The following is a 57,671-nucleotide window of genomic DNA, read 5'->3' as shown; positions in this document are numbered from 1 at the left end:
GGCCTCGTGGTTCTTCTCCGCCGGGGCCATAGCCATCGCCGACATCTTGCCGGGTCCGCCATACATGTAGGCCATGCCGGCTTTGAAATCCCACGCGGCCTCCGAGAAGGCCGATGTGGCGATGACCGCGAACGCAGCCGTGGCAATCAAGGTCTTGGATAATTTCGTCATGAGATGCTCCTCCGGATTGACGTGAACGCCCGCCAATCGGGCGCCCCGCCATCGAACGCCAAGCGCTCGGGAAGCGGAAATGCCGATCCCCAATCGGTTCGATAGCGAGCGCGTATCGGGCCCGATAGCGCCGGTCTATCGCAGCGAGAGCGAAAGAGCATTTCAGAACGAGCGCTCTCTCGACGAAAGTCCCGACATAGCCGACGACCATTGCGGTTGCGGCCAACACAGGAGACGTCCCGATGTTCAGGCATCACACATTGTCGCGCGCGGTCTGGCCCGGCCTTGCCATCCTCGGCGTATTGACACTCTCGGCGCAGCCGGTCTCCGCCGGTGAATGCCCGGCCGACAAGATCAAGCCGAACGCGCAGCAGATGGTCGACTACAAGCCGGTCGGCGTCACCGACGTCACGCTCGGCGCCATCGACCTCGGCAAGCAGCCGGCACACATCGAGGGCCGCGAGCTGCGCTTCCGCAAGCTGACCATCGAGCCCGGCGGCATCGTGCCCTGGCACAGCCATGACGATCGCCCCGCCCTGATCTTCGTGCAGCAGGGCGAGATCGTCGAACACGCCTCCAACTGCGTCGATCCGATCGTGCACAAGGCCGGCGACATCCGCCCCGAGGTGTCCGGCACCTCGCACTGGTGGAAGAACCTCGGCAAGGAAACGGTCATCCTCTATGTCGGCGACGTCCGCAAGGACCCGCATGACCACAACATGTAACGGGTGCGCGACCCCAGCGCACGCGTGACGGAATGTGGCGCCCGTGATCCCCATGCTGCCCCACATGCGGGCGCCACATTCATCACAAGGGAGGCCTGCCATGACCGATCTTTCCGCGCCGATCAAACCGACCGCGATGACGATGGACGCGCATTCGCCAGGTCTCGCGCTTCGCTCCCTAGTCATCGGCCTCACCGCCTTCCTCACCGTCGTCGATCTGTTCGCGACGCAGGCGATCCTGCCTTCGCTGACGCGCCATTACGGCGTCACACCTGCGGCGATGGGCTTTGCCGTCAATGCCAGCACCTTCGGCATGGCGATAGCCAGCCTCGTCGTCGGCTTCTTCAGCCCGCGCATCAACCGGCAGACCGGCATCTTGCTCAGCCTCGCGCTGCTGGCAGTCCCCACCAGCCTGCTGGCGACTGCGCCAAATCTCGCGGTTTTCACCGCTTTGCGGATCGCGCAGGGCCTGTGCATGGCATCGGCCTTCGCGCTCACCCTCGCCTATCTCGGCGAGCAATGCAGCACGATGGATGCCGGCGGCGCCTTTGCCGCCTACATCACCGGCAATGTCGCCAGCAACCTGGTCGGCCGGCTGATCTCGGCGGCGGTCGCCGACGGCTTGGGCCTCGCCTGGAATTTTTATTTCTTCGCAGCCCTCAATCTGGCCGGCGCAGTGCTGGTCTGTTTCACCATCGGGCGCGTGCGGCCGATGCATGCGATGATGCCTGCGGGATCTCCCCTCTCCGCCACGATCGCGCACTGGCGCAATCCGCAGTTGCGCGCGGCCTTCGGCATCGGATTTTGCATCCTGTTCGCCTTCATCGGCACCTTCACCTTCGTGAATTTTGTGCTGGTCCAGCCGCCGCTCTCGCTCGGCATGATGGACCTGGGCCTTGTCTATTTCGTCTTCCTGCCGTCGGTCGTCACGACCTTGCTGGCCGGCAAGGTGGCCACGCGGCTGGGAGCGCGGCCGACGATCTGGGGTTCGCTGGCCGTCGCCGGGCTGGGCCTGCCGCTGCTGCTGGCGCCGCATCTGGGCGAAGTCGTCACCGGCATGGTCCTGGTTGGCGTCGGCACCTTCTTCGCGCAAGCGGCTGCGACAGGATTCGTAGGACAGGCGGTGACCGACAGCCGCGGCATCGCCAGCGGGACCTATCTTGCCTGCTACTTCTGCGGCGGCCTGGTCGGGACGGCCGTGCTCGGCCGGCTGTTCGACGGGTTCGGCTGGCAGGCGTGCGTCGCGGGTGTCGGCGCTGCCCTTGCTGCGGCTGCCCTGCTGACGCTCGCCTTGAAGCGCTAGCGCTTGACCGGCACCTCCTGCGGCGGCTCGTCGTCGGCGATGGCGCGCCATGCGGCGCCGTCGAGATCGTCGTACTGGCCGCTCCGGAGCGACCAGAGGAAGGCGACCAGACCGGCGAGACCGAGCATCAGCGCCAGCGGCACCAGGATGACCAGGATTTCCATCACGTGATCTCCCGCGAGGCGCTGCGCGCACGCAGCGAATTCAGCATCACCAGGATCGACGATCCGCTCATCGCGGCAGCCGCAATCAGGGGTGTCACGACGCCGCTGATCGCGACCGGCACCGCGAGGACATTGTAGCCGATCGCAAGCCAGAGATTCTGCCGCATCAGGTGCAGCGCCTTGCGCGACGCGTCGATGGCGGCGACGACCGGGGCCAGCGGTCGGCCGAGGAAGAGGAGATCGGCGGTCGCCTGGCTCAAATGCGCGGCCGAGATCGGCGACATCGAGACGTACGCTGCCGCCAGCGACGGCGCATCGTTCATGCCGTCGCCGACCATCAGGACCTTCATGCCCCGCTGCTTCATGACCTCGATCCGCGCGATCTTGTCGGCCGGGGTCACGCCGGCCCGCCATTCCGAGATGCCCAGCGCATGGGCCGCCGCGATCACCGCCGGTTCACGGTCGCCGGAGAGAATCTCGATGCCGATATTGCGCGCCTTCAGCGCCGCGATCACAGCCTGCGCATCGGGACGGAGGCCCTGGCGCACGGAGAGGATGAATTTTTCGCTGCCCTTGCTGAACGCCACGACGGAGGCTTCGGGATCGAGATTTGTCACGTCGGAGACCAGCGTCTCGGCGCCGCAGAAGGACGGACGGCCGAGGCGAATCTCGATGCCATCGACCACAGCGCGCACGCCCTGGCCGGCCTCCTCGACCGCGCCGACGATCGGCGATCTGGCGTCGGAGGCCTGCGCGACCGCGGCCGCGACCGGATGATGGCTCGACAGCGCGAGCCGCCCGGCAAGCTCGAGGATATCAGCGGGGATATCGGCCGCATTCATCACTTCGAGATCGGGCAGGGTCAGCGTGCCGGTCTTGTCGAAAATGACGTGATCGGCTTCCGCGAGACGCTCGATGGCATCGCCGGAATTCAGCAGCACACCCGCCTTGAACATCGCGCCCGAAGCCACCGTCTGCACCGTTGGAATGGCGAGCCCGAGCGCGCAGGGACAGGTAATGATCAGCACCGCGACGCCGGTCACGATCGCATCATGCCAGCCGGCGCCCGCGATGACCCAGCCGAGGATGGTGACGAGCGCTGTGGCATGCACCACTGGCGCGTAGAGTCGCGAAGCGCGGTCGGCGAGCCGCATGTAGCGCGAGCGCGCCTGCAGCGCATTGTCGAGGAGCCGCGTGATCTCGGCAAGCAGCGTCGCCTCCGAGGCCGCGGAGACCCGCACCCGCAAGGTCCCTGAGATGTTCATCGATCCCGCATAGACCGGCGTGCCCTGTTCGGCGGTGACATAGAGCGTCTCGCCGGTGATCAGGCTCTGGTCGATCTCGGAACGGCCCTCGATCACGGTGCCGTCGACCGCGCAGCGCTCGCCGGGCCGCAGCAGCACGATGTCGCCGGGATAGATCGCGGCCACCGGCACTTGAGATATCTCGTCAGGCCCGACGAACTTGGCCGCGGTCTCCGCCTTGAGCGCGGCGAGATTGCCCGCGACCGCGCGGGTCCGTCGCCGCATGTTCTGGTCGAGGAAGCGACCAACCAGGAGGAAAGTGAGCAGCATGATCGCCGCGTCGAAATAGGCGTGCTCGGAGTGGTTGATAGTCTCGACCACGGACATGCCGAGCGCCAGCGTCACGCCGATCGAGATCGGAACGTCCATGTTCGTGGTCCTGGCCGACAGCGCGCGCCAGGCCGAGCGGAAGAACGGCTGGCCGGCATAGGCCGCCGCCGGCAGTGCGATCAGCGCCGACAGCCAGTGGAAGAAATCGCGCTGCTCCGGCAGCATGTCCGAGACGTTGCCGGACCACACCGGGATCGACAGCATCATCACGTTCATGGTGGCGAACGCGGCGACGCCGAGGCAGCGCAGCAGGAAGCGCGATTCGGCGACCTCGCTCGCCTCCGCGCTCTCGGTTTCGTAAGGATAGGCCTTGTAGCCGAGCTCCTCGAGGCGATCGATGAAGCGGCCCGGATCGAGCGTGCCCGCCTTCCATTCCAGTGCAACGCGCCGGTCGGTGAGGTTCACGCGCGCCAGCGTGACGTCGGGAATCGCGGATAGCCCGCGCTCGATCTTGGCCATGCAGCCGGCACAGTGGACACCCTCGACCGCGAGATCGATGTGCTGGACGCCCTCGCCCGCAGTCCGGACGTAATGCGAAAAGTCCCGCGAGACGTGCATGGCAAAATCCTTCAGTTCAGGATCACGCGGTTGCGCGACATGAACACGCGCGTTCCCCGCGCCTCGCCCTCGATCACCAGATCCCACTGGCCCGGCGCGACCGATGCGGCATTGCCGCGATAGAGGCCGATGCCGGCCTCCGAGAGCTCGATGGCGAGATCGGCGCGCTTGTCGGTCGGCCGCTCCAGGCGGCCGCCGAATTTCAGTCCGGCGATCGGCTGTCCGCTTGCATCGCGCGCCTCGACCTGAAGCACGGCGCCGCCATCGGCGCGGCGCTCGACATGCGCGTTGACCTTCCATTTTCGCGCGGTTTGGTCCTGGGCCGCGGAGATCTCACGGTCATAGGCGAGCCCCGCGGCATAGGGGCTGTCGACGTCCGTCCCTGGCAGCGTCGCGATCGCGAGCTTCATCATGGTCGCGTTGACGCCGATCACGACGCCGAAGAAGGCGACCAGCATCAGAAACACCTTGGTTCCGGTCAGCGGCTTGGTTGCCATGGCGAACTCCTGATCCTAAGGCGCGACGAAATTGTCGGTGGCGCTGGCGACTTCGCCGAGCCCGATATCGGTGACGTGAAAGCGAACCGGGATCGACTTTTCCGGATTGCCCTCCACCGGCGCGGTCACGAGCACTCGCAGCTCGCTGGTGGAGTCGCGCGGAACCACGATCATCGGCCGGTCCTGCGTCACTGAAACGATCCCGATGACATGGATCGTCGCATTGACCGGACCGTTCGCGTCGATCGCGATGACCCGGTCGTAGCCGCTCTTGTTGAGCAGCCGCACCGTGTAGGCGTTGCGGATCGATCCGTCGCTGAGCCTGACAGCGACCGGGTTGCGGTCGTGCAGCACGTTGATGTCGAGCAGGCTGCGGGTCGCCAGCGTATAGATCATGATGCCGCCGACCGCCGCGATGATCGCGCTGTAGGCGACGGTGCGAGCCCGGACAATGCGGTAGACCGGCGCCTTGCCTTCCTGGCGGCGCTGGATGTTGACGTCGTTGTCATAGCCGATCAGCCGCTTCGGCCGGCCGATTTTCGTCATCACGTTGTCGCAAGCGTCGATGCAGAGCCCGCACTGGATGCATTCGAGCTGCGGCCCATTGCGGATGTCGATGCCGGTCGGGCACACGGCGACGCATTGATAGCAGTCGACGCAGTCGCCGACCTGCTCGCCGAGCGCGCGCAGCTCAGCTGCCTTCTTCACCGAGGTACGCTTCTCGCCGCGATCGTAACGATAGGTCACGTTGAGCGCCCATTCGTCGGTGAGCGCGGCCTGGATCCGCGGCCACGGACACATATAGGTGCAGACCTGCTCGCGCATGAAGCCGGCGAGCACGTAAGTCGTCGCGGTGAGAATGCCGATCCAGATATAGGCGATCATCGGCGCCTGGAAGGTGACGAGTTCCCTAACCAGCGTCGGTGCGTCGTTGAAATAGAGCACCCAGGCGCCACCGGTCCACCACCCAATCAAAAGCCAGATCGAATGCTTGAGCACGATCTCGGAGATGCGCTCCAGCTTCATCGGGTCGGACGATTTGTCCTTCTTCATCCGCTCGCGCCGGTCGCCCTCGATCAGGCGCTCGACCGCATAGAACAGGTCGGTCCACACCGTCTGCGGACAGAGATAACCGCACCAGATGCGGCCGCCGATCGAGTTCATCAGGAATAGTGCCACCGCGGCGACGATCAGCAGGCCGGTGAAGTAGTAGACCTCCTGCGGCCACAGCTCGATGAAGAAGAAATAAAAGCGACTGTTGGGAAGATCGATCAGCACCGCCTGGCTCGGAGCACCGAGGCCGCGGTTCCAGCGCACGAACGGCAGGAAATAATAGACGCCGAGGCAGAACGCCATCAGGCCCCATTTGATCCGGCGGAAGGTGCCGGAGATGCTCTGGGGATAGACTTTCTTCTGGGCCACATAGAGCGGCCCGTTGTCATCGTCTAATGGGAGCTCTTTTGGGTTCACGGTCCTGTTCATCGCCTGGAGCTTTTCGAGAGGTGCGATAAAACCTAGACCCGACGCCGCCGCGTCAGTTGATCCAGCGCAAGCGGGGGCTTTTTTTATTCGCCCCCGCCTGTGCCGGATTGGCTATTTTCCGCCGCCCAGCGAGTGGACGTAAACTGCCATTGCCTTGATGGTGGCGGGATCGAGCCGCCCTTCCCAGGCCGGCATCACGCCCGCGCGGCCCTGGCTGATGGTCTCGATCAGCGACGCCTCGTCCGAACCATAGAGCCAAATCTTGTCGGTCAGGTTGGGAGCGCCCATCTCCGGGTTGCCCTTGCCGCCGTCGCCATGGCAGGCGACGCAATTCTCCGTGAAGATCTTCTCGCCCTTGGCCGCGTCATAGCCCTTGCGAGTCGGAAGGCCCGACAGTGCCCGAACATAATTGGCGGCCGTGACGATCTCGTCCGGCTTCAGCACGCCGTCCTTGCCGAAGGCGAGCATCTGGCCTTCGTGCCCCTTGGCGTGACCGGAACGTGCGCCGAACTGGATGGTCTGCATGATCTGGTCGAGCGATCCGCCCCACAGCCAGTCGTCGTCGTTGAGGTTCGGATAGCCCTTGGCGCCGGCGCCGCCTGAGCCATGGCACGGCGCGCAATTGTCGCCGAACACGGTCTTGCCCTTGGCTCGCGCGAGCGCCAGCAGGGCTGGATCCTTCTCGATGTCGGCGAGTGAGGCCGCGCCCAGCGCAACCATCTTGGCCCCGCGGATCTTCTCGAGATTGGCGAGCTCGACCGCGACGTCGGCGCGTGTCGAGTAGCCGAACAGGCCGGTGGTATTGCTGGAGATCAGCGGCCAGGCCGGATACACGATCCAGTAGCCGATCGACCAGACGATGGTGAGGTAGAAGCTGATCACCCACCAGCGCGGCAGCGGCGTGTTGAGCTCCTTGATGCCGTCCCACTCATGTCCGGTCGTGGACCTGCCGGAGACGGGATCGATGTCGCTATGATGATCGGTCATGATCTCTTACTCCTCCCGCAACGGCAGGTGTGCCGCTTCGTCGAAAGCTGCCTTGTTACGGGGCCAGAATGCGTAGGCGATGATCGCGACAAAGATCGCGACGAACACCGGCGTCCAGATCGTGGTCACGAGACCGGACGCGAGATTGTCGAGGGTCAGGATGGCTTTCATCGTTGGTGCCTTCTCAGCGAAGATTGGCTTTCTCGTTGTAGATCTTGAAGTCGACCAGCGTGCCGAGCATCTGGAGATACGCGATCAGCGCGTCCATCTCGGTCGGCGTGCCGGCCTTGCCGTCGAAGTTGCGCACCACGGCCTTGGCGTAGCGCTTGGTGAAAGCGTCGGAGCCTGCATTGTCAGGATCGGCCTGGGCCTTCATGTCGGCGCCCGCATTGGCGATCTGGTCGTCGGTGTAGGGCGTGCCGACGGTCCGCAGCGTGCGCATGTGGTCGGCGATCGTGTCCGGATCGACCTCGGTCTGGCTGAGGAACGGATAGCCGGGCATTACCGACTGCGGCACGATTGCGCGCGGGTTGGTCAGATGAGTGACGTGCCAGTCGTCGGAATATTTGGCGCCGACGCGGGCAAGATCGGGACCGGTGCGCTTCGAGCCCCACTGGAACGGATGGTCGTACATGCTCTCGGCGGCCAGCGAGAAATGGCCGTAGCGCTCGACCTCGTCGCGCAAGGGCCGGATCATCTGCGAATGGCAGAGATAGCAGCCCTCGCGAATGTAGACGTTGCGCCCGGCGAGCTCCAGCGGCGTATACGGCCGGATCCCGTCGACCGCCTCGATCGTGCTCTTGAGGTAGAACAGCGGGGTGATCTCGACGAGCCCCCCGATCGCGATCACCAGCAGGATGCCGACGATCAGGATGATCGAGTTCTTTTCGAAGACTTGGTGGCGTGTCCAGAACGACATGGAAAACTCCTCATTCCGCCGGCTGGAGAGCGACGGGCATCTGGACTTCCTGTTCGCCGACGCGAACCGTCATCCAGAGATTATAGGCCATGATCAACGCGCCGATCAGGAACAGCCCGCCGCCGGCAGCGCGGATGATGTAGAAGGGATGCATCGCCTCGACGGTCTCGATGAAGGAATATTCGAGGAAGCCGAGCGAGGTGTAAGCGCGCCACATCAGGCCCTGGAGGATGCCGGACACCCACATCGCCGAGATGTAGAGGACGATGCCGAGCGTCGCGATCCAGAAGTGCCAGTTGACGAGCTTGAGGCTGTAGAGGCCCTTGCGATTCCAGATCCAGGGCACGAGGCAGTAGAGCGCGCCAAAGGAGACGAAGCCGACCCAACCGAGCGCGCCGGAGTGCACGTGGCCGATGGTCCAGTCGGTGTAGTGGCTGAGCGAGTTGACCACCTTGATCGACATCATCGGGCCTTCGAAGGTCGACATGCCGTAAAAGGCGACGGAGACCACGAGCATGCGCAGCACGGGATCGGTGCGCAGCTTGTCCCAGGCGCCCGACAGCGTCATCAGGCCGTTGATCATGCCGCCCCAGGAGGGCATCCACAGCATGATGGAGAAGGTCATGCCGAGCGTCTGGGTCCAGTCCGGCAGCGCCGTGTAGTGCAGATGGTGCGGGCCGGCCCAGATGTAGAGGAAGATCAGCGCCCAGAAGTGGATGATCGAGAGACGGTAGGAGTAAATCGGCCGCTCGGCCCGCTTCGGGATGAAGTAGTACATGATGGCGAGGAAGCCGGCGGTCAGGAAGAAGCCGACCGCGTTGTGGCCGTACCACCACTGGAACATGGCATCCTGGATGCCGCCCCAGGCGATGTAGGATTTCGAGCCGAACACCGAGACCGGCAGCGCGGGGTTGTTGCCGAGATGCAAGACCGCAATCGTCACGATGAAAGCGAGATAGAACCAGTTCGCGACGAAAATGTGCGGCTCCTTGCGCTTGATGATCGTGGCAAGGAAGACCAGAAGATAGGTGACCCAGACGATGGTCAGCCACAGATCGGCGTACCATTCCGGCTCGGCATATTCCTTCGACTGGGTGACGCCGAGCAGATAGCCGGTGCCGGCGATCAGGATGAAGAAATTGTAGCCTACGACGACGAACCAGGGCGCGAGATCGCCTGCAAGGCGAACGCGGCAGCTCTTCTGCACGACGTAGAAGGACGTCGCGATCAGGACGTTGCCGCCAAAGGCGAAGATCACTGCGGACGTGTGCAGCGGACGCAGGCGCCCGAAGCTGGTCCAGGGCAGATCGAAGTTCAGCGCCGGCCACGCCAGTTGCGAGGCGATGATGAGGCCGACGAGAAAGCCGGCAATGCCCCAGAACATCGCCATGACGGAGGAGAACTTGATGGGCCCCATGTTGTAATTGGGGCGCCCATTGATCTCCGCAGGCGGCAGCGCCGCCGGCCGGTCGAGGTAGCGGTTGATGATGCAGAAGACCGCGGCGAGGCTCGCTGCCGCGCTCAGCGCGGCGTGGAAGGCGAAGGGCGCATCGAGCGCCTTGGCCGAGGCAATCACGCAGAGGAAGGCGGTGACCGCGAACACGACAGCCAGGCCGCTTTCACCTGACGTCATGGACTTGGAGATGGAGGGCTGGCTCATGCGGATTCTCTCTGAAAGAACACAGGGCCAGAAACCACATTCATCCTCGCGGGGAATTGATTGAAATCAAGCTATGTGGATTTCTGTTAATGTGAGAGTTGCGCCACCGCCAGTTGATGTGCCCTCTCCCCTTGCGGGAGAGGGCAGCGAGGACCGTGCGGCGGACTCATTTGGGTGAGGGGTCGCCTCCTCGGCAAAAGTCTGCCCGAGGAAAGAGACCCCTCATCCGGCGCCATAGCCGAAGCTTCGCTTCGGCGTTCTTAAGAACGGCGGCCGAAGGCCGCTTATGCCACCTTCTCCCACAAGGGGAGAAGGGGAAACGTCACTCGCGTGCCGTCGCCTTGAGCGCCGCGATGACGTCCTCGCGGGCGATGATTCCGACCAGCTTCTGCGCTCCGTCGAGCACGATGATGCTCCTGATGCGGTGCTCGACCATGATCTGGAGCACGCGCGTCAGCCGCGTGTCGGGGCTGACATAGATAAAGTCGGGCGTCATGACGTCGCCGATTTTGCGGCTCATCAGGTCGTGGTAGCGCGGCAACATCTGGCTCGGCGTGAAGGCGAAGCACTTCAGGATGTCGAACTTGGTGACGATGCCGACGACCTGCCCGTCGTCCTCGACGGGATAGGAATTGAAATCGTCGCGTTCGAACATCTCGCTGAGCGCGAGCAGGTCGAGGTCGCGCCTCACCGTCCTGACGTCGTGCGTCATGTAGCCGTCGACGGTCTGCTCAAGGAATCTGTACACGGCGCGTCCTCTTTGATTCGTCTTGCACCGCTCCCGCGTCAGTGCGACAGCAGCACACAGCGGGCAGATTGAGTGACCAGATATTGGGTGACGCCGCCGAGGATCAGCTCGCGGAAGCGCGAATGACCGTAGGCACCGGCGACGATCAGGCTGGCGCCGACATCGCCGGCAATCTTCTCCAGTTGCCCGGCGACAGTTTCGTTGCGGGCCGCTTCGGAAACGCGCGCGATCGCGGTCACGCCATGGCGGGCAAGCCACGCCGTCACGTCGGTCACGCCAGCGACCGCGGCGGGGCGATCGTCGTCGCCTTCGGGAATTGCAAGGACGGTGACATCCCTGGCCTTGCGCAGGATCGGCAGTGCATCGGCCAGCGCCCGCCGGGCTTCCGGCGTATCCTTCCACGCCACCAGGACGCTGCGCAGGTCGAGCCAGTTGACGCCGTCAGGCACGACCAGGATCGGCCGGCCGGCTTGCATCACCAGATCCTTTGGGCTCGCGAGCGCGAAGGCGTCGGAGAAGGCCGGGCTCTGCCCGCCGGTGACGATGATGTCGGCGCAACGCGCCTGGGTGAACATAAAGCGCGCCGGGAAATCCATGGCGCTGCGCCATTCTACATGTCCGCCGCGATTCCTGATCGCGGCGCGGAATTGCGCCTCGAGCTCGCCTAGGCGTCGCTTGACCGAGGCTTCTCCCTCATCGATCAGTCCCTGCGCTGCGGCGCCATCGCTGAAATAGATCGGCGGGGCGAACTGCGCCGCAGCAAGGCCAATGATCGACGCCTCAAATCGTTCGGCAAGCTCGCCCGCGACCTGAAGCCGCGCCTCGTTGGGCTGATCGAGCGCCAGGCTGACCATCACGGTCGCGTATGTCATCGGAGTCTCCGGGGCAATGAGCTTTGATCCGATCGTAAGCCGGCCGCCGGCTGGCAGGATGAGATAGATCAAAACCTTGGATCATCGCGCGCGCGCGAAATCTGCCAATGGTATAAGACATCGGAACTTGCCTCTGGCCCCTCCTTGGGTACATTGCCGACGGCAACGCTGTGCGGTTCCCCGCATCAGAATGGGAGTGATCGTGTGGCGCCGACCCGTGTGATTCATCCGCAAGATGACGGCCGGGGCGAACATTTCCGCGTTCGAATCGAGGGATTTGGCGTCGGGACCTGGGATCTCGATCTCAAGACACTGGAATTGGAGTGGTCGGAGACGGCCAGAATCCTGTTCGGAATCGAATCCGGCCAATCGGTGAGTTATGCGCTGTTCCTGTCCCGGCTGGAGCCGAACGACCGCGAGCGGATCGAGAGTGCGATCCGGCGCGTCTCCGAACGGGGCGGCAGCTTCGACGTGTCGTTCAAGGTCGCGGGCGGCTCAGGCAGAGCGCAGTGGATCCGCGCCCGCGCGGGGCTAATTCGGGACGACGCCGGCGCCGCCCGACATCTCAGCGGCATCTTTCTTGACGTCGATGAGGAAAAGCAGGTCGAGGAGACCCTGCGCACCCGCGAGAGTCACCTCCGCTCGATTCTCCAGACGATTCCCGATGCGATGATCGTCATCGACGGCCATGGCATCATCCAGCTCTTCAGCGCGGCGGCCGAGCGCCTGTTCGGCTGGGTCGAGTCGGAGGCGATCGGCCAGAACGTCCGCATCCTGATGCCGGAGCCCGACAGCTCACGTCACGACGGCTACATCGCGCGCTATCGCACCACCGGCGACCCGCACATCATCGGCATCGGCCGGATCGTGACCGGCAAGCGCCGCGACGGCACGACCTTTCCGATGCACCTGTCGATCGGCGAGATGCAGTCGGGCGGCGAGCCCTATTTTACCGGTTTCGTCCGCGATCTTACCGAGCATCAGAAAACCCAGGCGCGGCTCCAGGAACTGCAGTCCGAACTTGTCCACGTCTCGCGGCTGAGCGCGATGGGCGAAATGGCGTCCGCGCTCGCTCACGAGCTCAACCAGCCGCTGGCAGCGATCAGCAACTACATGAAGGGGTCGCGGCGGCTGCTCGCCGGAAGCCAGGATCCGAATACGCCGAAGATCGAGAGCGCGCTGGACCGCGCCGCCGAGCAGGCGCTGCGCGCCGGCCAGATCATCCGCCGCTTGCGCGACTTCGTCTCCCGCGGCGAATCGGAGAAAAGGATCGAGAGCCTGTCCAAGCTGATCGAAGAGGCCGGCGCCCTCGGGCTGGCAGGCGCGCGCGAGCAGGACGTGCAGCTTCGCTTCAGCCTCAATCCCAATGCCGATCTCGTGCTCGCCGACCGGGTGCAAATCCAGCAGGTGCTGGTCAACCTCTTCCGCAACGCGCTGGAAGCGACGGCGCAGTCGCCTCGGCGCGAGCTCGTCGTCACCAACACCCGCGTCGCCGACGACATGATCGAGATCGAGGTCTCCGATTCCGGCTCCGGCTTCCAGGACGACGTCATGCCGAACCTGTTTCAGACTTTTTTCACCACCAAGGACACCGGCATGGGCGTGGGACTATCCATCAGCCGCTCGATCATCGAGGCTCACGGCGGCCGGATGTGGGCCGAGAGCAACGCATCGGGTGGAGCGACATTCCGCTTCACGTTGCCGGCAGCCGACGAGAACTGATCCATGACGACCAAGGGAATCATCTACGTCATTGACGACGACGAGGCGATGCGGGATTCGCTGAATTTCCTGCTGGATTCGGCTGGCTTCGGCGTCACACTGTTCGACAACGCGCAGGGTTTTCTCGACGCCCTGCCCGGCCTCGCCTTCGGTTGCGTCGTCTCCGACGTGCGGATGCCCGGCATCGACGGGATCGAGCTTCTCAAGCGCCTGAAGGCGCAGCGCAGCCGGTTTCCAATCCTGATCATGACCGGCCATGGCGACGTGCCGCTCGCGGTCGAGGCGATGAAGCTCGGTGCCATGGATTTCCTGGAAAAGCCGTTCGAAGATGACCGCCTCGTCGCCATGATCGAATCCGCGATCCGCGAGGGCGAGCCGGCGGCCAAGAACGAGGCCATCGCCCAGGATGTCGCCGCTCGCGTCGCTTCCCTGAGCCCCAGGGAACGCCAGGTCATGGAGGGGCTGATCGCGGGCCTCTCCAACAAGCTGATCGCCCGCGAGTACGACATCAGCCCACGCACCATCGAGGTCTACCGGGCCAATGTGATGACCAAGATGCAGGCCAACAGCCTGTCGGAACTGGTTCGGCTGGCAATGCGGGCCGGAATGCTCAACGATTGAAGTCACCAGGATTGAGGCAAGTCAAAACCGTCCGCCCGCCCTGTGCTACCAGATCGGAATGATTGCGATCAGCTCCCATCCTGAGCGGCTCCCGATGTCGTCACCCGCGAAATTAACCGTCTATGTGGTGGACGACGACGACGCCGTGCTGGGTTCCCTGCGCTTCCTGTTGGAAACCGACGGTTTTGCCGTGCGGACCTTCAGGAACGCCACGGCGCTGCTCAATGCGGCGAGCCCGTCCGGTGCAGACTGTTACCTGATCGACTACAAGATGCCCGACATCAACGGCATCGAGCTGGCCGGGCGACTGCGCCAGTCCGAGGGCGACACCCCGGTGATCCTGATCACCGGCTATCCCGACTCGAATATCTCGGCCCGGGCGGCGGCCGCAGGCGTGAATGAAGTGATTCTGAAGCCGCTTCTGGACGAAAACCTGATCAAACGCATTCGCCACGCCATCCAGAACCGGGTCCACGCTGACCTACGGGATTCTACGTAAGGCACCCCCCTTAAGATATCTCGCGAAATTTTCGAGGCACCCGATACCGCGTACCAAAGCGTCATCACAACGGAGATGGCGCAGATGCTGACCCAGACGATCAACACCCAGGCGATCAAGACCCAGATCAACGGCAGCAAGATCGCCCCGGGCCATCCCGTCTCCGACCAGTTCGGTGCGATCGCTGGCCATGTCGGCCTCGTTGCCACCGAGTTCTCCTACCGCAAGGAAGAGGAGATCTATGGCGAGGACGAGCCGGCCGAGTACGTCTATCAGGTCGTCACCGGCGCCGTGCGCAGCTACAAGCTTCTCTCCGACGGCCGTCGCCAGATCGGCTCCTTCCACCTTCCCGGCGACGTGTTCGGCCTCGAATCCGGCACCACCCATCGCCTCGCTGCTGAAGCCATCATCGACACCACGGTGCGCCTCGTGAAGCGCGCGAGCCTCGAGAAGGCCGCAGCCACCGACGTCCAGGTCGCCCGCAAGCTCTGGGCCATGACCGCTGGTGAGCTTCGCCATGCCGAAGACCACATGCTGCTGCTGGGCCGCAAGACCGCGATGGAGCGCGTCGCAACCTTCCTGCTCGAAATGGACCGCCGCCTCGCAGTTGCCGGCATGATGGCGCTGCCGATGTGCCGCCGCGACATCGGCGACTATCTCGGTCTCACGCTCGAGACCGTCTCGCGCGCGCTGTCACAGCTTCACGCCCAGGGCATTCTCGGCTTCTCCGGCGCCCGCCAGATCGTGTTGCGCAACCGCGCACGCCTGCACAATCTCGACGCCTGATCTCCCCTCTCCCACCCCCTCATGGCCGGCTGATTGATTCAGCCGGCCATTTCTTTTGCTGCGATCATGCCCTTGCGCCGCGTCTCCGGCATCACAAGCAGAATGAGCAGAAGTCCCGTCGCCGCGACGCCGGACAGTCCGGTGAACGCCATGGCATTGCCGAATTTATCGCTGACATAGCCGCCGAGCGCGGTGCTCAGCGACGCGCCGATGCCCATGGCCGTGCCGACGATGCCCTGCGCGAGGTTGAAATGGCCGCTGCCGAAGGCGACGTCGGCCACGATCAGCGGGATCATCACCGCGAACACCGCCGCAGTGAGGCCGTCGAACACCTGCACGAGCACCAGCAGATACGGATCGCGCACGGTCGCGAACAGTAGACCGCGAATCGTCAGCGCCGCGAATCCGATCAGTAGTAGCGGCCTGCGACCCCATGCTTGCGCCTTGCGCCCGACGCTCGGCGACAGCAGCGCCACGATCGCTTGCGGCACGACGATGCAAAAGGCTACGAGCACCGTCGCCCATTCGCTCGATCGCGCCGTCACCGCGCTAGCCATCAGCGGCATCATCGAGGCGTTCGCGAGCTGTAACAAGAGCACGCTGACCGCGAAGACAATGAGCGGCCGCTGCCGGATCAGATGCCAGATATTGGTGTCGCCGCGATCCTCCGCCTCGCGCGGCATCTCGCCGTGACAGCGCGCGATGTCGACCTCGTGCTCGCGGATGCGAGAGAGCGCGATCAAAGTGGGGATTGCGAGCAGGAAGGTCACCAGGAATACCGAGCGGCTCGACAGCAGATAGCCGGCCGTTCCCATCACCGCGGCCGCAACGCCGTTACCAAGCGAAGCAAATCGCGCATTGCGGCCGAGACGCTCGCCGATCGCGAGCGGGCCGACCAGACCGAGGCTGATCGCCGCGATCGCCGGTCCGAGCACGCAGCTCGCTGCCGCATGCAAGGTGGCCGCAGCCACCACCACGGGGAAGATCGGCATCGCCGCATAGGCGAGCGCGCAGCAGCCGATGGTGGCGATCGCGAGGCCGGCGACCAGCCGCTCGGATTTCGCGGCATCGATGATGGCGCCGCCTGGCATCTGGCCGATCAGGGCAACGATGCCCCCGATCGACAGCACGAGGCCGATCTCGACCTGGGTCCATTTCTGGGTCGTCAGATAGACCGCGATGAACGGCCCGAATCCGGTCTGCACGTCGGCGAGGAAGAAGATGAACCAGTCGAGGCCGCGCAGGCTCTGGCGCGACGGCGCCGGAATGCCGGCCGGCGACGGCGCCGAGACGTTATCCTGCTCAACGCGGCCCTCGCGATCCGCATGATTCGGCTTCCTCGACAACAGCACCGGCGGCCATCCCTCCCCGCGCCTCACTGAACAGCTTGCAGCGGCTGCAGGCTGCCGGACGCGCCGAGCACCACCATCGGCGTGTCCTCCTTGTATTCTGGCGCGGCTGCGACCTGTGCCTTGGTCAATTCCAGCGTGATGCTGTCCTTCTTGTTGACGATCTTGCCGAACCGCATCGCGTTCCAGTCCACCACGATCTTGCGGCTGCCGACGCCGAGGAAGCCGCCGAAATCGATCACGGCAGCGCGCACGTGCCCGCTCCGATCGACGATGACGTCGACGATGCGGCCCATGTCCTCGTTCGCCGCGCTGAGCACGTCACGGCCAAGCACACCGTGCGCATCGCTCGCGCCGATGATCGTGACCGACGGCGGTGGCGCGGCATTCTTTGGCGTGACGGGGACCGATGACGCCGGCGGTTGCGCCGTCGGCGGTGCATTCGCTTCAGTCGCGGGTGCGGGCGACTCCTCCGCGGCACGTGACACGGCGAGCGTCATTCCGCCGACGATCACGACGCCCAAGGCCAACCATCCGGCGGTACGCATGCACCCTCCTTCCGGCGCGCCGCTAGCGCGCCAGCACGATCGAGACCTGAATCTGGCCACGCGTGCGCAACACCTCCAGCGCCACGTCGTCGCCATGGCGGCTGACGCGCAGGTCCACGCTGGACTCGCCAAGACGCAGATCGCGCAAGATCACCTCATGCAGAAACGCCGGCAGATGCGGATTGCGCAGCCGGATCTCGCCGCGGTCCACGTCGAACTCGATGCCCAGCGCCGCCTCCAATAGCGTGAACGCCGTGGCGCTAGCCCAGGCCTGCGGCGCGCAGGCGACCGGATAGAGCGTCGGGCCGCGCCGCTTTTCGCGCCGGAAGCCGCAGAACAATTCGGGCAACCGGCGCAGGTCCATGTAGGTCGCGGCGTCGAACAGTCCCTTGAAGACATGCGCGACCGAATGCTTGAGCCCGTAGCGCGCGAGCCCGAGCGCGATCAGCGCATTGTCGTGCGGCCAGATCGACCCATCATGATAGGACATCGGGTTGTAACGCACCTCGCCGACAGCGACGGTGCGGATGCCCCAGCCCGAGAAGAAATGCGGCCGCATCAAATCGGCGGCGACGAGGCGCGCGCGGTCCTCGCGGATCATGCCGCTGAACAGGACCTGGCCGGCGTTGGAGGTCCGCACCTTGCAGGGCCGCTTCTTGCCGTCGAGTGCAAGCGCATAGGTGCCGAGCTCCTCGCACCAGAACGCGGCCTCGAAACGCTCGGCCAGCGTCTTGGCCTCGGCCTCGAGCTTCCTGGCAAGATCGGGTTTGCCGAGCCGGAGCGCGCAGCGCGCGGCGAGCCGCTTGGCGGCAAAGACGTAACCTTGCACCTCGGCCAGCGCGAGATTGCCTTCCGCAAGCTGGCCATCGGCATGGAAGATCGCGTCGTAGGAATCCTTCCAGCCCTGGTTGGCGAGGCCCTTTTCCGTAGCGCGCTGATATTCGACGAAGCCGTCCTTGTCGGGGTCACCGGGGCCGTCGATCCAGGCCAACCCCGCCTCGATGGCCGGCCACAGGTCGGTCAACGTCGTCTCGTCGCCGGTGCGCTCGAAATAGCTTCCCGCCAGCAGGACGAACAAGGCCGTGGAATCGACGCTGCCGTAATATTGCGCGAACGGTACCTCGCGCAGCGCCGCCATCTCGCCGCCGCGCATCTCGTGCAGGATCTTGCCCGGCGCGGCATCGGCGAGCGGATCGACCGCCTTGGCCTGGAAATGGGCGAGCCGCCGCAGCACACCCTTGGCGATTCGCGGATCGACCCACAGCATCTGCAGCGCCGTGATCAGCCCGTCGCGGCCGAATGTCGTCGAGTACCAGGGAATCCCCGCATAGGGATAGCGGCCCTGCGGCGTCTCCGTCATCAACATGTTGAGGTCGGCCATGGCCTGGCACAGCACCTCATTGAAGATGTTGTTGGAGGTCTCGATGCTGGTGGCGCCCATCGTCGATTGCCGCATCTCGCGGCGATGGGCGAGCAAACTCTGGAAAAAGCGCGCCGGCTTCTCCGCGATCGGCCGATTGCAGGACACGGCCACGAACAGGGATTTCGACTCGTGAGGGTCGAGTTCGAGCTGCCAGGTCGCGGCATTCACCGACAGCTTCGTCGGGCGCGGGTCGAAATGCAGGCCCGTGGTGCGCTCGGCGTCATCGAGACCGCGGTAGTCGAACAGCACGTCGGTTGGTCCCAACAGCCGGCTCGAGCCGATGCCGCGGCGCGGGCGCCGCTCGCCGCGGACTTCGAACAGATCGGCGAAATCGTTGTCGAACAGCAGCGTCAGCGCGAAGCCGGCCGGGCGGTCGCCGTGGTTCTGCACGCCGATGCGCTGATAAGCGGTGCCGCGCCACAGGAAGATCGTGCGCACGATGTGCAGCAGATCCTTTTGCAGCACGAGGCTGCCCTGCCGGTAGATGTCGGGATTGGTGAGATCGACGGTCAGGGCTGAATTGTCGTCGCGCAGGTTCGAGCCCAGCAGCAACGGCTGGAGATCGTCGAGCACGAGCTCGAGCCTCGCGAGGTAGCGCGTGTCGTGATGAAACAGCCCATCGGGCCCGCCGGCCGAAGCGCCGATGTCGCCATGGCTGTCGAGCACGATAAAGGTGTCGTCGTGCTTGAGCGAACGCCGCGGCCGCGCCGACGGTCCTGTCATCGGAATATAGAAAGGCTGCTCCGCGACCTGGTCCACGGTCCGCGTCACGGAGACGAATTGGGTAACGGCTTCAGCCGACATCAGCAGCTCCCCTGCGCTTGTTTCGACACGCAACCGACTCGAACGCGACTGTTGGTTTACGCTGCGGCCTGGGCGAGCCGGCTCATTTCCTGCGTGACCAGCTCACGATAGGGCCCGTGGCCCTGCATCAGACGCTCAGGCGACCCGTCCTCGATGATCTTACCACCCCTCAACACGACCACGCGATCGAAATTGCGCAGGGTAGCGAGGCGATGCGCGATCGCGATGACCGTGCGGCCGCGCATCAGCCGCGACAACGCCTCGCGGATCGCCTCCTCGGATTCGCTGTCGAGCGCGGCGGTCGCCTCGTCCAGCAGCAGGATCGGCGCGTCCTTCAGGAAGGCGCGCGCAATCGCGATGCGCTGGCGCTGGCCGCCGGACATCTTGACGCCGCGGTCGCCGACCATGGTGTCGAGACCACCAGGCAGGCTTTCGACGAAATCGCAGCGCGCCGCAATTGCGGCACGCAGCACCTCGTCGTCGGTCGCGTTCGGGCGACCATAGCGGATGTTCTCGCGAATTGAGCGGTGGAACAAAGAAATGTCCTGCGGCACGACCGAGATCGCTTCGCGCAGGCTCTGCTGCGTCACCTTGGAAATGTCCTGGCCGTCGATGGTGATGCTGCCCTCGTCGGTATCGTAGAAGCGCTGCAGCAGCGTGAACAACGTCGACTTGCCGCCGCCGGACTGGCCCACCAGGCCGACGCGCTGGCCGGGTTGCAGGCGCAGGCTGAAGCGCTCGAAGATCTTCTCAGCTGCGGGATAGCCGAAGGTGACATTGTTGAACGCGATCGCGGCGCCGCTCTTCACCAGCGGCTCGGCCTCGGGATGGTCGCGCAATTCATGCGGCACCAGCAGCGTGGCGATCGCCTCGGTCAGCCGGGCAACGTGCTGGGTGACGTCGACCAGCGCCACCGCGAGATCGCGCGTCGCATTCAAAATGGAGAGACCGAGGGTGCAGACCAGCACGACATCGCCGGTGGTCGCCCGGCCATCCTGCCAGAGCATGATCGCCCAGGCCATCAGGGCGATCGTGAGCACGACAGTGACGCCGGCATGGATAAGCCGCAGCTTCTCCAGATAGCGCAGGCTGCGGCCGCGTGCGGTGAGCTCCCGGTTCACAGTCGCGTCGAACCGCTCATGCTCGTGCCCGATGCCGCAGAAGGCGCGCACCAGCGGCATGTTGCTGATGACGTCGATCATCTCGCCGTCGACGACGGCGGCCTTGTCGGCGAAGTCGTCATGCAGCGGTTTTCCTGCGGCGGCGAGGCGGAACATCGCAAGCACCATGCCGCCGGCAATCACGATCAGGCCGAGCGCCATATAGGGACTGACGGTTCCAATCAGCGCGATGGCCGCAACCGTTGCGATGCACGGCGGCAGCACATTCCAGACGAACATGTTCTCGACCGTGAACACCGCATTCGACGTCGCCGTGATGCGGCTGGTCAGCATGCCGGGCATGCGGTCGGAGAAGTAGCTCGGCGCGTGGCCGGTCAGATGGCGAAAGATGTCACGGCGCAGATCACCCGTGACACGCACGAAGGTGAAGCTGGCCGTCCAGCTCGCGATCCGCCAAAGGAAATTGTCGGCGGCGATCAGCGTCATGAGGAAAATGAATGCCAGCCATACGCTCCCACCATGCGCAGCGCCGGCCGACAGACTGTCGACGAGGGATTTGACGCCATACTGCGTGCCTACGGAGCAGGCAACGGCCGCGACGACTGCGGTCAGGATCACGAGATGCGACGCGAGCCGACGCCGAAGATAGCGCAAAACAAAGGCAAACGGTCGGTGCGCATACCCAGAAAGATGATCCATGTGATTATCGACCCCGTCGTGATATTCTCAATTTTTCTGTTAGTCGACTGAACATCGACCACTTCGCCTCGGTTCCCGGGCACACTGATCACGACATGCGGATGCGGGCGTTCTGCGATGATGTGATGGCAGCATCGCGACGAGCATCCGACGTGTCGAATAAGTAACGTTCGGAAGGAGGAACTTCGCAAGTGCGGGAACGTTCCCTTGATTGGCATGCCGGTGCTGAACAGGCGGGGGCTTTCTACAATCATGATCGCACAGAGGAGATGGTGAGATGCGCATCGCGCAGGTTGCTCCGTTGACGGAGGCAGTTCCACCCAAGCTTTATGGCGGCACCGAGCGGGTGGTGCACTGGTTGACGGAAGAGCTGGTGGCTCTTGGCCACGACGTGACGCTGTTCGCCAGCGGCGATTCGCAAACCTCGGCGAAGCTGGACGCGTTATGGCCGCGGGCGCTCCGCCTCGACGGTTCCGTGCGCGATCCCAATGCTCTGCACATGGTGATGCTGGAGCGGGTGCGGCAGAAATGTGACGACGAGGAGTTCGACTTCCTCCATTTCCATCTCGATTATTATCCGTGGTCGCTGTTCTACCGGCAGCCGACGCCGTTCCTGACCACGCTGCACGGCCGGCTCGATCTGCCGGAGCATCAACCGGTTTTCAATACCTTCTCGAAGGTCCCCGTCGTCTCGATTTCGAACGCGCAGCGCCGGCCGGTGCCGCAGGCGAACTGGGTGAGGACGATCCACCACGGCCTGCCCGAGAATCTGCTGACGCCGAAGCAGGCGAAGCAGGAATACCTCGCCGTGCTCGGCCGTATCGCGCCGGAAAAGGGCGTCGATCGCGCCATCAAGATCGCGACGCATTGCGGCATTCCGCTCAAGATCGCAGCCAAGGTCGATCGTGCCGACCAGGATTACTATGACGAGCTGATCCGGCCGATGATCGAGAACAATCCGCTGGTGGAATTCATCGGCGAGATCAGCGATCACGAGAAGTCGGACTTCTTGAGCGGCGCGCTGGGCCTTTTGCTGCCGATCGACTGGCCAGAGCCGTTTGGCCTGGTGATGATCGAAGCGATGGCCTGCGGAACGCCGGTCATCGCCTTCAACCGCGGCTCGGTGCCGGAGATCATTGACGAGGGCCTCACCGGCTTCGTCGTCGAGGACGTCCTCAGCGCCGCCGGCGTCGTCGGCCGCCTGCCGCAACTCGACCGCTCCGTCATCCGCAAGCAGTTCGAGACGCGCTTCACGGCGCGCCGCATGGCGCTGGATTATCTCGCGGCCTATCGCAGCCTTGGCGAGGAACAGGCGCCGCGGATCAAGCTGGTGAGCAGCGCGGAGTAGCAGGAGCACGCGCCCATCCCATCGCGACCGTCATGGCCGGGGCATGTCCCGGCCATCGACATTTGTGGGGCGCGCTCCTCTCTATTAACCGTCATTGCGAGCGCAGCAATCCAGACCGTCCCCGCGGAGAGATTCTGGATTGCTTCGCTGCGCTCGCGATGACGGAAGAAGGCTTAGCGCTACCTCACCACCGCCCGCTTCGGCTCGACGATCTCGAACATGCGCGGGAATTCGTCCATCAGGCCCATCAGCTCGGCGAGGCGCATCGGATTGCCGGCGAATTTGACCTTGCCGGCGGCCACGGCCTCCGGGAAGCTGGTCAGTTTTGCGATCACCTCGTCGAGCGTCGACCGCGCGAGCGTGAAGCTGGCATCGGCGCTGTCCGCCTGCATGCCCTCTGTGTAGGTGAGCGCGCAGTTCTCCAGATTGAGCACGAAGGTCTCGCCGGTGTCGGAAAAGCTCCAGTTCAGCACGATGTGCTTTCCTTCCGCCTTCGGTCCGTTGAGGCGGATGCCGAGCACGTCCCAGAGCTGTGAGGTGCGCAGCGCCGCCAGCGTCTCGCGCGGCATCGGCGGCCGCGCCGGCACTTTCGGCATGCCCTGGCGCAATTCCTGCGCGCCGAACAGATAGGCATTGCGCCAGGTCGCGCTTTCAGCCGCGTAGCCGAGCTGCTCCAGCGTATCCGCGAGCAACGCACGCGCAGCCTGATTGTCCGGCTCGGCAAAGACGAGATGGCCGAGCGCCTGCGCCACGAAGCGGAATTCGCCCTTGTCGAAATCGGCACGCGCCCGCGCGAGGATGGCGTCGGCGCCGCCCATGTACACCACATATTTCTTGCCCGACTCAACCGGCGGCAGCGGATCGAGATTGACCGGATTGGCGTCGTACCAGCCCAGGTACTTTTGATAGATCGCCTTCACATTGTGCCGGATGTGGCCGTAATAGCCGCGGCCGTGCCAGGCGTCCTCCAGGCTCTGGGGCAGCTGGATCGTTTCGGCGATCTCGGCCGCGGTGAGACCGTGGTTCATCAGGCGGATGGTCTGGTCATGCGCGAACTTATAGAGGTCGCGCTGCTGCCGGATCATCGTGCCGATGCGTTCGCGTCCCCACACCGGCCAGTGATGCTGGCCGCACATCGCCTCCGCCTTGCCATCCCAGAGCTGCAAGGCCTCGCCCAGATATTTCGACCAGGCCAGCGCGTCGCGCACGTCGGCGCCGCGGAACGGCAGCAGATTATGGAAATTGTGGGTGCAGTTCTCGGCGAGGTTCAACAGCTTGTAGCGCGGGATGAAGAAATGCATTTCCGCCGGCGCTTCGCTGTTCGGCGCCATCTGGAATTCGAATTCGACGCCGTCGATCACGCGCCGGTCGCCGGTCGCCATGATCAAATCGGTCGGCCGCAGCAGCGCCACCGAACCTGCCGCCATCGACTTGCCGAGGCCGCAATCGACCTGCCCGCGCGCCCCCTTGGCGAGGAGCGGCCCGAACTGGTACTGCGCCCGGCGCAACATCGCAGGTCCCGCGATGATGTTCTCGGAGACGGCATGCTCCATGAACAAGTTCGGCGCGATGACCGGCACGCGGCCGATCGCGAGTGCATCCTCCTCCAGCACGCCGCGCGCGCCGCCCCAATGGTCGGTGTGGGTATGGGTGAAGATCACGGCCGCCACCGGTCGCTGGCCGCGATGCTTGTAGTAGAGTTCGAGCGCGGCGCGCGCGCCCTCGATCGAGGTCAGGGTGTCGACGACGATGACGCCGCTGTCGCCTTCGATCAGCGTCATGTTGGCGATGTCGAGCCCACGCACCTGGTACACGCCGGGCACGACCTCGAACAGGCCGTGCTGCATGTTGAGCCGCGACTGCCGCCACAAGCTCGGATTGACCGTAGTCGGCGCCTCTTCAGTCGACAGGAAGCCGTAAGGCTTGAGGCTCCAGACCGTCCGCCCTTGCGGATTGGTGATCTCCGCGTTCTCGATCGTGCCGAGGAAGCCGCGCGCGGAATCGTCGAAATCCCGGGTGTCGGAGAACGGCAACGCATTCAGCATCGCCGTTTGCTGCGCGATGACGAACGGCGTTGCGCCCTTCGGCTCGTTGCTGGACGTGTCCGTCATCTTGATCTCCTCCCCGCCTGCGTGCGGCATCTAACCGCATCTCGCGGTCGATTGCCATGGTGGGGACGGAGTGATGCGTTTTCTCGCGCCCACAGGTGGAGAGGATGCAGCGTGTTCGCGGGCTACATGCCCAGCAATCTTGGCAGCCACAGCGACAGACCCGGCCAGTAGGTCACGAGCACCAGGAATCCCAGCATCGTCAGCAGCCACGGCCACACCGCGACCGTGAGCTCGGTGATACCCATCTTGGCGATGCCCGAGGCGACGTAGAGATTGAGGCCGACCGGCGGATGGCACAGCCCGACCTCCATGTTCACCGTCATCAGGATGCCGAAATGGATCGGATCGATGCCGAGCTTGATCGCAACCGGAAACAGGATCGGCGCCATGATCAGGATGATCGAGGACGGCTCCATCACGTTGCCGGCCAACAGCAGCAGGAGATTGACGACGAGGAGGAAGCCGATCCAGCCGAGGCCCTGGTCGATCATCCACTGCGCGAGCGCTTGCGGCACGTTCTCGTAAGTCATCAGGAACGAGAACAGGACGGCGTTGGTGATGATGTAGAGCAGCATCGCCGAAAGATTTGCCGACGACAGCAGCACCCGCGGCACGTCTCGCAGCTTCAGATCCTTGTAGATGAACACGGCGACGATGAAGGCGTACACCGCGCTCACGGCGGCAGCTTCGGTCGGTGTGAACAGGCCGCTGTAGATGCCGCCGATCACGATCACGATCAGCAGGATACCCCAGATCGACTTGCGGAACGCATCGAAGCGCTCGTAGAGGGTTGCTTTCGGCATCCTCGGATAGTCGTTACGCCAGGCCCGATAGAACGTCGTGGCGCCGAGCAGCATTGCGAGCACGAGGCCCGGCACGATGCCGGCGATGAACAGCTTGCCGACGGAGGTGTTGGTGGAAACGGCAAAAAGAACCATGGGTATCGAGGGGGGAATGAGAATTCCAAGCGAGCCGGAGGTCGTGATCACGCCCGCCCCGAACCTTTTCGGAAATCCCTGCGCGACCATCGCGGGCAGGATCACCGATCCGATCGCAACCACGGTGGCCGGCGACGAGCCGGAAATCGCGGCGAACAGCGCACAGGCGACCACGCCCGAGAGCGCAAGGCCGCCGTACCAATGACCGACCAGCGAAGTCGCGAATGTGATCATCCGGCGCGCCACGCCGCCATGGGTCAGGAAGTTGCCGGCAAGGATGAAGAACGGGATCGCCATGATCTCGAAGCTCTCGATGCCGGTGAACAGCTTCAGCGCCACCGATTCCGTCCGCACGTCGGTCAACGTGAACATGAAGCTGAGCACGGTCAGGCCGAGCGCGATCGAGATCGGCATGCCCGTGAGCATCAACGACAGCAGAAGGCCGAAGACGACGGCGACACGCAGGCCCTGCGGCAGCGTGATCACGTGCGCGGAATGGGCGAAGCACACGGCCACGATCAGGACCGGCAACAACATCAGGACCCAGCCGAGCGGGCTGCGTTCGTCGCGGACGACCTGACTGCGGGTGACCGGGGCCGGATGGACCGGGTCTATTTCGACACCCTCGACGCCCGCCATGTCGTGATGCGGCAACTCGCCGGTGCGATAGAACGACCAGGCCACCTGCAGGAAGCGGAAGCACATCAGCCCGGAGCCGAGCGGGATGGTGAGATACACCAGCCACATCGGCGCTTCCAAATCGTTGGATTGCTGGCCGGTCTGCCACATCTGGCTGACGAACGCGGCCCCGAAATAGCACACGATGGCGGTGAAAAGGGCGCCGCACATCAGGCCGAACGTGATGACGCGGCGGCGCGATCCGCCGGGAAGGACATTGACCAGGACGTCGACGCCGACATGGATGCCGGTGCGCACCCCGTAAGCCGCGCCGAACTTCGCCATCCAGATGAACATGTAGATGCAGAGTTCCTGCGCCCAGGACAGGTCGAGAGCGGCAAGCCAGACGAACGCGGCTCGCGCGGGGACCGCCAGCAAGGTCAGGTTGCGCGCCTCCGCCCATTTGGCGATGTCGATCGACAGCCCAGCGCCATATCGGTGCAGCACGGCAACGAAGATGAGCGATGTCGCGGCCGCGATCATCGTCGCGATCAGCCATTCCTCGAGATGATCGAGCATACGATTCAATGCACGCAGCAACTTGGTCCCCTCAGCTTGGCTCATCATTCAAGAGCAACGGCCGGGAGTGCGATCACCCCCGACCGTTCATGGTTGTTCTCAAAGCGCGCCGGCGTCAGTTCATCTTGACGTCGAGTTCCTTGGCGACGAGATCGAGCACCTCCTGCCCAACCCGCCCCTTTGCCCATTTGTAGGTCGGCTGCATCGCTTCCTGCCACGCCTTGCGATCGGCGTCAGTCAGATAATGCAGCGTGGTCTTGCCCGTCTTCTTGATCTCGGCCAGCGCGTCCTCGTTTTCCTGGTGCGCGATCTGGTTAGTGTAGTCGGTCGCCTCGTTCATCGCCTTCTCGAGCTGGGCGCGGATATCGGGCGGCAGGCCGGACCAGAATTTCGAATTGACGATGACGGCATATTGCAGGTGCGCGTGATAGGACACGGTGATGTCCTTCTGCACCTCGTAGAATTTCTGCGTCAGGTAGTTGGACGCGGTGTTCTCGCAGCCGTCGACCACGCCCGTCTGCAAAGCCTGGTAGACTTCGGAAAACGCCATGATCTGCGGGATCGAGCCCATGATACGAAGATATTGGTCGGCGACCTTCGATCCGGAGATGCGGAATTTGAGACCCTGGAAATCGGCCGGCTTCATCAAGGCGCGGTTGGCGGAGAGCATGTGGAAGCCGTTGTCCCAGTAAGCGAGCCCGGTGATGCCCTTGGTCTCGAGCTTATCGAACAGCCACTTGCCGATCGTGCCCTTCATCGCGTTGGAATAGGTCTGGTCGTCCTTGAACAACCAGGGCAGGTCGAGCGCCTCGAACTCCTTGATACCGAGCGGCGCGAACTTCGCCGTCGAAGGGGCGAGCATGTGCACCGAGCCGAGCTGCAGCGCCTCGATCTCCTCCTTGTCCTTGTACAGCGTGGAGTTCGGGTAGATTTCGACCTTGACCTTGCCGTCGGTGTATTTCTCCGCAAGTTCCTTGAACTTCAGGGCGCCCTTGCCTTTGGGCGTGTCGTTGGCGACGACGTGGCTGAATTTGATGACGATCGGGCTCTGGGCCTCGGCAACGGCTGGCGCCAAAAGAATGGCTGCGGCCGCGACCGCAAGAAGCAGCTTGCGCATGAACGAACCTCCCAACAACCTCTAAAACCGGGTCTTTTTTTTTCCGATTTCAGTACTGACAGCAATCCGCCACCCGAACAACTAGACCTAAGCCCAATTTGCCGCAGCCAAGCTATCTTGCGCAACCCGGCTCCTGCTGCCGTTCCGGAAGCGAGCGCTTATGTCGCATTGCGGCAGTGCGATCAGCCGTTGCGCTGGGCAACCATGAACAGACGCCGGAACGGAAACAGCGTCTGTCCCGCGGCGTTCTTCGGATAGGCTTTCGCGACCCGCATCCCATAGGCGGCTTCGAACGCGGCCTTCTCGTCGCCCTGCAAGATGTCGAGATAGCGCGTCAGCCAGGTCCCCTTGGTCCATTCCTTCACGGGATTCTCGCCTTCCAGCACCTGCAGATATTCGGTCTCCCAGATGTCGATATTGGCCGACATCGGAGCAAGAAGACCGTGATAATAGGCTGGCGCTTCGACCGGCGGCGGCGTGACGAGATGCTCGACCTTGGACCGCCAGGGGCCGTTCAGCGCGGTCTCGCCGATCAGCACATGCGAGGGCGCCAGAAAGTTGCGCGGCATCTGCACGGCGAGCATTCCGCCGGGCGTCACCTTCTCCATGATCGACGGAAACAGGGCCGCATGATTGGGCAGCCAGTGCAGCGCGGCATTGGAATAGACGACGTCATATTGCTTCGTCGGACGCCAATGGCCGAGGTCCTCGTGTGACCATTCCACATCCGGCGCCGCCTTGCGGCCGGCGGCGACCATCTCGGCCGAACCCTCGACACCGGTCACCGTCGCGTCCGGCCAACGCTCCTTGATCAGCTTGGTGACGTTGCCGGCGCCGGCGCCGAGATCGGCAACCGCACGCGGACCAGAATCCGGAATCCGCATCAAGAGGTCGACGGCGGGCCGGAGCCGGTGGCCGGAGAATTTCAGATATTGCTGCGGATCCCAGACCATCGCTCGGCGCCTTTTCTTTTTCGTGTTTCCTTCAACGCGGCTCTTGGTTACCACTGCTCGTCCCGGTCGGGCAAATCAGGCTGACGGGGACGGGCAGGAAACGAACAGAAAAACGAACAGCCAAACCAACAGCGACAAGCAGAAAAGCAAACAAGAGGGCGTGTCACCATGGATCTCGGGCTCACATCGAAAACCGCCGTCGTCACCGGAGCGAGCGTCGGCATCGGCCGTGCCATCGCCAAGGGCTTGGCTGCCGAAGGCGTGCGCGTCGTCGGGGTGGCACGGCGGACCGACCTGCTCGCCGAGCTGGTGAAAGAAGTCGGCTCCGGTCTGATCACGCCCTTCGAGCAGGACGTGATGGCCAAGGACGCGGCCGAGAAGATTTCGGCCTTCGCGCTCAAAGAGCTCGGCCATGTCGACATCCTCATCAACAATGCCGGTGGCAGCCGCCCCCTCCCCGTCGATGCCCCCGACAGCCAATGGGACGAAGCGATCGCACTGAATTTCACCAGCTATCGCCGCATCGCGCATGCGCTGCTGCCGCAGATGATCGAGCGCAAATGGGGCCGCATCGTCAACATCACCGGCAAGTCAGAGCCGGAAGGCCTCAACGCCGCGTTCGCCGCCAAAGCCGCCGTGCACGCCTGGGCCAAGGGCCTGTCGCGCGAGATCGGCGAGCACGGCATCACCATCAACTGCATCCCGCCCGGCCGCATCATGAGCGAACAGATCCGCCGCAACTACGCGCCTGATTATCGCGAGCGCTTCGCGGAGGAAGAGATCCCGGTCGGCTATTGGGGCGAGCCGGAGGACCTAGCGGCGTTGGCGGTGTTCTTGGCGTCACCGGTGGCGCGGTACATCACGGGCACGGTGATCCCGGTGGATGGGGGGCTGCGGAGGTATCAGTTCTAGAACCGATTGGACTTCGTAGGATGGGTAGAGCGCAGCGAAACCCATCGACAGCATACGACGTGAAACCTGATGGGTTTCGCAAGTGCTCTACCCATCCTACGGCCTACCGCCTTACTCATGCAGCAGCGTTTGCCAGTCCGGAGGCACCGCGCCGTCCGGTCCGGGCACCGGCTGATCCAACGGATGCGCGTGAGGACCTTGAAGCTTCGGGCCGGCGAAAGCCTCTCCCGTGCGATAGTCGTAAAACCATCGTTCGCCCGGCTCGAAGCTCGTGATGATCGGATGACCTGTCGCCGCGCTGTGTTTCGTTGCGTGCTGATTTGGTGACGCATCACAGCAGCCGATGTGACCGCATTCGACACATCTGCGAAGGTGAAACCACCACCCGCCCGCAGCCGAGCATTCCACGCACCCCGTTCCGCTTGGTTTGGCCGCGAGATTGATGCCACCCCTCTCAGACTTCATAGGTCAGCTCACTGAAATTGCCCGCGGCCACCACCGATGCATTCACGCCGCGATCTCCGCCACGATCGCATTTTGCCAGTGTTTTGCCCGACGGGTCAACGTCATGGCGGCGGCGAATGTCGTCGTGACGCGGTTCGAAAATCCCTTATCGATCAAGGGGCGCTCTACTTGGCCATGGGGTTGTTTTCGCGTTTTTGTTTCGGGCCCTCAAAAAAACCTCGCAAGCCCCCGCGTGACCACTCACCCCGCCTGCAGGATCTCCGCGATCGCGGCCCCCGCTGCGATCGTGCCGAGCTTGCCGCCGACATCGCGTGTCGCCCTGCCCTCGCCGATCGCCTTCGCGACCGCCGCCTCGATCGCACGTGCGGCTTCCTCGTAACGCACCGCGCCGCTGTTCTCGCCGTGCCATCCGAGCAGCAGGGCCGTCGACAGGATCAACGAGACCGGATTGGCAACGTCCTGTCCGGCGATGTCAGGTGCCGAGCCATGCGCGGCCTGCGCCATGGCGTGGCTGTCGCCGACATTGAGCGAGCCGCCGAGCCCGAGGCTGCCGGAGAGCTCGGCGGTGAGATCGGACAGGATGTCGCCAAACATGTTGGTGGCGACGATGACGTCGAAGCGGTCGGGGTTGCGCACCACATGCGCCATCATGGCGTCGACGAGGATGTCGTCGATCCCAAGACCGGGATAGGCCTTCGCCGTCTCGCGGCAGATCTCGAGGAACATGCCGTCACCGAGCTTGAGCACATTGGCCTTGTGCACGATGGTGAGATGCTTGCGCCGCTTCATTGCCAGCCGGCACGCCGCATGCGCTATGCGCTCGCAGCAAAGGCGCGTGATCCGGCGCAGCGAGATCACGACGTCAGGCGTGACCAGCATCTCGCCATTGCCCTGCTCCATGTTGCGGTCGGCGTAAAACCCTTCCGTGTTCTCGCGCACCACGACGAGGTCGAAATCGCCGACCCGGCCGGACAGCCCCGCATAGGTGCGTGCCGGCCGGACATTGGCGTAGAGGTCGAGGTTCTTGCGAAAATGCCGCGACGGATTGATCTCGCCATGGGCCTCATTCTTGAAATCGAAAGTCGCGGTGGGCCCGAGCACCAGGCCGTCCGCGGCGCGGACGATGTCGAGCAACTCGGGGCGCACGGTCCTGCCAAATTGTTTGAGGCTCGCATGCCCGACTGCGTGCTCCTCCAGCCGCAGATTGAGCTGGAAGCGCTCGGAGGCGGCACGCAACACGCCTGATGTCGCGGTCGTGACCGGCCCGATGCCGTCACCGGGCAAAACGACGATGTGCATGGCGCTCCCCTGACATTGCAGCAGTTCGCGCAATCATACGCCGGCGCGCAGGTTCATCGCCCAGCCTTCGCGCATACACTGCATGCAAGCATATGCCTGTGGAACGCGGCCGCGCCGTAGTACATGCCAAGTTCCATAGAGCCGGCGGCCGGAGCAACGCGCTAACGCAATGACAATCACGTTACCTGCCGGCGCGCGCGAGCCCGACAACACCATTTCCGACGGCCTTCCAGCCGCACAGCGGCGCTGGGCCATTGCGGCGATCTTCACCGCGCTGGCGATGGCCTCGCTCGACACCGCGATCGCCAACATCGCGCTGCCCGCCATTGCCGGCGACCTGCATGTCAGCCCGGAGCAATCGGTGTGGGTGGTCAACGTCTACCAGATCGCGCTGGTGGCGACGCTGCTGCCGCTGGGAGCACTCGGCGAGATCGTCGGGCATCAGCGCATTTATCTCGGCGGCCTAATCCTGTTCACCATCGCCTCGCTATTCTGCGCAGTGGCCTGGTCGCTGGAGAGCCTGCTGGTTGCGCGCACGCTGCAAGGGCTGGGTGCGAGCGGCATCATGAGCGTCAACACGGCGCTGGTGCGCTTCGTCTATCCCGGCCGGATGCTCGGCCGCGGCTTCGGCCACAATGCGCTGGTGGTCGCGACCGCCTTCACCTTCGGTCCCTCGATCGCCTCCGCCATCCTCGCGCTCGGCCCGTGGCCATGGCTGTTCGCCGTCAACATCCCGTTCGGCCTCGTCGCGCTCGGCATCGGATTTGCGATGCTGCCGAAGACGCCGCGCGCCGATCACGGCTTTGACTTTCTCGGCGCGGCCCTCGCGTCGGCCTGCCTCGGCCTGTTCATCACGGGCATCGGCAGTGCTGCGCATAATCTCTCACCGGTGGTCGTGGGCATCGAGCTGGTCACGGCTCTCGCGCTCGGCTTCATCCTGACGCGCCGCCATGCCGACCATCCGGCGCCGATGCTGCCGATCGACCTGTTCAGCCGGCCGATGTTCGCGCTGTCGGCGGCGACGGCGGTGTGTTCCTTTGCGGTGCAGGGCCTCGCCTTCGTCTCGCTGCCGTTCTATTTCGAGGACGTGCTGGGGCGTTCGCAGGTCGAGACCGGATTCTTCATGACGCCGTGGCCGCTGGTGGTCGGCATCATGGCGCCGATCGCCGGGCGCCTCTCCGACCGGCACGCGGTCGGACTGCTCGGCGGCATCGGCCTCGTGCTGCTCGGCCTCGGCATGGCGCTGCTCGCGATGCTGCCGGCCAATCCTGCGATTCCCGACATCATCTGGCGGATGGTGATCTGCGGCATGGGCTTCGGCTTCTTCCAGGCGCCGAACATGAAGGCGGTGATGTCGAGCGCGCCACCGCATCGCAGCGGCAGCGCCTCGGGCATCGTCGCCACCGCGCGCCTGACCGGGCAGACGACGGGGGCGGCGCTCGCCGCAGCCTGCTTCTCGCTCGCCGGTCACGACGGCGCGGTCGTGGCCTTGGCACTCGGCGCCGGGTTCGCGGCACTCGGCAGCGTGATGAGCTTTTTGCGGCTGGCGGTGAAGTAGACCGTCAGGCCAGATGTCGGGCCGCCGTCACCTCGACGGTCGCGACCGGAATGACCGTCTCCTCGTCGAGTGCGGCGAGGCGCGTATCGATGGCAGCGATGACCTTGCGCGAGAACGGCCCGAGATGCGCATAGGCGGCGATCATCTGCACGGCAATCCGCGCCGACGTGGTGTCGCGCTTGGCGCAGTTCATGAAGGTCTGCCACAGCGGCCCGCGCGCCTCGGGAAGGGCTGTGACGACCTTGTGCACCGTTTCCATCGCGCCGATCCGGGCGCGGATATCGCCTTCCGCGAGCTCCTGGCGCTGGCGAGAGCGGTCGAGCAGCGTCATCAGACGGTCGATGCGCCTTGCATAGGCCGCCGGGCTGTAGATGTGCTCCAGCACGCGCTTGTAGTCCGTCAGGATGTCGCGCAATGGACGCACCGGATCGAAGTTGATCCCGGCGGTGCACTGATCCGCGCCGATGGTCGGCGCCAAATCGTGGCCCGGATGCAGCCGGCCTTCGCGCTCCAGGCGGCGCGTCAGCTGGGTGTTCGGCAAGGCATAGAGCAGGCCGACCATGCTGACCGGGATCGCCGCCTCTTCGATGAAGTCGATCATGGCATCAGCCATCGAGAGCTTCTCATTGTCGAAGCCGACGATGAAACCCGCGGTGACGAGCATGCCCGCGGCGTAGATCTTGTGGATGCTCTCGGCGATGTTGCGCCGCGTGTTCTGCTTCTTCCGCATCGCGACCAGCGTCGCCGGATCCGGACTTTCGATACCGACGAAGATGGCGAAGAAATTCGCCTGGCCCATCAGGTCCAATAGCTCGGGATCGTCAGCCAGATTGACAGAGGCTTCAGTGGACAATTCGAAGGGATAGCCGTGGGCACGCTGCCATTCGGCGAGCTGGGGCAGGAACAGCCGGAGCGACTTCTTGTTGCCGATGAAGTTGTCGTCGACGAAGTCGAGATGGCCGCGGTAGCCCATGGCGTAGAGCCTGTCGAGCTCGACCAACATCTGCTCGTTCGTCTTGGTTCGCGGCACCCGGCCATAGAGCTCGATGATGTCGCAGAACTCGCAGGTGAACGGGCAGCCGCGGGAATACTGCACACCGAGATAAAGGTAGTCCTCGAACTTGAGCAGGTCGAAGCGCGGCACCGGCGTCTTGGTGACGTCGGCCTGGAATTTCGGCGCGATGAAGACGCCGGAGCGTGCGCCACTGTCCCACGCGGCGACGAATTCGTGGAGAACGCTTTCGGCCTCGCCGAGCACCTGGAAGTCGGCCCTCTCATAGATATGGGGGCTCGAGGTGGGATCGGGACCGCCGACGACCACCGGCTTGCCCGCGGCACGGCAAATTTCGATCAGGCGCAGCGTGTCGGCCTGCTGCGGCATCATTCCGCCGGTGAAGACGACGTCGGCCCAGGAAAGATCCTCGTCGCTGAAGGCTTCCGTGTTGCAATCGATCAGCCGGACCGTCCAGCTCTCGGGCAGCATCGCGGCAACGGTGATCAGCCCCAAAGGGGCCGCGGGGCGCTTTACGCCCAACACTTTGCAGGATTCGCCAAAGCTCCAGAAGGACTCTGCCGAGAACAGCGGATAGAGCATCAGGACTTTGCAAGGCTGCGATACGTTCATGGAACCTCTTTTTGGCTGATTCCACTGTAGCAGAGCATTGTCGACTTGCACCCCGGCAAAAGGGACAAACTGTCGCTCTCGGTTCCAATGGGGCGGCGCAGGAGCCGGTAAACGTCGTCCCAAGCCGTGCCCAGAGCCGGCCGGGAGGAAATCTCCGGCGGCTACCCCTCGGACTATTGATTTGAACGTTTCCAATTTGCCGGACACATTGCGCGCTGAGTCCAGTCGGTGGATTGGACCAATCAGGGGACTGCGATGGCAAACCTAACAATCAACGGAAAAACCTTCACGCTCGACGTCGAGCCGGATACGCCCCTGCTGTGGGCGATCCGCGAGAATGCCGGCCTGACCGGTACGAAATATGGCTGCGGCATTGCACAATGCGGCGCCTGCACCGTTCACATCGACGGCGTCGCCACCCGCTCCTGCGGCGTTTCGGTCAGCGAGGCCGCAGGCAAGAAGATCACGACCATCGAAGGGCTCGCCTCCGGCAACGCACTGCACAAGGTGCAGGAAGCCTGGATCGCCCAAGATGTTCCGCAATGCGGCTATTGCCAGAGCGGCATGATCATGGCGGTGGCGGCGCTGCTGAGCGAGAAGCCGAAGCCGACCGACGCCGACATCGACGAGGCCATCACCAATATCTGCCGCTGCGGCACCTTCCAGCAGGTGCGCGAAGCGATCCACACGATCGCAAGCGCGTAAGGAGCCGCCACATGAACAAGCATGTCTCTCCCAGGATGAACCGCCGTGCCTTCGTCGTCGGCACCGCCGCGGTCGGCGCAGGTCTCGCAATCGGCCTCGATATCCCCTTCGGCGGCCCCGCCGTGGTCCGCGCGGCCGACGGCTCCCCCGAGATCGGCGCCTGGGTCGTGGTCAGGCCCGACGACACCGTCGTCATCCGCATCGCCCGCTCGGAAATGGGCCAGGGCTCGCTCACCGGCCTTGCCCAGCTGGTCGCCGAGGAACTCGAATGCGACTGGTCGAAGGTCTCGACCGAATATCCGACACCGGGCCAAAGCGTCGCCCGCAAGCGCGTGTGGGGCGATTTCTCGACCGGCGGCAGCCGCGGCATCCGCTCTTCGCAAGACTATGTCCGCAAGGGCGGTGCCACCGCACGCATGATGCTGATCCAGGCCGCCGCCGAGGCGTGGAAAGTGCCGGCATCGGAATGCACGGCCGCCAACAGCGTCATTACCCACACGCCGTCCGGCAAGACCACGACCTACGGCAAGGTCGCCGAGGCCGCGGCCAAGTTGACGCCACCGGCCGATGTCAAGCTGAAGGACCCCAAGGACTGGAAGCTGATCGGCAAGGGCGTGAAGCGGCTGGACACCGCCGAGAAGACCACCGGCACCATGATCTACGGCATCGACGTCAAGCTGCCGGGCATGCTGAACGCCGCGATCAAGGACTGCCCGGTGTTCGGCGGCAAGCTGAAGAGCTATGACGAAGCCAAGATCACCGGCATGAAAGGCGTCAAAAAGGTCGTCAAGGTCGGCGACACCGCGGTCGCGGTCGTTGCCGACACCTGGTGGCACGCCAAGACCGCGCTGGAGGCGCTGCCGATCGTCTGGGACGAGGGCGACAACGCCAAGGTCTCGAGCGAGTCGATCGCGAAATGGCTGACCGAGGGTCTCGACAACGCGCAGCCGGCCTATGTCGGCAACAAGAACGGCGACGCCAAGGCGGCGATTGCCGGTGCCGCCAAGAAGATCGAGGCCGTCTACAGCTATCCCTACCAGAACCACGCCACCATGGAGCCGATGAACGCCACGGCGCTCTACACGGCGGACAAATGCGAGGTCTGGTGCGGCACGCAGAATGGCGAGGCGGCCTTCGCGGCCACGTTGGAAGCGTCGGGCCTGCCGGCGGAGAAGTGCGACGTGCACAAGGTGATGCCCGGCGGCGGCTTCGGCCGGCGCGGCCAGACCGACTACGTCCGCCAAGCCGTCTTGATCGCCAAGGAGATGCCGGGCACGCCGATCAAGCTGTTGTGGTCGCGCGAAGAGGACATGGCGCACGGCCGATATCACCCGATCACCCAGTGCAAAATGACCGGCGCGTTCGATGCGGACAACAATCTGGTCGCGCTGCACTACCGCCTATCCGGGCAATCGATCCTGTTCTCGCTCCGCCCCGAAGCGCTGCAGAACGGCATGGATCCGGCCGCGTTCCAGGGCGTCGCCCAGTCCGGCGAAGCCGCGTTCGGTTACTCCGTGCCAAACCTCCTGGTCGAGCATGCGATGCGCAACCCGCACGTTCCGCCGGGCTTCTGGCGCGGCGTCAACGTCAATCACAACGCGATCTACATGGAATGCTTCATGGACGAGCTGGCCCAGGCCGCAGGCCAGGACCCGCTCGAATTCCGCCGCAAGCTGATGGGCAATCACCCCAAGCATCTGGCGGTGCTCAACGCCGTGGCCGAGAAGATCGGCTGGAGCACCCCGGCGCCACAGGGCATCTATCGGGGCATTGCGCAGGTGATGGGCTATGGCAGCTATGTCGCCGGCGCCGCCGAAATCTCGGTGACCGACGGCAACAAGATCAAGGTACATCGTATCGTCGCCTCCACCGATCCCGGCTACGTCGTCAATCCGGCCCAGGTGGAGCGGCAGATCGCGGGCTCCTTCGTCTATGGCCTCTCCGCGCTGTTCTACGGCGGCTGCACCGTCAAGGACGGCAAGATCGAGCAGACCAACTTCGACACCTACAATTCGATGCGCATCAACGAGATGCCGAAGGTCGAATCGGTAATGGTGCCGAGCGGCGGTTTCTGGGGCGGCGTCGGCGAGCCGACCATCGGCGTCGCGGCGCCGGCGGTGCTCAATGCGTACTTCGCGGCGACGGGCAAACGGATTCGTTCGGTGCCGTTGCGCGACCAGAACATCACCTTCGCCTGAGAAACGCCGCGGCGGACGTAACGGCCGCCGCGGCCCACTTTCCGGACAAGACTCATGAATGCGCCGGTGACACGGCGGGATGCCGTCCTCGGCTTCGCCGCCGCGGCCACATCATTCGCCGTCCCTTCGATCCTGCGCGCGCAATCGGCGGGCCGCCTCGTCGTGGTCGGCGGCGGCTTTGGCGGCGCCGCGTGCGCCCGCGCGCTGAAGCGCGCGCAGGCAAACCTGCAAGTCATCCTGATCGAACCCAATACGGTCTTCACCTCCTGCCCCTTCAGCAACGAGGTAATTGCCGGCCTGCGCGACATCGAAGCTCAGCAATTTGGCTATGACGGGCTCGGTGCCGAAGGCGTGACGGTGATCAGCCAGGCCGTGACCACAATCGAGCCGCAGCTGCGCAGCGTCGTGACGGCCGATGGCGTTGCGCTGCCCTATGATCGTCTCGTCCTCTCTCCCGGCATCGACTTCCATTTCGAGGCTCTGCCTGGCTACGACGACGCGGCATCAGAAAAGATGCCGCATGCCTGGAAGGCTGGCGCGCAGACGCTGCTGCTGCGTCGCCAGTTGGAGGCCATGCCGGACGGCGGCACTGTCGCCATTGCGATCCCCGCCAATCCCTCGCGCTGTCCGCCGGCACCTTACGAGCGCGCCAGCCAGATCGCGCATTACCTGAAAACCAAGAAGCCGCGGTCGAAAGTGTTGATCCTCGATGCCAAGGACAATTTCTCCCAGCAGCGACTGTTCGAGAAGGCGTGGAAGGAGCTTTACGGCGACATGATCGAACGCATCGGGCTGTCGCAAGGCGGCCGCGTGACCTCGGTCGATCCCGCGACAAGGACCATCGTCACCGAATTCGGCAACTACACCCCTGACGTCGCCAACGTCATCCCGCCGCAGCGAGCGGGACGCATCGCCGAGATCGCGGGGGCTACAGATGCCACCGGCTGGTGCCCGATCGATCCTGTTACCTTCGAGTCGAAACTCGTCCCGAACATCCACGTCATCGGCGATGCCTGCCTCGGCGGGGGCATTCCCAAATCGGCATCCGCGGCAAGCGCACAGGGCAAGGCCTGCGCCGCCGCGATCGTGAACCTCCTTGCCGGCCGCGCACCAGAAACGCCGCGATTGACAGGCGTCTGCTACAACATTGTCGCACCCGGCTACGGCTTTTCACTCGCGGGCAATTACCAGCCCAGGGGCGACATCTTCGCCGAGGTCGAGGGCGGCGCGACCAGCCCGGTCGATGCGCCGCGCGAATTGCGCGCCCGCGAGGCAACCGAAGCCGAGCGCTGGTTTCGAACCATCACGGCGGACACCTTTGGCTAGAACATCGGTCCATATCGCAGCGCTGACCGCCGCCAGTATCGCCTTCGCCTGCCATGCAGGAGCCGAGCAACTCCGGCCCTACAACATCGCCGGCGACGGCATTGCGGAATCGCTCACCGGCGCGCCAGGCGATGCCGCGCGCGGGCGCGCGCTCGTGCTCGCGCGCACGACGACCTGCATCCTGTGCCATTCCGGCCCCTTCCCGGAGACCCGGTTCCAGGGCGACCTCGCGCCTGACCTCTCGGGTGCAGGGAACCGCTGGACGGTGAGCCAGTTGCGGCTTCGACTGGTCGATGCGGCGCGCTTCAACCCGGAGACCATCATGCCGTCCTATTATCGCACCGATCACCTCGTGCGGGTCGGGCGAAATTTCGTCGGCAAACCGATCTTGTCCGCCGCCGAGATCGAGGACATCGTGGCTTTTCTCGCAACACTTCGGGACTAGGACTGTTCATGCCGACCACGCGACGACAATTCCTGAACCTTGCCGGAAGCGTGACGGTCGCCGGGACGATCCCGATCGTCACGCTGCGGCCGATCGAGGCGACACCGGCGATGCTCACCGCCGCGATCCGAAACGTCGTCGGCGAAGCACCTGTACGCACCGGCAAGGTGAAGCTCGACATTCCGCCGCTGGTCGAGAACGGCAACACGGTGCCGCTGACCGTGAGCGTCGCGAGCCCGATGACGGCGGACGACTACGTCAAGAGCATCCACGTCTTCAACGAGAAGAATCCGCAGCCGAACATCGGCAACTTCCATCTCGGCCCCTCCTCCGGTCGCGCCCAGGTCTCGACCCGGATTCGGCTCGCGGATACCCAGAAGGTGGTGGCGATCGCGCGCCTTTCCGACGACACGTTCTGGCAGGTCACGACCGAAATCGTCGTGACGCTGGCCGCCTGCACCGAGGAGATGAATTGATGGCCGCGCTCATCAACGTTCCGGCGAAAGCCAGACGCGGCGAAATCGTCGAGATCCGCACGTTGACCTCGCACATCATGGAGACCGGCTTCCGCCATACCGCGGACGGCGCGCTGGTCCCGCGCGACATCATCACGAGCTTTACGTGCCGCTACAACGGCACCGAGATTTTTCGCGCCGATCTCTTCCCGGCGATCGCGGCCAATCCCTATCTGTCGTTCTTCACGGTCGCGAAGGAGAGCGGCAAGTTCGAGTTCGAATGGATCGGCGACAACGGCTATTCGTCCAGCGCGTCCGCGTCGATCACGGTCGAATGAGTTTTTGGCGCGCGATATCGGCCGCGGCGCTCCTCGCCACGGCCCCTGCCCTGCTCGCCGGCGAGATTCGACTGGACGCGCGTCGCTCCGGCTATTCGTTCATGGGGCCGGACACGCGTGCGATGCAGGATGACGACAGCTCAAATCCCGGCATGCTGTTCGTGCTCGACGGTGAGGCGTTGTGGACGAAGAGGACCGGCAGCGCCGACAAGGCCTGTGCGGATTGCCATGGCGATGCACGCGGCAGCATGAAAGGCGTCGCGGCGCGCTACCCGGCCTTCGACAAGGCGCTGGCACGCCCGGTCACGCTCGACCAGCGCATCAATCTGTGCCGCAGCAATCATCAGCAGGCACCGCCGCTCCCCTACGAGAGCCGCGACCTGCTGGCGCTGTCCGCCTTGGTCGCGCACCAATCGCGCGGGGTCGCGATCACGGCCGGCGACGATCCGCAACTGAAGCCATTCGTCGAACAGGGCCGCGACCTCTTCATGCAGCGCGAGGGCCAGCTCAACCTTGCCTGCACCAATTGCCACGACGACAATTTCAACAACCGGCTTGCCGGCGCGCCGATCACGCAGGGACAGCCAACCGGCTATCCGCTTTATCGCCTGGAATGGCAGACGCTGGGATCGCTGGAGCGGCGGCTACGCAGTTGCATGACCGGTGTCCGCGCCCAGGCCTATGATTTCGGCGCGCCCGAGCTGGTCGCGCTCGAACTCTATCTGATGTCGCGGGCGCATGGCTTGCCGATGGAAACGCCGGCCGTGCGGCCCTGAATTCCACAGATTAGGGCTAGGCAGACGCGGAACGGCCGCTAGTATCCGCCCAAATTGAGTCATAGGGAGGGACCTCGAGTGGTCAACCACAAAATCTCGCGTCGTACGCTCTTGACCGGCACTGCCGCAGCTGGCGCGCTCAGCCTGACGGGATTGCCGGCGCGCGCCGAGCTGAACTGGAAGAAATACGCAGGGACCAAGCTCGAGGTGATCCTCGCCAAGGGGCCCCGCGGCGACAACCTGCAAAAATACGTCAAGGAGTTCACCGAGCTCACTGGCATCCAGGTCGAAGCGGAGCAGATTCCCGAGCAGCAGCAGCGCCAGAAGGTGGTGATCGAGTTCACCTCGGGCCGTCCGAGCTTCGATGTCGTCCATCTCAGCTATCATGTGCAGAAGCGGCAGTTCGAGAAGGCCGGCTGGCTCGCCGACTTGACGCCCTTCATGAAGGATCCGGCGCTGACCGCGCCCGATCTCGTCGAGAGCGACTTCTCGGCCGCGGGCCTGCAATATGCCAGGAACGACAAGGGCCAGATGCTGTCGCTGCCCTGGTCGGTCGATTATTTCATCCTCTACTACAACAAGGAGCTGTTCGAGAAGAAGGGCGTCGCCGTTCCCAAGACCCTCGACGAGATGGCCGCGGCGGCCGAGAAGCTCACCGATACCAAGGAAGGCATCTACGGCTTTGTCGGGCGCGGCTTGCGCAACGCCAACATGGCGATGTGGAGCAACTTCTTCCTCAATTATGGCGGGGAATTCCTCGACGCCAAGGGCAACATCCTGACCGATGGTCCGGAAGCCATTGCCGCGACCAAGCTGTATCAGACGCTCCTGACAAAGTCGGCACCTCCAGGCGTCGCCGGCTTCAACTGGATGGAGTCGATGGCCTCGTTCACGCAAGGCCGATCCGCGATGTGGATCGACGGCGTCGGCTGGGCGCCGCCGTTGGAAGACCCGGCCGCCTCGCGCGTTGTCGGCAAGGTCGGCTACACCGTCGTGCCCGCCGGCCCCAAGGGCCAATATTCCTCGACCTATGGCGACGGCATCGGCGTTGCCGCTGCAAGCAAGAACAAGGAAGCCGCCTATCTGCTCTGCCAATGGGTGGTCTCGAAAACCCAGGGCGCGCGGCTGCTGCAGGCCGGCGGCGGCGTGCCGTTCCGCAATTCGATCCTCGGCGATCCCGAGGTCCAGAAGGGCGTCAAGACCAAGGAATGGCTGCAATCGGTGATCGATTCCGGCAAGATCAGCAAGCTCGGCCTGCCCGTCGTGATTCCGGTCGCCGAATTCCGCGACATCGTCGGCGCCGCGGTCACTGCGACCTTGTCCGGCGCCGATCCTGCCGCCGAGCTGAAGAAGGCCAACGATCAGTACCGACCGATCCTGGAGCGTAGCGAGAAGGCGTGAGTGCGTTGACACAATCGACTCCGGGCGCGGCACAGTCTGATGCCGCGCCGGAGAAGGAGTTGCGGCCGCCGTCCTACTGGCCGTTCGTGGTCCCGGCGCTGGTCGTCGTGATCGCGATCATCATCTTTCCGTGGGTCTTCACGATCTGGATGAGCCTGAACGAATGGAAGGTCGGCTCGTCGACCACCTTCGTGGGATTGTCCAATTATCTGCGGCTGACGAGCGATCCCCGCTTCATTGAGGCCATCGGACATACACTGGTCTACACCGCACTCTCCGTGCTGCTGCCGCTCGTGCTCGGCACGTTTGCGGCCGTGGTGTTTCACCAGAAATTCCCCGGCCGCGGCTTTCTGCGCGGCGTCTTCATCATGCCGATGATGGCGACGCCGGTGGCGATTGCGCTGGTCTGGACCATGATGTTCCACCCGCAGCTCGGCGTATTGAACTATCTGCTGTCACTGGTCGGAATCCCTGCGCAGCTCTGGGTATTCCATCCCGCGACCGTCATTCCCTCGCTGGTGCTGGTCGAGACCTGGCAATGGACGCCGCTGGTCATGCTGATCGTGCTCGGCGGCCTGGCCGCGATCCCGACAGAGCCTTATGAAAGTGCACAGATCGACGGCGCGAGCATCTGGCAGGTGTTCCGCTTCATCACCCTGCCGCTGATCATGCCATTCCTGTTCATCGCCGGCATGATCCGCATGATCGACGCCGTGAAGAGCTTCGACATCATTTTCGCAATCACCCAGGGCGGACCGGGATCGGCGTCGGAGACGATCAACATCTATCTCTACAGCGTCGCCTTCTCCTATTACGACCTCGGCTACGGCTCGGCGATCGCGGTCGTGTTCTTCCTGCTGATCGTTCTGCTCGCGGCGGTGATGCTTTATGCGCGCCAACGCATGCTGTGGACCGAGATCGCGAGCGGCACATGAGTCCAAGGCAAATCATCGGCAAGATCGGCCTGTGGTTCTCGGTGTTCCTCATCGTGTCGCCGGCGATCCTGTTCTTTCTCTGGATGCTGTCGCTGTCGCTCAAATTCGAGATCGACAACGCCGCCTACCCGCCGGTGTTCTTTCCCGAGCATGTCGCCTGGAAAAACTATGCCGACGTGCTCGCCTCCAACCGCTTTCTGACCTATTTCATCAACAGCCTGATCGTCACCGGCAGTGCGACGCTGCTTGCGCTGCTCGTCGGCGTTCCCGCCGGTTACGGGATTGCGCGGATGGCTGCGCACAAATCCGCGATCGTGATCCTGATCGCCCGCATCACGCCGGGCCTGTCCTATCTGATCCCGTTGTTTCTCATGTTCCAGTGGCTGGGACTGCTCGGCACGCTGGTGCCACAGATCATCATCCACCTCGTGGTCACGGTGCCGATCGTGATCTGGATCATGATCGGCTATTTCGAAACGACGCCGATGGAGCTGGAAGAAGCAGCCCTGATCGACGGCGCCACGCGCTGGCAGGTCTTCCACCATGTCGCGCTGCCGATCGCCAAGCCCGGCATCGCGGTCGCCTTCATCCTGGCCGTGATCTTCTCCTGGAATAATTTTGTGTTCGGCATCGTGCTGGCCGGACGCGAGACCCGCACCCTGCCGGTTGCCGTCTACAACATGATCTCGTTCGACCAGTTGAGCTGGGGGCCGCTCGCGGCCGCCGCGCTGATCGTCACCCTCCCGGTGCTGCTGCTGACGGTGTTCGCCCAGCGACAGATCGTCGCCGGGCTCACCGCGGGTGCCGTCAAAGGCGGGTAGCTACTCCGCCGGTGCCGCGTGCATGTCCGCATGCGGCATGTAGGGCTCGCTCGCGCCGAGCCTGCTGGCCGCGAATAGACCGGCGGCCATCACGGCATAGGCGAACGCGACCGCGGGCGTGACGCCAAAGCCGCCGCCGATGCCGACGGCTTCGCCGTGCATGAAGCCGAAGTAGGTCAGAACCGCACCAACTAGCGCAAACGCCGAGGCTTTCTCGAAGTCGCGCTCGATGATGAAGACACCGATCGCACCCAGGATCAGGCCGCCGAGGATGGAGCCGCCGCCCATGATCTCGAGCCCGTGATAGAACACGCCCTGCTGCGGCAAGGCGGCGATCGCGGCCGCCTTGACCGCGTCGGCCTTGTCGGCGGCCATTCCGCCGACCGTCGCAGCCGCGTTCATGGTCGAGCCCAACATGGTGTCGATCTGGAGCTTGGCCCACGCAGCCAGATGCGGCGTCAGTGCCAGCACGATGGCGGGCGCGTGCTTGACCGGCGTGGTCTGGAACGCCTGCGCGCCGATCAGCATGCCGATATAGAGCAGGATCGGCGAGATCGCGACGACCGGCACCAGCGCCAGCAGCACCGAGATGATGCCGAACCAGGCCAGCACCACCACCATGACGCCGGTCGCGGCCGAATAGCCGATCCGGCCGCCCATCGCCTTCCAGCCGGGATGGCCGATATAGACGGCATTGATGAAGGGATTTCCCATCAGGCAGCCGATCAGGCTGACGATTCCGTCGGCGGTGAGCACGCGCGTGGTCGGATATTCGTCGCCGGCGGCTTCCGCGCTCTCGACATTGTCCATGGCTTCGACGAGATCATAGATGCCGAACGGAATGGCCGTAACCAGGATGATTCCGAGGAATTCGAAGCCGGAGAAGACGTAGCCCACCGCCGGGATCGGCACCGAGAAGCCGAAATTCGCGAAGGCATCACCGACGCCCTTGACACTCAGTCCACCGAGACCGAGGCCGAACAGATTCGACCCCCATGCGATGACCATGCCCACCGCGATCGCAACGAGACCGGCGGGAATGCCGCGCCAATATTTCACGCCGCCGAACCAGCTCACCAGGATGATGGCGAAGCAGACCAGGCCGATCTGCGGCGTCATGTACATTTCGAGTGCCGGTCGCATCGAGATGAAGGTGACGGATACGCCGGCGAGCGTGCCGAGCAGCGCCGCACGCGGCGTGATCTTTCGAATGAAAGGCGCAATGAAGCCACCGATCATTAGGATAAAACTCTGGAAGAACACCCAGACCAGGCCCGCCGACCAACCCTTGAGCGGATCACCGGTCTTGATCGTGATCGGCAGCATGATCACGAAGGTGACGATGAACATGTGCGGCACGCTGACGCCCGATGGCAGCGCGCAGACGTCGGTGCGGCCGGTCTTCTGCGCAAGGCGATAAGCGAGAAATGCGTAGTAGAAGGTGGAAAGACACATCATCAAGCCGAGTGCGGGCAGGATGCGGCCGAACACCAGTGAGTCGGGCATCTTCAAAACGAAGCGTAACAGGCCTGTGAGCACCAGCATGTTGACGAGGATGTTGGTGCCGAAGCCGAAAAACGCGTTCCAGTCGCCCGGTGTCCATAGTGCCGGCTTGAACTCGGAGGTGCCGGCCGTCCCTGTCGTGCCTGTGCTCATGGTGATGCCCCTACGCTGATGTGGAAATCTTCATCGCCTCCAGAACCGCGGCTGAGCTTGCGACCCAGCCGAAGATGCCGCCCTGGGCCTTGATCATCTTCAGGCCCATCTCGTGAAACTCAGGAAAGTAGGACGCGCAGCCGTCCGAGATGACGACGCAGCGATAGCCGCGGTCGTTGGCCTCGCGCACGGTGGTGTTGACGCACACTTCGGTGGTGACGCCACACACCAGCAGATTTTCGATGCCGTATTTCTCCAGCACGTCGGTGAGCTCGGTGGCGTAGAACGCGCCCTTGCCGGGCTTGTCGATCACGATCTCGCTGTCGAGCGGATAGAGCTCCGGGATGATGTCGTGGCCCGCCTCGCCGCGAATGAGAATGCGGCCCATGGGACCGGGATCGCCGATGCGAAGGGATGGCGCGCCGCGCTCGACTTTCGCCGGCGGCGCGTCGGAGAGATCGGGCAGATGGCCCTCGCGCGTGTGGATCACCAGCATGCCGGTATCCCGCGCGGCCTTCAGCACCGCACCGATCGGCTTCACCACGCGCGCGAGCTGGCTGACGTCGTTGCCGAGCGCCTCGCCGAAGCCGCCGGGCTCCATGAAGTCGCGCTGCATGTCGATGATGAGGAGCGCGGTGGCCGACAAGTCGAGTGCGATCGGCCCGGGTTCGGCGCTGATCGCGCCCAATGTCGGCTTGCTTGAGTTCAACATGACGCCCGCCCCTCGCGAGAACTCTCTGTGCCAGGAGTTCTGCAAGCGCCGTGCCATTGTGTACAATGACGATCGGGCGGACAGCGCGGGAAAATTTGCTGCACTGTCAGAACGTTATCAGGCTGCCTCGCGTCTGCTTATTCGCTGTGCGACGACTTTGCGACGTGCATTTGCCTAGAGGATGAGCGACAACGAAGCTCGTTTTTAGCGGGCAGTATCTCCGTACAGCCGTCGATATTCTTCCTCATACGGTGCGTAGGAATCCTTCAGCGTGGCCATGTTCAGCAGCATGGTCGCGACCACAATGTTTGTCTTGTCGAACACGCGCGTCTTCACCCAGGCGCTCTCGGTGCGGCGGCTGCCGGAGAGCGCGACAACCTCGCGCTCGACTTCGTACTCCTCGTCAACAAACAGCGGGCCCTTCACCAGCCTGATCTCCTGGTCGGCGAACAGACCGACGGCCGGTCCCTTGGCCGGGAGAGGATCGTCCTTGGAGCGGTACTGGAACAGCACGCTCAGCATCTCCATCGGGATGATCGCCCTGCCCCACGGATTCGAAGAAGGATTGCCGACGCCTGAATAATACGGCGAGGTCTCGGTGATCACCGCGAGCTTCTGCCGCAGCGAGAACGGATAGAGGTCGCCCATGATCTGATCGAACGCCATCCGCACCGCCTGGCGCCGGCTCGTCTGCGCGACCTTCACGTCGCGCAGGATCACGGGATCAGTGAGCGGCTTGAGTTCGCCAAGACGCGCCTCCAGCGCGGTCGCGGCGTGCGGTTCTCCGACCGAGGCCGTGCCGCGCAGCACCTCCGTGCCGTCGCGCTTGACCATCTGGATCTGGCACTGGCTGGTGCCGGGCAACGGCTTCGACAGGATCGCCTGCACCTCCTCGCCTTCGTAACAGACGCTGCGGTAATGCGCGGAGAGACAGCCGCTCTCGAACCAGGCCTGTCCCCACAAACGCGCACCCAGCGGTGCGAACTGGCTGAAATGGGTCGGACCCTCGATGGTGCCGCCCTTGAAGCCGAGCTTCTGCGCGGTGGCGTCGTCGTGGATCGAGGCGTGCGCGTCGTAGGTTTGGGCTTGCAGCATCTGACGCGGCTGACGCCACGGCCCGATCAGGGCTCCGTCGGTCTCCGTGATCTCGGTATCGAACGCTTGTGCCGTCATGATGTCCTCCGCAAGCAAGCCATGACTAGCAGGAGCGCCACGGATGCGGCCAGCGATATTGACTTCGTCTGCGCATCCCTTTGACTGTCACAATTCGCGTCGCGCAGCCGCTCCTCCCTCCCGCAGCGCAAACCCCAAGTCGAATACCAAGTCGAATAAAAGCCGAACAAGAGACGAGGACTCCTGAAATGACGCTGATGCAGGTCGAGCTGGACGACAAATACCGGCTCGAATCGAAGCGGATCTTCCTGTCCGGCACGCAGGCGCTGGTCCGGCTGCCCATGTTGCAGCGCGAACGCGACCGGCTGCAGGGGCTCAACACCGGCGGCTTCATCTCGGGCTATCGCGGTTCCCCGCTCGGCATGTACGACCACGCGCTGTGGCGCGCGAAGGAACATCTCCAGCAGCACGACATCGCCTTCGTCCCCGGCCTGAACGAGGACCTCGCGGCGACCGCCGTCTGGGGCAGCCAGCAGGTCGGCCTGTTTCCCGGCGCCAAGGTCGATGGCGTGTTCGGAATCTGGTACGGCAAGGGCCCCGGCGTCGATCGCTCGGTGGATGCGCTCAAGCATGCGAATGCCGCCGGTACCTCGCTCAATGGCGGCGTGCTCGCGCTTGCCGGCGACGACCACGGCTGCCAATCCTCGACACTGGCGCACCAGAGCGAACAGGTATTTGCAGCGGCGCTGATCCCCGTGATCAACCCGGCGACACTGCAGGATTATCTCGACCTCGGCCTCTACGGTTTTGCGCTGTCGCGCTTCTCCGGCTGCTGGGTCGGCTTCAAGGCGATCAGCGAAACGGTGGAAAGCTCGGCCTCGATCTATAGTGACCCCGAACGCATCCAGATCAAGCTCCCTGACGATTTCGAGATGCCGCCCGGCGGCCTCAACATCCGCTGGCCCGACCCGCCGCTGGACGCCGAGAAGCGCCTGTTCGGCCCCAAGATGGCGGCGGTGCAGGCCTTTGCCCGCGCCAACCAGCTCGACCGCATCGTGCTCGACTCCAGACCGGCACGGCTCGGCATCGTCGCGACTGGCAAGGCTTATCTCGATCTGCGGCAGGCGCTGGCCGATCTGGGCATTACCGACAAGGACGCGCAGGATTTGGGCTTGCGCATCTACAAGGTCGCACTGACCTGGCCACTTGAGGAAAGCGGGGCCAAGCGCTTCGCCGAAGGACTTCAGGACGTGCTGGTCGTCGAGGAGAAGCGCGGCTTCATCGAAGACCAGCTGATGCGCATCCTCTACAATATCGATGCGTCCAGGCGCCCGACCGTGACGGGAAAACGCGACGAGCGCGGCGCGCCGCTACTGCCAAGCGAGGGCGAGCTGACGCCGACTCTCGTTGCATCCGCGCTGGTGGCCCGGCTGCGCAAGCTCGGCCACCACAGCCCGGTGCTGGAGCAGCGCCTCGCCCGGCTCGAGGCCTTCGACACTCCTGTTCCGGCCTCCGCGCAAATCAAGCTCGCGCGCACGCCGTTCTTCTGCTCGGGCTGCCCGCACAACACCTCGACGCGCGTGCCCGAGGGCAGCCGCGCCATGGCCGGCATCGGTTGCCACGGCATGGCTTTGAGCATGCCGACCCGCCGCACCGATTTGATCTCGCATATGGGCGCCGAGGGCGTGAACTGGATCGGACAAGCGCCCTTCACCACCGAGAAGCACATCTTCCAGAACCTCGGCGACGGCACCTACACCCATTCCGGACTGCTTGCCCTCCGCGCCGCGTCGGCCGCCGGCATCAGCATCACCTACAAGATCCTCTACAACGACGCCGTCGCGATGACCGGCGGTCAGCCGGCCGAGGGCGCCTTCAACGTCGCCCAGATCGCGCATCAGGTCTGGGCCGAGGGCGTCAAGCGCCTCGCGATCGTCTCGGACGATCCCACCAAATACCCTGACGGCAATTACTTCCCGCAAGGCGCGACCGTCCATCACCGCCGCGAGCTCGACGCCGTGCAGCGCGAGCTGCGCGACATCAAGGGCCTTACGGTCATCGTCTACGATCAGACCTGCGCCGCGGAAAAGCGCCGCCGCCGCAAGCGCGGGCTGTATCCGGATCCCGCCAAGCGCGCCTTCATCAACGAGCTCGTCTGCGAAGGCTGCGGCGATTGCTCGCAAGCCTCGAACTGCGTCTCGGTGCAGCCGCTCGAGACCGAGTTCGGCCGCAAGCGCCAGATCGACCAGTCGAACTGCAACAAGGACTTCTCCTGCGTGGAGGGTTTTTGCCCGAGTTTCGTCACCGTGCATGGCGGCACGCTCAAGCGGATCAAGACCTCGGCGGTAGACTCGGGCCAGTTGTTCGCCGACCTGCCGCTGCCCCCCGCGCGTGAGCTCGACGCCCCCTACAACATCCTCGTGACCGGCATCGGCGGCACCGGTGTCATCACCATCGGCGCGCTGCTCGGCATGGCCGCCCATGTCGACGGCCGCGGCTGCTCGGCTCTGGATTTCACCGGCCTGTCGCAGAAGAACGGCGCCGTGATGAGCCATGTGCGCATCGCCGCGAAGCCGGAAGACATCTCCGCGGTCCGCATCACCACAGGCGGCGCCGACGTCATCCTCGGCTGCGACATGATCGTCTCGGCAGGTCCCTCCGCGCTCAGCCGCGCCGAACGCGGCGTGACCAAGGCCTATGTCAACGCTGACCTGCAGCCGACCGCGAGCTTCGTGCAAAACCCCGACCTCGATTTCGAGGCGGGCACGATGCAGACGGTGCTGCGGGACGCTGTCGGCGACAAGAACCTCGACATCATCGACGCCACCGGCATTGCCTCGGCGCTGATGGGCGATTCGATCGCGACCAACCCGTTCATGCTCGGCTTCGCCTTCCAGAAGGGCGCGATCCCGTTGTCGTTGGAGGCGCTCTTGCGCGCCATCGAGATCAACGGGGCCGCGATCGAAATGAACAAGCTCGCCTTCAGCTGGGGACGACTCGCCGCCCACGACATGTCGCGGGTGCGTAGCGTGCTGCAATTCAGGAGCCGGGCCTCCGCGCCGACGAAGTCGCTCGACGACATCATCGCGACGCGCGCGGAGTTTTTGACCGGCTATCAGGACAGGGCCTACGCGGACCGCTATCTCGCCGCTGTCGCCAAGGCGCGCAAGGCGGAAGCGGCTGCCTCGCCAGCGTCCACGGAGCTGACCGAGGCTGTCGCGAAAAACCTGTTCAAGCTGATGTCCTACAAGGACGAGTACGAGGTCGCGCGGCTCTACACCGATGGCAGCTTCTCCAAGAAGGTCTCGGAGAAATTCGACGGCGACTTCAAGCTGAAGTTCTATCTGGCCCCGCCGATCTTCGCGCAGCGCGACAAGACCACCGGACATCTCCAGAAGAAGGAATTCGGCGGCTGGATGATCCACGCCTTCCGCGTCCTCGCCAGGCTGAAGTTCCTGCGCGGCGGCGCGTTCGATCCGTTCGGCCGAACCGAGGAGCGCCGGACTGAGCGGAAGCTGGTCGCGGATTATCTCGACATGATCGATCAGCGGATCGCCGGGCTGAAAGCGGAGCAGATCCCGCTGCTGGCGAGGCTCGCGCGGCTGCCGGAGACCATCCGCGGCTTCGGGCATGTCAAGGAAGCCAATATCAAACTGGCGGCGGCGGAGAAGGCGCGGCTGGAAGCGGAACTGGAGAACAGCCGCTTTGCGGCGGCTGCGGAGTAGCGGTAGGCCCGAACCCTTCTACGTCATTGCGAGGAGCCCCAGGAGCTTTTGCGACGAAGCAATCCAGACCGCCCTCCGCAGAGATAGGCAATCCAGAATCCGTGCCGCGGAAATAGCTGGATTGCTTCGCTGCGCTCGCAATGACTGCAGTGGAGATAGTTAGACCGACGTCGTAGCGGCGATCGGCGCCGCTGCCACACTCCCCTCCGCCAGATGGCGCCCTGCGATGTACCCGAATGTCAGTGCCGGTCCCAACGCGATCCCCGGCCCGGGACAATTGCCGTTCATGATCGAGCCCATGTCGTTGCCGCAGGCGTAGAGGCCGGCAACCGGCGCGCCGTCCTCGCGCAGCACGCGCGCCTGGGCGTCCACCTTCATGCCGATCGCCGTGCCGAGATCGGCGGGATAGATCCGCATCGCAAAGTACGGCGCACAGAGGATGGGCGCGACGCACGGGTTGGGCTTGTGAGCCGCGTCTCCGAGATGGCGTTGATAGATCGTGCTTCCGCGTCCGAATTCGGGATCGCGGCCCTCCTTTGCGCCTTCGTTGTAGCTCGCGATCGTCGCCGCGAGTGTAGACGGCTTGATGCCGATCTTCGCTGCGAGCTGCGCGATATCAGCGGCCTCGACCAACTCCCCGCTCGCCACATAGCGCCGGACACTGCGCGTGAACGGCTTGATGCGACCAAGGCCGTAGCTCCACAGGAACGGACGGTCGCAGATCAGATAGAACGGCCGGTCCGGTTCGCCGTCGCCGTCGCGCAGCATGGCGAGCACGAACTCGTGGTAGGAGAGTGCCTCGTTGACGAAGCGCCGGCCGGCCGCATTGACGGCGATCACGCCGGGCTTGGCGCGGTCGCTCACTGTGTGCGGGAAAACGCCGCGGCTGCCATCGGCGCGCCGAAACAGCGAGGCCGGCACCCAATAGGCCGGGCTCGTCGCATCCGTATTGAGCGCTGCGCCGGTTGCGGTCGCGAGGCGGAGCCCGTCGCCCGTACCGGACGTGTGGGCCGCCGAGATAAATCCGGCCGCGGGTGGGAAGAAGCGTTTTCGCAAGGTCGCGTCGTGTGAAAAGCCGCCGGTCGCCAGCACCACACCACGTCGCGCGGCAATCAGCCGATCGCGCGCCCCATGACGGATAATGACGCCGCCGACGCGCTCTCCCTGCGTCGACAGGCCTTCGACGTCCGCACTAAAGAGGATCTCGACCTGCCGGGCCAGCAGCGAGGCATACAGCCGCGCGGCGAGCGCATTGCCGAGATGCAGCGTCGTGCCGCGCGGGCTGCGCAGGCGCTGCCACGCATACTCCGAAAACAGCCGCGCCGCGCGAAGAGCCGAGCGCAGCGATTTTCCGACCCGCCGCAGATGCGGGATGTCGAGGCGGTTGACCATCATCCCGCCGAACAACGTGAACTCCGGCAGCGGCGCGCGCACCCGCGCGAAATGCGCGCCCAGCTGCGTGCCGTCGAAGACGACCGGCTCGAGTACGCGCCCACCCGTCGTCGCGCCCAGCCGCTCCGGATAATAGTCCGGACAGGCTTTCACCGGCTTGAGGCGAACTTGCGTGTTGGCTTCGAGATAGGCGACCGCCTCCGGTCCGCGCGCGAGGAAAGCGGCGCGGAGGCCCGCATTGGCGGGCTCGGGTACTGTGCTCGACAAATATCGCACGGCGTCCGTGACGCTATCGGTGAGCCCCGCCTCCTTCATTTTGGCACTGGCGGGAATCCAGACCATGCCGTCGGACCATGCGGTGATGCCGCCGACGAAAGCGGTCTTCTCGATCACCAGCACGCGCAGGCCTTCGGCGGCGGCGACGGCCGCGGCCGTCATGCCACCGGCGCCGGCGCCGACGACGATGACATCGTAGGTCTCATGCGCCGGCATCATGCGGCGGGGTTCCCGAAGCGAGGCATGACACCGTCATACCCCGCTTGGGCGCCCACACGCTAGCGGGCCGGCTTGCGCTCGACCGGATCGATATCGATCGCCCGCAGGCGGCCGAGCCGCAGCACGTCCATCGCCAGCCGCCGGCCGATCCGGTCGCGATCGAGCACACGGATCAGATCGTCGACGCCGTTGATCTCGACGCCGTCGAGGCCGATCACGACATCGCCGGACAACAGGCCCGCCTTCGCGGCCGGCCCGTCCGGCTCGATCTGCGCCAGCAGCGCGCCCATCTTGTTCTCGACGCCGGCCAGCACCGCGTGCCGCCGCGGGATCGGCGCGGTCTGGCCGGCCACGCCGATATAGGCGCGGCGGACATAGCCGTGGCGGATGATCTCCGACAGCACGAATTGCGCGGTGTTGCTGGCGACCGCGAAGCAGATGCCTTGTGCGCCATTGATGATCGCGGTGTTGATGCCGATCACCTCGGCATTCGACGACACCAGCGGCCCGCCCGAATTGCCGGGGTTGAGCGCAGCATCCGTCTGGATCACGTCCTCTATGGTGCGGCCACTGACCGAGCGGATCGAGCGCCCGAGCGCCGAGACCACTCCGGCGGTAACGGTCGATTCAAAGCCGAGCGGGTTGCCGATCGCGATCACGAGCTGACCGCGCCGCAAGGTCTTGGAGTTGCCGAGCGCCGCATAGGGCAAGTCCCGCACGCCGTTGGCGCGGAGCAGCGCAAGGTCAGTGTCGGGATCGACGCCGAGCACCCGGGCGTCGCCGACATGGCCCTCGACGTCGCGCAGCCGGATCTCCTTCGACGAGCCGACCACGTGGCTATTGGTGAGCACGAGTCCGTCCGGCGAGATCACGATGCCCGAGCCGAGCCCGCCGCGCTCGCGGCCGTTCGGCACCTTTGGTCCGGTCTCGACGCGCACGACGGCCGGACCGACGCGGTCGGTCACGTCGATGACGGCATTGGAATAGGCGTCCAGCAGGGCCCGGTCATCGACCGGGACAGCCGTTTCCGTTCGCGATGACGCGGCGTCATCGACGGTATCTGAGGTGAAATCCAACATGATAGGAGTCCTTGAGGCTCACACAGATGGTGGCCTGCTCCGTGAGGCGCAAGGGACCCGTCCGGGGCGCAAGGCTGGACTGCCCGGGTGGCTAGGGCGCCCGTCGCAGCGTGCCCGCCCTTGCCTTGACCGGATCCAGCAACGACCAGTCGCCATCCGGCAGCACGTAACCCAGGGGGAACGGCGCGCGTAGCTCGAGGCCGAGCGAGCGCAGCACACGGTCGTCGCGGTAGTAGCATTGCAGCACCACGCGGACGAGCGTCGCGGCAGCCGCGCCGCCGGAACTGCGAAACTCCTGCGCCACCGCATCGCGCCTGGCCGCATCGAGCTCGGCGAACGGTCGGCCCGCGAGCCGCCCCAGATGGTCGAGCGCCGCCGCCACCAATTTGGCGTCACGCCCCAGCGTCGCCAGCATGTCGGCCTGGATCGCGGGATCGTCGGCGCCGGGCACCTTGTACTCGTCGCTCGCGGGAACGATCATCGCGGCGATAGCGCGGAGGTCGTCGCGCTGGCTGCGTGTCAGTTGATTGTCTGCGGACATGTCGGCCTCAATCGAACAAATTGGCGAGGCGCTGCTTCATCTGGTCGGCGATGTAGAGCGCGAGGGCCTGAATGGTGGACGTCGGGTTGACCCCGCCCGATGTAACGAAGATGCTGCCATCGACGATGAAGAGATTCTTGACGTCGTGCGAGCGGCCCCATTCATTGACGACGGAGCGTTCGGGGTCAGTGCCCATCCGTGCCGTGCCGAGCAGATGCCAGCCGCCCCACGGGATCGGCGAGTTGACGCAGATGTCGCTCGCCCCCGCGGTTTCGAGAATCTCCCGCCCGCGCGCCAGCGCATGCTCCATCATCTTCCGGCTGTTCTCGCTGATCGTGTAGTCGATCTTCGGCGCGGGAATGCCGTGGCCGTCCTTCAAGACCGGATCGAGCGTGACTTGGTTATGCTCCTCCGGCAGGTCCTCGCAGATCGCGGAAAAGCCGAGCCGGTGGCCGTTGAGCTTGCGGAAGATGCGGTGATGATCGGCGCCCCACGGCAGAATGCCCTTCTGCTCGCTGACGACAGCCTCGAACACCGGCCCCGCGCCGCGCACGAACTGAACGCCATAGCCGCGCACGAAGCCGCGCGAGAGGTCCGTGTCATACCATTCCTTGCTCCACAGGCAGGTCGGCGGCGCGCGGTTGCTATCGGTCGGCTCTTTTACGTAGCCGTAGATCTGCGCATAAGGATGGAACATCAGGTTCTTGCCGACGAGGCCGGACGAATTGGCAAGCCCGTTCGGAAAGCGATTCGATGCCGAATTCAGCAGCAGCCGCGGCGTGCCGACGCCGTTGCAGGCGATGATGACGACATGCGCCGGCTGGAACTGCTCGACGTCGTCCTTGTCGTAATAGACCACGCCGGTGGCCATGCCGTTCTCGTCGGTGGTGATCTCGCGCACCCGGCAGTGCGTACGCAGCTCGACGCCGGCGCGGACCGCGTGCGGCCAATAGGTGATGTCGGTCGAGGACTTGGCGCCTTGCGCGCAGGCTGGCGTGCAATGGCCGAGATTGATGCAGCGCGCGCGGCCCTCGTAGTCCATGGTCGCGACTGTCGTATCCGACGGCCACCAGTGCCAGCCGAGCTTGTTCATGGTCTTGCCGATGATCGCACCGGACAACCCCATCGGCTGTTGCGGCATCGGCGGATGCGTCAGCGGTGAGAGCGGATCGCCCGACAGGCCGGACGTGCCCATCATCCGGTCGTTCTCTTCGAAGAACGGGGTCAGCGCGTCGTAGTCGATCGGCCAGTCGTCGGCGACGCCGTCGAGCGTCCTCACCTTGAAATCTGAGGGATGCAGCCGCGGCCAGTGCGCGGTGTACATCACCGTCGAGCCGCCGACCGCATTATAGTTGACGACTTTGATCGGCGAATCGTCGTCGTTGATCGGATAGTCTTCGGGGCGGCCGCGGACGTTGGGGCTCGACGACCACTCGCCGTAGAACTTGGCCTCCCAGTCCCGGCCCGTGCTGGGATATTCCGCCGGGTTCATCCAGCCGCCCTGCTCCAGGCAGAGAATATGCATCTTGGTCTCGGCCAGCGACCACGCCACCGCCGCGCCGGAAGCGCCGGCGCCGATGATCAGGACGTCCACGGGGTCTTTCATCGCAAATTTTTCCTCCCTTCGCCGCTTCCCGGGCGATTCGGCCTCCGCTCCGCAAGGCCCGCGAACGATAGGATCAGAGCTCCGGCTGAGTAAAGCCGCGAGGTCGGAATGTCGCACTTCGCGGGGCGCAGACCATTGGTATCGCCACATCCGGATGCTAGGAACAAGGCGCACGAGCCATCGATAGCGAGACCTTATGTCCTTCCGAAAGTCCTTTGCCAGCGCCCGCGCTTTTGCGCTCGTTTCCTTTATTGCCCTGTCCGGATTTCTGGGCACCTCCGGCCCGGCCTCGGCGCTGACCGCCGCCGCGACGGTCCGCGACGGCAACGCCATCCAGCTCGGCGACGTCACCTACCGCCTCGACGGCGTCGACGCACCCGAGCTGGACCAGGTCTGCATCGACGATCACGCCGATCCCTGGACCTGCGGCATCGAGGCCCGCGACCAGCTCGCCAAGCTGATTGGCAAGCGATCGGTGCGTTGCGACGATGTCGGACCGGAAAAGAGTTTTGGCAAGCGGCACCGCGCGATCTGCACGGCCGAAGGCGACAAGACCAGCTTGAACGAGCAGCTCGTCAAGCTGGGCTTTGCCATCGCCCGCGAGCCGGTCAAGGCGAACGTCAAGTCGGCCGCGACCGACGCGAAATCAACCTCGGCCGGAATATGGAGGGGCTGCTTTGTTGCACCGCAAGAATTCCGCACCGGCAAGAAGGACGGCGCGCTCCTGGGCGCAGCCTGCCGCGCCGATCGCGACAAGGAGATTCGCGCGGTGTTGTTTCCCGAGGATCTGACGATGCCGCCGAGCTGTGGCATCAAAGGCAAGCTTGCGGTCCGCGCGCGCGTGACCGGCAACATCGGCATCTACCATTTACGGGGCTGCCCGAGCTACCCCGCGACCACCAAACCGGACCGCTGGTTCTGCTCGGAGGACGACGCCCAGGCTGCGGGCTTCCGCAAGGCCTACAATTGCCGGCGGCCGAAATAACGAAGCCCATCACGCACCCGTGAGCGGCAACCGGAGACAGTATTCATCCGGAATTGAACTCTATCGGGAGTTGCTGCATTTGTAAGCGTACGCAAGCGCTTTGCGCGAGCGTTTCCTTGGCGGCAATCCGGCTCCGGCCCGATTGCTTTGCTC

50 protein-coding genes and 1 pseudogene (1 of these 51 running past the window's edge) are annotated in these 57,671 nt (G+C 64.4%); 21 read left to right on the top strand and 30 right to left on the bottom strand.

What is annotated here, in order from left to right; genetic code table 11:
• Nucleotides 1-171 carry the 5' portion of a hypothetical protein gene (locus IVB47_RS30580; protein WP_027568809.1) on the bottom strand. It extends 114 nt beyond the left edge of the window, so the window shows 171 of its 285 coding nt (coding positions 1-171); it begins with the start codon at nt 169-171; its stop codon lies off the left edge, out of view.
• Between the two features lie 242 nt (nt 172-413).
• Here IVB47_RS30580 and IVB47_RS30575 point away from each other — a divergent pair, with 242 nt between their 5' ends.
• Nucleotides 414-896, top strand: coding sequence for a cupin domain-containing protein (locus tag IVB47_RS30575; RefSeq protein ID WP_247467038.1), 483 nt, complete (start codon nt 414-416; stop codon nt 894-896).
• A 100-nt stretch (nt 897-996) separates the two neighbouring features.
• On the top strand, nt 997-2,199 hold the full coding sequence (locus IVB47_RS30570) for an MFS transporter (RefSeq protein ID WP_247467036.1): 1,203 nt from the start codon (nt 997-999) through the stop codon (nt 2,197-2,199).
• On the opposite strand, the gene ccoS is transcribed toward IVB47_RS30570, so the two are convergent.
• From ccoS to IVB47_RS30520, 10 genes are all read right to left on the bottom strand, one after another.
• Nucleotides 2,196-2,363, bottom strand: a complete 168-nt coding sequence (ccoS, locus tag IVB47_RS30565; RefSeq protein ID WP_027568806.1) for a cbb3-type cytochrome oxidase assembly protein CcoS — start codon at nt 2,361-2,363, stop codon at nt 2,196-2,198. The genes IVB47_RS30570 and ccoS overlap by 4 nt on opposite strands.
• The gene (locus tag IVB47_RS30560) at nt 2,363-4,555 is read right to left on the bottom strand and encodes a cation-translocating P-type ATPase (RefSeq protein ID WP_247467033.1); all 2,193 of its coding nucleotides are present in this window, start codon (nt 4,553-4,555) and stop codon (nt 2,363-2,365) included. The genes ccoS and IVB47_RS30560 overlap by 1 nt, the downstream gene beginning before the upstream one ends.
• A gap of 11 nt (nt 4,556-4,566) precedes the next feature.
• Nucleotides 4,567-5,052: a FixH family protein gene (locus IVB47_RS30555; protein ID WP_247467030.1), complete on the bottom strand. Its 486-nt coding sequence runs from the start codon at nt 5,050-5,052 to the stop codon at nt 4,567-4,569.
• 15 nt (nt 5,053-5,067) lie between these two features.
• Nucleotides 5,068-6,534, bottom strand: coding sequence for a cytochrome c oxidase accessory protein CcoG (ccoG, locus tag IVB47_RS30550; RefSeq protein WP_247467028.1), 1,467 nt, complete (start codon nt 6,532-6,534; stop codon nt 5,068-5,070).
• Between the two features lie 111 nt (nt 6,535-6,645).
• Nucleotides 6,646-7,521, bottom strand: a complete 876-nt coding sequence (gene ccoP, locus IVB47_RS30545) for a cytochrome-c oxidase, cbb3-type subunit III (RefSeq protein ID WP_027568802.1) — start codon at nt 7,519-7,521, stop codon at nt 6,646-6,648.
• A gap of 6 nt (nt 7,522-7,527) precedes the next feature.
• Entirely contained in the window at nt 7,528-7,692 is a 165-nt protein-coding gene (locus IVB47_RS30540; RefSeq protein ID WP_007594016.1) for a CcoQ/FixQ family Cbb3-type cytochrome c oxidase assembly chaperone, read from the bottom strand.
• A gap of 13 nt (nt 7,693-7,705) precedes the next feature.
• Nucleotides 7,706-8,440, bottom strand: coding sequence for a cytochrome-c oxidase, cbb3-type subunit II (gene ccoO / locus IVB47_RS30535; protein WP_247467025.1), 735 nt, complete (start codon nt 8,438-8,440; stop codon nt 7,706-7,708).
• A gap of 10 nt (nt 8,441-8,450) precedes the next feature.
• Complete coding sequence (gene ccoN, locus IVB47_RS30530) at nt 8,451-10,100, bottom strand: cytochrome-c oxidase, cbb3-type subunit I (protein ID WP_007607681.1); 1,650 nt, start codon at nt 10,098-10,100, stop codon at nt 8,451-8,453.
• 322 nt (nt 10,101-10,422) lie between these two features.
• Nucleotides 10,423-10,848: a CBS domain-containing protein gene (locus IVB47_RS30525; protein ID WP_247288467.1), complete on the bottom strand. Its 426-nt coding sequence runs from the start codon at nt 10,846-10,848 to the stop codon at nt 10,423-10,425.
• Nucleotides 10,849-10,886: 38 nt separating this feature from the next.
• Nucleotides 10,887-11,720 (bottom strand): universal stress protein, encoded by an 834-nt coding sequence (locus tag IVB47_RS30520; RefSeq protein WP_247467023.1) that lies wholly within the window; start codon nt 11,718-11,720, stop codon nt 10,887-10,889.
• A 204-nt stretch (nt 11,721-11,924) separates the two neighbouring features.
• On the opposite strand from IVB47_RS30520, the gene fixL reads away from it, so the two are divergent.
• From fixL to IVB47_RS30500, 4 genes are all read left to right on the top strand, one after another.
• Nucleotides 11,925-13,442: a sensor protein FixL gene (gene fixL / locus IVB47_RS30515; protein ID WP_247467020.1), complete on the top strand. Its 1,518-nt coding sequence runs from the start codon at nt 11,925-11,927 to the stop codon at nt 13,440-13,442.
• Nucleotides 13,443-13,445: 3 nt separating this feature from the next.
• Nucleotides 13,446-14,063, top strand: coding sequence for a response regulator FixJ (gene fixJ, locus IVB47_RS30510; RefSeq protein ID WP_247467019.1), 618 nt, complete (start codon nt 13,446-13,448; stop codon nt 14,061-14,063).
• 58 nt (nt 14,064-14,121) lie between these two features.
• A complete protein-coding gene (locus tag IVB47_RS30505; RefSeq protein ID WP_247467018.1) occupies nt 14,122-14,562 on the top strand; it encodes a response regulator in 441 nt (146 codons plus the stop codon).
• 84 nt (nt 14,563-14,646) lie between these two features.
• Nucleotides 14,647-15,348, top strand: coding sequence for a helix-turn-helix domain-containing protein (locus IVB47_RS30500; RefSeq protein ID WP_007594028.1), 702 nt, complete (start codon nt 14,647-14,649; stop codon nt 15,346-15,348).
• Between the two features lie 38 nt (nt 15,349-15,386).
• Here IVB47_RS30500 and IVB47_RS30495 read toward each other — a convergent pair whose 3' ends face one another.
• Genes IVB47_RS30495 through IVB47_RS30480 form a run of 4 tightly spaced genes read right to left on the bottom strand, consistent with a single transcriptional unit; the run spans nt 15,387 to nt 21,292 of the window.
• Nucleotides 15,387-16,700, bottom strand: a complete 1,314-nt coding sequence (locus IVB47_RS30495) for an MFS transporter (protein WP_247288462.1) — start codon at nt 16,698-16,700, stop codon at nt 15,387-15,389.
• A 23-nt stretch (nt 16,701-16,723) separates the two neighbouring features.
• Nucleotides 16,724-17,245: a PRC-barrel domain-containing protein gene (locus tag IVB47_RS30490; protein ID WP_027568795.1), complete on the bottom strand. Its 522-nt coding sequence runs from the start codon at nt 17,243-17,245 to the stop codon at nt 16,724-16,726.
• Nucleotides 17,246-17,267: 22 nt separating this feature from the next.
• Complete coding sequence (locus tag IVB47_RS30485) at nt 17,268-19,472, bottom strand: amylo-alpha-1,6-glucosidase (protein WP_247288461.1); 2,205 nt, start codon at nt 19,470-19,472, stop codon at nt 17,268-17,270.
• Nucleotides 19,473-19,528: 56 nt separating this feature from the next.
• Nucleotides 19,529-21,292 (bottom strand): ABC transporter ATP-binding protein, encoded by a 1,764-nt coding sequence (locus IVB47_RS30480; protein WP_247467016.1) that lies wholly within the window; start codon nt 21,290-21,292, stop codon nt 19,529-19,531.
• 277 nt (nt 21,293-21,569) lie between these two features.
• On the opposite strand from IVB47_RS30480, the gene IVB47_RS30475 reads away from it, so the two are divergent.
• Nucleotides 21,570-22,640 (top strand): glycosyltransferase family 4 protein, encoded by a 1,071-nt coding sequence (locus IVB47_RS30475; protein WP_247399645.1) that lies wholly within the window; start codon nt 21,570-21,572, stop codon nt 22,638-22,640.
• A gap of 179 nt (nt 22,641-22,819) precedes the next feature.
• Here IVB47_RS30475 and IVB47_RS30470 read toward each other — a convergent pair whose 3' ends face one another.
• From IVB47_RS30470 to IVB47_RS30450, 5 genes and pseudogenes are all read right to left on the bottom strand, one after another.
• The gene (locus tag IVB47_RS30470) at nt 22,820-24,751 is read right to left on the bottom strand and encodes an alkyl sulfatase dimerization domain-containing protein (RefSeq protein WP_247467012.1); all 1,932 of its coding nucleotides are present in this window, start codon (nt 24,749-24,751) and stop codon (nt 22,820-22,822) included.
• A gap of 122 nt (nt 24,752-24,873) precedes the next feature.
• Nucleotides 24,874-26,154 (bottom strand): TRAP transporter large permease subunit, encoded by a 1,281-nt coding sequence (locus tag IVB47_RS35600; RefSeq protein ID WP_245287869.1) that lies wholly within the window; start codon nt 26,152-26,154, stop codon nt 24,874-24,876.
• Nucleotides 26,155-26,373: 219 nt separating this feature from the next.
• Nucleotides 26,374-26,850, bottom strand: a pseudogene (locus IVB47_RS35595) (TRAP transporter small permease subunit); the annotation flags it as partial.
• Nucleotides 26,851-27,001: 151 nt separating this feature from the next.
• Nucleotides 27,002-28,003, bottom strand: a complete 1,002-nt coding sequence (locus tag IVB47_RS30455) for a DctP family TRAP transporter solute-binding subunit (RefSeq protein ID WP_247467010.1) — start codon at nt 28,001-28,003, stop codon at nt 27,002-27,004.
• Nucleotides 28,004-28,185: 182 nt separating this feature from the next.
• Nucleotides 28,186-28,956, bottom strand: coding sequence for a methyltransferase domain-containing protein (locus IVB47_RS30450; RefSeq protein ID WP_027568788.1), 771 nt, complete (start codon nt 28,954-28,956; stop codon nt 28,186-28,188).
• Between the two features lie 168 nt (nt 28,957-29,124).
• Here IVB47_RS30450 and IVB47_RS30445 point away from each other — a divergent pair, with 168 nt between their 5' ends.
• Nucleotides 29,125-29,868, top strand: a complete 744-nt coding sequence (locus tag IVB47_RS30445) for an SDR family oxidoreductase (protein ID WP_247399649.1) — start codon at nt 29,125-29,127, stop codon at nt 29,866-29,868.
• Between the two features lie 111 nt (nt 29,869-29,979).
• On the opposite strand, the gene IVB47_RS30440 is transcribed toward IVB47_RS30445, so the two are convergent.
• Complete coding sequence (locus tag IVB47_RS30440; protein WP_081747934.1) at nt 29,980-30,333, bottom strand: UBP-type zinc finger domain-containing protein; 354 nt, start codon at nt 30,331-30,333, stop codon at nt 29,980-29,982.
• A 240-nt stretch (nt 30,334-30,573) separates the two neighbouring features.
• Nucleotides 30,574-31,632: an isocitrate/isopropylmalate family dehydrogenase gene (locus IVB47_RS30435; RefSeq protein WP_247467007.1), complete on the bottom strand. Its 1,059-nt coding sequence runs from the start codon at nt 31,630-31,632 to the stop codon at nt 30,574-30,576.
• Nucleotides 31,633-31,801: 169 nt separating this feature from the next.
• Here IVB47_RS30435 and IVB47_RS30430 point away from each other — a divergent pair, with 169 nt between their 5' ends.
• Nucleotides 31,802-33,190, top strand: coding sequence for an MFS transporter (locus IVB47_RS30430; RefSeq protein WP_247467004.1), 1,389 nt, complete (start codon nt 31,802-31,804; stop codon nt 33,188-33,190).
• 4 nt (nt 33,191-33,194) lie between these two features.
• On the opposite strand, the gene IVB47_RS30425 is transcribed toward IVB47_RS30430, so the two are convergent.
• On the bottom strand, nt 33,195-34,814 hold the full coding sequence (locus tag IVB47_RS30425; protein WP_247467001.1) for a B12-binding domain-containing radical SAM protein: 1,620 nt from the start codon (nt 34,812-34,814) through the stop codon (nt 33,195-33,197).
• A 255-nt stretch (nt 34,815-35,069) separates the two neighbouring features.
• Here IVB47_RS30425 and IVB47_RS30420 point away from each other — a divergent pair, with 255 nt between their 5' ends.
• The 10 genes from IVB47_RS30420 (at nt 35,070) to IVB47_RS30375 (ending at nt 44,214) form a co-directional block, all read left to right on the top strand.
• Nucleotides 35,070-35,519: a (2Fe-2S)-binding protein gene (locus tag IVB47_RS30420; RefSeq protein WP_247360071.1), complete on the top strand. Its 450-nt coding sequence runs from the start codon at nt 35,070-35,072 to the stop codon at nt 35,517-35,519.
• Nucleotides 35,520-35,530: 11 nt separating this feature from the next.
• Nucleotides 35,531-37,717, top strand: a complete 2,187-nt coding sequence (locus IVB47_RS30415) for a molybdopterin cofactor-binding domain-containing protein (RefSeq protein ID WP_247466999.1) — start codon at nt 35,531-35,533, stop codon at nt 37,715-37,717.
• Nucleotides 37,718-37,771: 54 nt separating this feature from the next.
• Nucleotides 37,772-39,043, top strand: coding sequence for an NAD(P)/FAD-dependent oxidoreductase (locus tag IVB47_RS30410; protein WP_247466997.1), 1,272 nt, complete (start codon nt 37,772-37,774; stop codon nt 39,041-39,043).
• Entirely contained in the window at nt 39,036-39,488 is a 453-nt protein-coding gene (soxX, locus tag IVB47_RS30405; protein WP_247466993.1) for a sulfur oxidation c-type cytochrome SoxX, read from the top strand. Before IVB47_RS30410 ends, soxX begins: the two co-directional genes overlap by 8 nt.
• An 8-nt stretch (nt 39,489-39,496) precedes the next feature.
• Complete coding sequence (locus IVB47_RS30400; RefSeq protein ID WP_247466989.1) at nt 39,497-39,964, top strand: SoxY-related AACIE arm protein; 468 nt, start codon at nt 39,497-39,499, stop codon at nt 39,962-39,964.
• Nucleotides 39,964-40,281, top strand: coding sequence for a thiosulfate oxidation carrier complex protein SoxZ (gene soxZ / locus IVB47_RS30395; protein WP_027568779.1), 318 nt, complete (start codon nt 39,964-39,966; stop codon nt 40,279-40,281). Before IVB47_RS30400 ends, soxZ begins: the two co-directional genes overlap by 1 nt.
• The gene (gene soxA, locus IVB47_RS30390) at nt 40,278-41,057 is read left to right on the top strand and encodes a sulfur oxidation c-type cytochrome SoxA (protein ID WP_247288447.1); all 780 of its coding nucleotides are present in this window, start codon (nt 40,278-40,280) and stop codon (nt 41,055-41,057) included. Before soxZ ends, soxA begins: the two co-directional genes overlap by 4 nt.
• A 78-nt stretch (nt 41,058-41,135) precedes the next feature.
• Nucleotides 41,136-42,458, top strand: a complete 1,323-nt coding sequence (locus tag IVB47_RS30385) for an extracellular solute-binding protein (protein ID WP_247466985.1) — start codon at nt 41,136-41,138, stop codon at nt 42,456-42,458.
• Nucleotides 42,455-43,393: a sugar ABC transporter permease gene (locus IVB47_RS30380; RefSeq protein ID WP_018457161.1), complete on the top strand. Its 939-nt coding sequence runs from the start codon at nt 42,455-42,457 to the stop codon at nt 43,391-43,393. The genes IVB47_RS30385 and IVB47_RS30380 overlap by 4 nt, the downstream gene beginning before the upstream one ends.
• Nucleotides 43,390-44,214, top strand: coding sequence for a carbohydrate ABC transporter permease (locus IVB47_RS30375; RefSeq protein WP_247360076.1), 825 nt, complete (start codon nt 43,390-43,392; stop codon nt 44,212-44,214). The genes IVB47_RS30380 and IVB47_RS30375 overlap by 4 nt, the downstream gene beginning before the upstream one ends.
• Here IVB47_RS30375 and IVB47_RS30370 read toward each other — a convergent pair whose 3' ends face one another.
• The 3 genes from IVB47_RS30370 to IVB47_RS30360 all read right to left on the bottom strand — a co-directional run bounded on the left by IVB47_RS30370 (nt 44,215) and on the right by IVB47_RS30360 (nt 47,755).
• Nucleotides 44,215-45,870, bottom strand: a complete 1,656-nt coding sequence (locus IVB47_RS30370) for a regulator (RefSeq protein WP_247360077.1) — start codon at nt 45,868-45,870, stop codon at nt 44,215-44,217.
• A 10-nt stretch (nt 45,871-45,880) separates the two neighbouring features.
• The gene (locus tag IVB47_RS30365) at nt 45,881-46,582 is read right to left on the bottom strand and encodes an isochorismatase family cysteine hydrolase (protein ID WP_247466982.1); all 702 of its coding nucleotides are present in this window, start codon (nt 46,580-46,582) and stop codon (nt 45,881-45,883) included.
• A gap of 204 nt (nt 46,583-46,786) precedes the next feature.
• Complete coding sequence (locus IVB47_RS30360; protein ID WP_247360079.1) at nt 46,787-47,755, bottom strand: hypothetical protein; 969 nt, start codon at nt 47,753-47,755, stop codon at nt 46,787-46,789.
• Nucleotides 47,756-47,943: 188 nt separating this feature from the next.
• Between IVB47_RS30360 and IVB47_RS30355 the strand changes: the two genes are divergently transcribed.
• The gene (locus tag IVB47_RS30355; protein WP_247360080.1) at nt 47,944-51,420 is read left to right on the top strand and encodes an indolepyruvate ferredoxin oxidoreductase family protein; all 3,477 of its coding nucleotides are present in this window, start codon (nt 47,944-47,946) and stop codon (nt 51,418-51,420) included.
• A 159-nt stretch (nt 51,421-51,579) separates the two neighbouring features.
• On the opposite strand, the gene IVB47_RS30350 is transcribed toward IVB47_RS30355, so the two are convergent.
• The 4 genes from IVB47_RS30350 to IVB47_RS30335 form a co-directional block, all read right to left on the bottom strand.
• Nucleotides 51,580-53,307 (bottom strand): FAD-dependent oxidoreductase, encoded by a 1,728-nt coding sequence (locus IVB47_RS30350; RefSeq protein ID WP_247466979.1) that lies wholly within the window; start codon nt 53,305-53,307, stop codon nt 51,580-51,582.
• Between the two features lie 59 nt (nt 53,308-53,366).
• A complete protein-coding gene (locus IVB47_RS30345) occupies nt 53,367-54,386 on the bottom strand; it encodes a trypsin-like peptidase domain-containing protein (protein WP_247399673.1) in 1,020 nt (339 codons plus the stop codon).
• 91 nt (nt 54,387-54,477) lie between these two features.
• Nucleotides 54,478-54,927, bottom strand: coding sequence for a gluconate 2-dehydrogenase subunit 3 family protein (locus IVB47_RS30340; RefSeq protein ID WP_247466976.1), 450 nt, complete (start codon nt 54,925-54,927; stop codon nt 54,478-54,480).
• Between the two features lie 7 nt (nt 54,928-54,934).
• The gene (locus IVB47_RS30335) at nt 54,935-56,533 is read right to left on the bottom strand and encodes a GMC family oxidoreductase (protein ID WP_247466973.1); all 1,599 of its coding nucleotides are present in this window, start codon (nt 56,531-56,533) and stop codon (nt 54,935-54,937) included.
• 196 nt (nt 56,534-56,729) lie between these two features.
• Between IVB47_RS30335 and IVB47_RS30330 the strand changes: the two genes are divergently transcribed.
• The gene (locus tag IVB47_RS30330) at nt 56,730-57,518 is read left to right on the top strand and encodes a thermonuclease family protein (RefSeq protein ID WP_247466970.1); all 789 of its coding nucleotides are present in this window, start codon (nt 56,730-56,732) and stop codon (nt 57,516-57,518) included.
• The last annotated feature ends 153 nt before the right edge of the window (nt 57,519-57,671 follow it).

The sequence above is a fragment of the Bradyrhizobium sp. 62 genome, from assembly GCF_023073035.1.
Lineage (GTDB): Bacteria > Pseudomonadota > Alphaproteobacteria > Rhizobiales > Xanthobacteraceae > Bradyrhizobium.
The sequence above is the reverse complement of the archived record's forward strand: the minus strand, read 5'-3'. Positions and strand labels throughout refer to the sequence as shown.

Excerpts from the sequence above, each read along its gene's own strand:
- IVB47_RS30505 (WP_247467018.1), top strand. The coding sequence starts at position 14,122 with ATGATTGCGATCAGCTCCCATCCTGAGCGGCTCCCGATGTCGTCACCC.
- ccoP (WP_027568802.1), bottom strand. The coding sequence starts at position 7,521 with ATGACCGATCATCATAGCGACATCGATCCCGTCTCCGGCAGGTCCACG.
- IVB47_RS30540 (WP_007594016.1), bottom strand. The coding sequence starts at position 7,692 with ATGAAAGCCATCCTGACCCTCGACAATCTCGCGTCCGGTCTCGTGACC.
- IVB47_RS30435 (WP_247467007.1), bottom strand. The coding sequence starts at position 31,632 with ATGCACATCGTCGTTTTGCCCGGTGACGGCATCGGGCCGGTCACGACC.
- IVB47_RS30560 (WP_247467033.1), bottom strand. The coding sequence starts at position 4,555 with ATGCACGTCTCGCGGGACTTTTCGCATTACGTCCGGACTGCGGGCGAG.
- soxZ (WP_027568779.1), top strand. The coding sequence starts at position 39,964 with ATGGCCGCGCTCATCAACGTTCCGGCGAAAGCCAGACGCGGCGAAATC.
- IVB47_RS30420 (WP_247360071.1), top strand. The coding sequence starts at position 35,070 with ATGGCAAACCTAACAATCAACGGAAAAACCTTCACGCTCGACGTCGAG.
- ccoG (WP_247467028.1), bottom strand. The coding sequence starts at position 6,534 with ATGAACAGGACCGTGAACCCAAAAGAGCTCCCATTAGACGATGACAAC.
- IVB47_RS30445 (WP_247399649.1), top strand. The coding sequence starts at position 29,125 with ATGGATCTCGGGCTCACATCGAAAACCGCCGTCGTCACCGGAGCGAGC.
- ccoS (WP_027568806.1), bottom strand. The coding sequence starts at position 2,363 with ATGGAAATCCTGGTCATCCTGGTGCCGCTGGCGCTGATGCTCGGTCTC.
- IVB47_RS30350 (WP_247466979.1), bottom strand. The coding sequence starts at position 53,307 with ATGATGCCGGCGCATGAGACCTACGATGTCATCGTCGTCGGCGCCGGC.
- ccoO (WP_247467025.1), bottom strand. The coding sequence starts at position 8,440 with ATGTCGTTCTGGACACGCCACCAAGTCTTCGAAAAGAACTCGATCATC.
- IVB47_RS30330 (WP_247466970.1), top strand. The coding sequence starts at position 56,730 with ATGTCCTTCCGAAAGTCCTTTGCCAGCGCCCGCGCTTTTGCGCTCGTT.
- soxA (WP_247288447.1), top strand. The coding sequence starts at position 40,278 with ATGAGTTTTTGGCGCGCGATATCGGCCGCGGCGCTCCTCGCCACGGCC.
- IVB47_RS30485 (WP_247288461.1), bottom strand. The coding sequence starts at position 19,472 with ATGTCGGCTGAAGCCGTTACCCAATTCGTCTCCGTGACGCGGACCGTG.
- IVB47_RS30570 (WP_247467036.1), top strand. The coding sequence starts at position 997 with ATGACCGATCTTTCCGCGCCGATCAAACCGACCGCGATGACGATGGAC.
- IVB47_RS30360 (WP_247360079.1), bottom strand. The coding sequence starts at position 47,755 with ATGACGGCACAAGCGTTCGATACCGAGATCACGGAGACCGACGGAGCC.
- IVB47_RS30555 (WP_247467030.1), bottom strand. The coding sequence starts at position 5,052 with ATGGCAACCAAGCCGCTGACCGGAACCAAGGTGTTTCTGATGCTGGTC.
- IVB47_RS30355 (WP_247360080.1), top strand. The coding sequence starts at position 47,944 with ATGACGCTGATGCAGGTCGAGCTGGACGACAAATACCGGCTCGAATCG.
- IVB47_RS30480 (WP_247467016.1), bottom strand. The coding sequence starts at position 21,292 with ATGGATCATCTTTCTGGGTATGCGCACCGACCGTTTGCCTTTGTTTTG.
- IVB47_RS30450 (WP_027568788.1), bottom strand. The coding sequence starts at position 28,956 with ATGGTCTGGGATCCGCAGCAATATCTGAAATTCTCCGGCCACCGGCTC.
- IVB47_RS30475 (WP_247399645.1), top strand. The coding sequence starts at position 21,570 with ATGCGCATCGCGCAGGTTGCTCCGTTGACGGAGGCAGTTCCACCCAAG.
- IVB47_RS30575 (WP_247467038.1), top strand. The coding sequence starts at position 414 with ATGTTCAGGCATCACACATTGTCGCGCGCGGTCTGGCCCGGCCTTGCC.
- IVB47_RS30455 (WP_247467010.1), bottom strand. The coding sequence starts at position 28,003 with ATGCGCAAGCTGCTTCTTGCGGTCGCGGCCGCAGCCATTCTTTTGGCG.
- IVB47_RS30415 (WP_247466999.1), top strand. The coding sequence starts at position 35,531 with ATGAACAAGCATGTCTCTCCCAGGATGAACCGCCGTGCCTTCGTCGTC.
- IVB47_RS30370 (WP_247360077.1), bottom strand. The coding sequence starts at position 45,870 with ATGAGCACAGGCACGACAGGGACGGCCGGCACCTCCGAGTTCAAGCCG.
- IVB47_RS30490 (WP_027568795.1), bottom strand. The coding sequence starts at position 17,245 with ATGCGTACCGCCGGATGGTTGGCCTTGGGCGTCGTGATCGTCGGCGGA.
- IVB47_RS30400 (WP_247466989.1), top strand. The coding sequence starts at position 39,497 with ATGCCGACCACGCGACGACAATTCCTGAACCTTGCCGGAAGCGTGACG.
- IVB47_RS30345 (WP_247399673.1), bottom strand. The coding sequence starts at position 54,386 with ATGTTGGATTTCACCTCAGATACCGTCGATGACGCCGCGTCATCGCGA.
- IVB47_RS30375 (WP_247360076.1), top strand. The coding sequence starts at position 43,390 with ATGAGTCCAAGGCAAATCATCGGCAAGATCGGCCTGTGGTTCTCGGTG.
- IVB47_RS30410 (WP_247466997.1), top strand. The coding sequence starts at position 37,772 with ATGAATGCGCCGGTGACACGGCGGGATGCCGTCCTCGGCTTCGCCGCC.
- ccoN (WP_007607681.1), bottom strand. The coding sequence starts at position 10,100 with ATGAGCCAGCCCTCCATCTCCAAGTCCATGACGTCAGGTGAAAGCGGC.
- IVB47_RS30440 (WP_081747934.1), bottom strand. The coding sequence starts at position 30,333 with ATGAAGTCTGAGAGGGGTGGCATCAATCTCGCGGCCAAACCAAGCGGA.
- IVB47_RS30470 (WP_247467012.1), bottom strand. The coding sequence starts at position 24,751 with ATGACGGACACGTCCAGCAACGAGCCGAAGGGCGCAACGCCGTTCGTC.
- IVB47_RS30365 (WP_247466982.1), bottom strand. The coding sequence starts at position 46,582 with ATGTTGAACTCAAGCAAGCCGACATTGGGCGCGATCAGCGCCGAACCC.
- IVB47_RS30430 (WP_247467004.1), top strand. The coding sequence starts at position 31,802 with ATGACAATCACGTTACCTGCCGGCGCGCGCGAGCCCGACAACACCATT.
- IVB47_RS30425 (WP_247467001.1), bottom strand. The coding sequence starts at position 34,814 with ATGAACGTATCGCAGCCTTGCAAAGTCCTGATGCTCTATCCGCTGTTC.
- fixJ (WP_247467019.1), top strand. The coding sequence starts at position 13,446 with ATGACGACCAAGGGAATCATCTACGTCATTGACGACGACGAGGCGATG.
- IVB47_RS30500 (WP_007594028.1), top strand. The coding sequence starts at position 14,647 with ATGCTGACCCAGACGATCAACACCCAGGCGATCAAGACCCAGATCAAC.
- IVB47_RS30520 (WP_247467023.1), bottom strand. The coding sequence starts at position 11,720 with ATGACATACGCGACCGTGATGGTCAGCCTGGCGCTCGATCAGCCCAAC.
- IVB47_RS30335 (WP_247466973.1), bottom strand. The coding sequence starts at position 56,533 with ATGAAAGACCCCGTGGACGTCCTGATCATCGGCGCCGGCGCTTCCGGC.
- IVB47_RS30340 (WP_247466976.1), bottom strand. The coding sequence starts at position 54,927 with ATGTCCGCAGACAATCAACTGACACGCAGCCAGCGCGACGACCTCCGC.